Origin of the sequence: Streptosporangium amethystogenes (assembly GCF_000721075.1) — a bacterium.
GTDB lineage: Bacteria > Actinomycetota > Actinomycetes > Streptosporangiales > Streptosporangiaceae > Streptosporangium > Streptosporangium amethystogenes.
Genome location: NZ_JOEQ01000003.1, coordinates 1 through 56779 on the forward strand (window position 1 = coordinate 1; position 56779 = coordinate 56779).

Consider the following 56779-nt stretch of genomic DNA (forward strand, 5'->3'; position numbering starts at 1 on the left):
CGCGGCTTCCTCCAGGTCTGTGTCCGCAGATGCCTGAATCACGGTACTCATCAGGTGTATCTCCTTGATCAGGAGTTACACCGAAAACCGTACAGTCCCAGCCATGGGTGAACAGGGCCGCGGTGACCACGACCAGACGTCGGCGCTCCACGTGAGAAAGATCCACCACCCCACCATTCCCTGAACCGATTCGAGTCGGCTCCCGCAATCCACAGATGATCGACCGCTGCCACTTTTGTAGATGAGCTCGCCGCCACTCTCACAGCCGTTCTCGGGGTCGTGGATCCAGCCTCATGTGTCACCGGTCGACCGATCGAGTTTCCACACCGTGCCGCTGCGCCTCGAGAGAGGGTCGGCGATCTCTCGGATAGCCGGGCGGTCCAAGTCGGCGCGGTGGAGCGCCCGGGCATGTTCTGATCCCTACGGCTCATCGCAAGGCGCCTGTCAATCGAGGGTCGCCGTCGCCTGGTCAAGCGCTCCCCTGCGTCGACCTCACGGTCTTTACGCAACATGAGGTTGCGGATCGCTGACGCGGCCGCTAGAGTCACGCGCAACCGATGGTTGCCTATTGGAGGGCCATAGTGGAGTTCGGAAAGTTGGAACGCGAGATCCGCATCGACGCGGCACCGGAGATCGTGTTCGATGTGGTGAGTCGTCCTGAGCACATCAAGATGTGGTGGTCCGATGACGCGTCGTTCGAGCCCGCGCCAGGCGCGGTCGGCGAACTGGTGTGGGACGACCGCGCCGTGGTCGAATCGATCACGGTGGTCGACGTGGATCCGCCCCGCAGGTTCGCGATCCGCTGGATCGCTCCTGATGGTCAGCTGCCCGATGCGGACAACTCCCTCCTGATCACCTTCGAGCTCGAACCCTCCGGTGACGGCACGATTCTGCGCCTGACCGAGAGCGGCTGGCGGGAGAAGGGCTGGGAAGCCGCTGTGCTCGAGGAGGCCTTCCACGACCACGAGCGCGGCTGGGACATGTTCCTGCCCAGACTGCAGAGCTACGCCCCTTCCGTGGTGGCGCAATGACCGTCGCCGTCGACGACGAACTCTGGTCGGCGATCGGCGACCCGATCAGACGCCGCCTGCTCGACTTGCTGCTCGCGGAAGGAGTCGGTACGCCGACCAGCCTGAGCGATCGTCTCCCGATCTCGCGCCAAGCGGTCACCAAGCACCTGGGCGTCCTCGATCGCGCAGGCCTCGTACACGCGACACCGATGGGCCGCGAGCGGCGCTACGAAGTTGACGAGGCGCAGCTCGCCCGCGCCGTACGGCAACTGAACGAAGTCGGCAAGACCTGGGATACGCGGCTGAACCGCATCAAGCGCATCGCGGAACAGATCCAGCGTCAGAAACACAACTGACCAACAGGTCAACATAGGCATCGCGTCGGCCTCGTATGCCGGTGGCGTGGCGATCGGCACCTTCGCCGCCTCATCCGCGGTGATCACCGGTCTGATCATCGCGGTGATCTCCATCCCGCTCGCCTGGGCAGCCAGCTTCCTGAAGCCTCCGATATTCGCGGACGCGGCAGAACTCGCAGCGGCGACGGTGTGACCATCGAGCCTGTGTAGTCGTTCGGAAGAATCAATCACCTTTGGAGGACACATATGAGTGGATTGCTGCTCGGCGATAAGAACGCTGTGATCTATGGAGGCGGGGGCGCTATCGGCGGCGCCATCGCACGGGTATTCGCCCGGGAAGGCGCGAGAGTGTTCATCGCCGGACGGACACAGGAGAAGCTGGACGCTGTGGCGCGTGATATCGCCGCCACGGGCGGAACAGTCGAGACCGCGCAAGTTGACGTCCTCGATCAACAGGCGGTCGAAAAGCACGCCGACGCGATCGCGGCGACGGCCGGCGGCATCGACATCGCCCTCAACGCCGTGAGTGTCATGCACGACCAGGGGACTTTGCTGGCGGACCTCTCGCTGGAGGAGTTCATGCGGCCGATTGACGGCTTTCTCCGGACGCTGTTCATCACGAGCAAGGCTGTGGCACGGCACATGGGTCGCGAGCGTCCCGGCGTCATCCTGACGTTGTCCGAGCCGGGTTCCAAACTGGCTGTAGGCGGCATCTTGGGGCACAGCGTGAGCTCGGCCGGTAAGGAGGCCTTCTCGCGGGTTCTGGCCGCGGAGTTGGCGCCCAGCAACATCCGGGTGATCGGCATCCGTCCACACGCTGTCGTCGATGCGCCGGCAGCGGGTTCCTACACCAAGGACCTCTTCAAGCAAACCGCGGCAGCGGCCGGGCAGTCGGTCCGGGAATTGCTCGAAGGCGGGGGGATGGCGCAGGGGACGCTTCTGAAGAGGCTGCCTACGCTGTCTGAAATCGCAGAGACGGCCGCGTTCCTGGCTTCAGATCGAGCTGGAGCCATGACCGGAACAATCGTCAATCTGTCCGCAGGCGCGCTTGTCGACTGAGACCGCTATGGCCGATCAGGCCGACAAGGCCGAGCTACTTCGCTCCCTGCACATCCCGGGCGCTCCGCTGGTGCTGCCGAACGCCTGGGACGTAGACAGCGCCCGCGCCGTCGTCGACGTAGGCTTCCCGGTGGTCGCGACCGCGAGCAACGCGATCGCCGCCGCTCTGGGCCACGACGACGGTGAAGGTGCCCCGAGCGAGGAGATGAGGTTCGTCGCCCAACGCATCGCAGCCTCTGTCGACGTGCCGGTCACCGTCGACGCCGAGGCCGGCTACGGGATGGCGCCGGAGGAACTGGTCGAACTGCTGAGCCGGGATCGGAGCCGTCGGCTGTAACATCGAGGACAGTGATCACGCCAACGGCGGCCTGATCGACGTCGATGTCCGCGCCGTCTACATCGCGCAGATGCGCGCAGCCGCCGACCGTCTCAGGGTACCGCTGGTCATCAATGCCCGGATCGACTCCTTCTTCCCCACCTCGCCTCTACCCGAGAATCAGAAGCGTGCCGATGCGATCAGCAGGGCTGAGGCGTACTGGTCGGCTGGCGCTGATTGTGTGTTCCCTCCCGGAACCGGGCCGGACGACCTCCGGGCCATCGTCGCCGAGGTCGGCGCGCCGGTGAACGCCGGTCTTCCGCTGAAACGCGGGTCGTTGGACGTGTCTATCCCCTCCCGCCGCGGTACACCTATGGAGCCAGATAACCTGCGACGGAGCTGGGCAGAGATTCGCACCGCGGCCGGACTCGGAGCCGTACGGCTTCACGACCTCCGGCACACCTGCGTCAGCCTGCTCCTCGACTTGGGCGTGCCTCCGCACATCGTCCGGGAGATCGTCGGACACTCCGACATCGAGGTGACCATGACGATCTACGCACACGCCTCCCTCGGCGACAAGCGCGCAGCTCTCGGCAGGCTCGGGGACGCTCTCGGCTGATAGAGATCTCGATCGAAACGCCTCGGGCATAATGCTCCGAGGCGTTCCGTTTTCCCGCTCGGTCAATCCCCGGTAACCCCCCAGAACACGATCTCACTCGGTCGCCGCTGCTTGTCATACAAGACGGTGTAACAAGCGTGGCCACGCTCCTCAATCACGCCGTGCACCTCATCATGCGCTCTGTCGAAGTCGACACGCGTCGGCTGCGATGTGCCGAACAATCTGGTTATCTCCTCCCAGGTGAGTGGCCTGGCTGCGCAAACCCTGGGCTCTTCGCCCTCGCCCAGGATCTCGAAGACGTCCAGCACCGAATGAGTGAACGAATGCCGCACGCCCTCGTCCTGCCATAGCTCCTCCACCGTGGGAGGCCGAGGCCGCTCAGGAGTTCCCCAGCGCCCGTCGTAAAGCCAGAAGTAGTCGCGTTCCCCAAAGGCGCGTTCGTGAGCAGCCGCAAGCGCAGCCGACAAGTCCTGTTGATACGGGGTGCAGTAGTCCCACGCTGAACTGCCCACGACTCTTCCTCTCAGCCGACGGCGCAACTGCCCTGAAGTACGAAGGACGCTACCGGTTGATACCGACAAAGAGATCAGTCGCACGGTGTCCATGGACACGTTGTCGTCAGCGTTGTCGTCAAACAGAACCAAGAACGCCCCGGCCGTGATCGGCTCGGGGCGTTTGTGCTGCTCAGTTGCTGTGGTCAGGGGCGGGGTCGAACCGCCGACCTTCCGCTTTTCAGGCGGACCAATCACGCTGGTGAGGTAGCGGAGACCGTGGTCAGAGGGTGGTGGACGGTGGCCGAGGTGTGGCCGTGTGTGGGGCCGTTGCTGTCAGCGCTGCTGTCACCTGAACAGCCGACAGTCGGTGGAGCGTCCCAAACAGGCCAAGCCATTCGGGACGTTCATTCGAGGTACCTGCGGTTAGGGCAAGATCTCCGCTCGCAGCACTTCGTCACGCAAGGCACGGTGAACCTCAGCAGAGTCGGCGTTGTAGCTCGTCTGGCGTCGAAGCTCCTTGCGCACCGCATCGACCACGACTTCCGACAAAAGCACCTGCGCCAAGGACTTCGGCGACGTCGCGGCGCGCGCCCTCCACAGGTCATCCATCAACCGGCGCTTGAACGACTCCTTGGTCAGGTAGAAGAGCCCATCAACCTTGGTCGCCAAGCTGGCGTCTCCAAGAAGGTCGACCTCAAGGGCGAGATCGATGACCACGGGAAGGCCGGCGGTCATGTGGTACGCCTGCCAGACTTGTCCGTTGGACAGGATCATCCACTCAACACCCTCGTTGACGGCGTACATCTGCACCTGGCGCAGGTGCTTGGTGTTGAGCTTCTGGCTGCACCTCTTCACCTCGATGAAGGCGACCAACTGCTTGTCGATGCGAATGCCGTAATCAGCGAACTCGCCTTTGACCTGGTACTCGGTGGTGAGATCCTCGTACTTGTCGTAGCCCAGCCCTTCGCACAGGAAGTCTGTGATCAGAAGCCGCGTGTCTCCTTCGTTGGCATCACGAGCCACCAGATCGGCCAGCGGCTTGGAGTAGCGGCGCACGGCCGTTCGGACTCGGTCTCGCGCGTCGGTCTCCCACTTGGGAACTGCCCGCCCAGCGGGAGGCTTCTTGCCACCGGAGCTGTCGGTCTTTTTCGCGGTACCGGGAGGGTTGGAGACTTGCTCTTCACCGACGATCACCTGTGCCGACTGCTCACTCATGCGCTCACCTGCAGGTCTAGTAGGGACAAGCAGGTTATTCATCCAAGATAGATCAACTCATCCCGCAATTTTCAATCGATACACAAACGAATCCTTCCGCTACGCAGCGAATCCCTAAACATGAACAACTTCTCAAGACGGACAAAAGTGTCATTTAGGCTTAAATTACACTAAATGCTCACCTTGTCTACACGCCAGTTAGACATTACGGAACGCCCCAAAAGCATATTTTGTCCTATCTAGTAGCGATCACCGATGCCCCAAAAGGAGGTGCCAGGTCCCGCACCGTCACGTCTTCCGTTTCTTAGAATCTCCGCCCCCTCGCGTAAGAAACGCTTTGGGGCACCTCCACTTGCCAAAATCCCTCCCGAATGGGCACACTAGTCGAGCCGAAAGGAGGTGTGATCAGATGGGAAATGGATACGGCACTTGCATTTACTGCCAAAATAACCAGCACGAGACGTGCAATGAAAACCGATGCTCCTGCGCCGACCGCAACCACGTGTGATTTATGGCAAGTTCCCCGATCCGTGCCGGACCAGGGAACTTGCTATCAAAGATGTAAGCCGGAGTGACACACTGAGCCTTCTTAAGGCGTCATTTCCTGACGCGGTATCCGGGACAGCGATAGTCCGAAGATCGCACACAGCAGGGTATTTGTGCTTTCAAGCCCCGAATGTTCCGGACGGTTGCCATCTCTCTGCGGCTTACACCTCTTCATTACGAGTTAGAACACGATCGTCCAGGACCGCCCACAGCCGTCTTCCGGGCCTGCTCGGGCGGCCTCTGTGGAGTCCTTCAGTCCACGGTCGTCCAGAGATGTCCAGACCTGTTGTTAGCATCCGCGTTAGCAAGATCGGCACTCACGTTACACTCGACCTCCGAACCGCTCACCGAGCTGCGTGGAACCTCTCCATCGTCTGGAGTACATCTCTAACGATGGAGTTCACGTTGTATTCCTGGTCCGACCATGTCCCCAGTCGATCCAGACCATACAGAGATTGGCGGCCCTCGCTAAGGGCGGGATGGCGCCTGGGCTGAGCGCTTGCGTGGGAACGTTACTATCACCGCTCCTGCATCCGGGCTTCTATTCGCAGGAGCCCGGCATCTAGGTGTCCCCGTCAAGCTTCAGCTGATGAGCTCTCGCGTCGAGAACACGACACGGCTTCCGCAGTGACGGTCAACACGTTGCCTCACAGGGCAGCTCGAATCTTCGGTCCGAGCCATTCGAATTCGGAGTGTTTCTCGATCCGGTCGAAGACTTCTTCCGGTGCCTCGGCATCTCGCAGCATGCACAAGATGAAGAGCCAGTACAGCGAATTGGACAGGAAGAGCTGTGCCGAGGGGGTCTGCTTCACACGCGTGCCGAGGTGGTGAGCGATGTCGTCACGATCCTTTCTGATCGCCTCCGCCCACGCGTCCACGTCTCCGACGAGTCCGACAAAAAGATTTCCCGCCAAGTCGGTGCATCGCGCAAGCCGGGTCTTGAACTTGCTCTGCGAGTGTCCAAACTTCGTGCGGTCGAAGGCTTCCAAGGCAGCCGCACGGTTGAGCAGGCGATCAGAGACGAACATGCTCTTCGCGTACTTGCTGGCCATTACCCTCCCGAGCGCTCCTCGGTGGTGGCTGGCACTCTCCAGCCACCGGCCAACACCATCGATGCCACCGAAATCGGTGTAGGTGAAGAACATCTCGTGGTGAGACAGCTTTCCGGGAGTCTTGCTCTTGTCCTTGGAGTTCCATGGCGCGAAGAACTCGATCGGCTCCCTGTGCCGGCGGTCCCCGCCCTCCCAGACCACGTCGGGATGCCAGAACCGCATACCATCGAACTCCGCCGTACGGCCTGTTGCAATGGAAACCAGGTCCTGCAGGTCACTAGCGCGCTCCACGAGTTCCGGAACAGGGCGGAGCGACGACGTGTCGAGGCGGAAGAAAAACTTCTGCGAAAGCCCCCGCGCGGTGATCCGGTCACCGTCGACAGTGACCGAGTGCTCTAACCGCAGTGTGTCACCGCCCGGCAGGGCAACGACAGCGTCATCCAGCGCCCGAGCCTCCAGCGTGATGCTCGGAACATCCGGCGGAAGATCAGTGGCCGGGAACGCCTGCGTCTCCTTGATCCCGCTGTCACAGATCCAGTGGGTGAGGTAGCGCAACTCCACCGACACACCATCCGCGGCCAGAGCCTCGTCCTTCCCGAAGTACGCACCCTGGAAGATCTGGTTAACGTGGACAGTCTCCGTTCCGCCCCCGCTGAGAAGGTGTCGGGTCGTGCGGGAGCGGAAGCAATCTTCCAGCGTGTATTGCTTGCCATCTGCCAGCCCATGGATACGCGGGTAGGTTCCGTCCCTCTCGATCGTGTCCTTGGAGAAGGCGACAACTGTCGTGTCGTCCGGCCGCTGCGAGTGGTCCCCTTCCTCAAACATCGAGCGGAAGGTCCCGATCAATCGCAGTTCCGCACCAGAGTCCAAATCGAAGCGCAGCCTTCCGGCCACCCTCCGGTCTTCGTATCCAGGCAGCCACCATTCGCCCTCAGCGTCGAAGGCACGGGGGGAGTCGCTCAAAGGTTGTCCTTCCTTGGAGGGTGATCGACTGGTCGGGACATTAGTACACCGAGCGGCGGGTCGAGCAGGATCAAGTACGGCTTGCGCCCGTCGATGGCATCCCGCTCTCAGATCTCCAGGATCAGCCGCTTGGTGCGGTACTCGCCATACTTGGCCTCGTTCTTCCTCGGGGCCTAGTTAGGCACTCTTTGCAGAGTCCTTCAGTCCATGGTCGTCCTGGACCGTCCAGATCTGTTGTTAGCATCCTCATCAGCAAGATCAGTATCCGCGTTGCCCGGCCGTCCAGGCCGATCACCTTCCGTTCGGAGGATCTCCATCGCTTGGAGCACGTCAGTGACGACATGATCCGCGCCATACTCGTGGTCCGGCCACATACCCCGGTCGATCCACACTGTACGGAGACCGGCCGCCTGTCCCCCACTTATGTCGGCAACGGGGTGGTCTCCGACCATCCATCCCCCGCCTTCTAGGGGCACACCACAGCGCTGGGCCGCGACCTCGAACAACCCGACGTCGGGCTTACGGATACCTTCGAGCCCTGAAAGCGCGTAGGCGTCGACGACCTCGGCCAGTCCCGTCCGCTGGATCTTCCCGAGTTGGTTGTCCGCGGTGCCGTTGGTGACAATCGCCACCTTCCAGCCGGACGCGCGGAGTCGAGACAACTCGTACCTCACTTCGGGTCGACAGCGAACGAGGTACGGCATGCGCTGGCGATAGCGGCTCCACAGATCGTCAACCGACTCGGGCAGAGTGAAGCGGTCACGGACCTTAGTGAAGAAAACCTCACGGTGCGGATAGCCAGCCCGGTCGAGAGAGAGCAACCAGTCAGCCGCCTCGCTCTCCAAGTCGTGTTCCTCGACGAACTCCTTGGCCCATACCTGGAATGCCTCGTCCAGGTTGACGAGCGTGTTGTCCAGGTCGAAGAGCGCGAGTCGCTGCACGGCTGCCACCTTACTCGTGAGCGTTCCCCTGGCTGTGTACGCCTGGACGACGAGATCATGAAGCCATTCGATGGCAAGTGGACCCGTACCGCAGGGCCGTCAGGCCCGAGGAACGGAAGCCGCGCGGCAGACAAAAAGTCGTACAACGTCCCAAAAGGCTCATTTTATGCGACATGGAAAATGTCGGTGGAATCTGGCAGGATCCAGGGGAGGAAGTAGGACAAACCGAGGGGCACGAATGGCAGAGTCCGAAGAGCACAAGTTTCTCTCAGATAAAACAATAACGCTATTAGAAGAACTTTCGCATACCAAATTATACGGCTTCAAGGAAAGCGAGCGAAAAAAGTTTGACTTTACATGTGAACTAGTGCGCGACTGGTCTCGACTGGTTAGCGGGCAGACCCTTTGGAAGCACACCGAGGGAATAGACAAAGACCTTCGAACTCTTCTTTCGGACGGAGATTCAAAGATCACTCTATACATAGCTCGCGATACGATTCAAAATCGCCGAACAGTATGGGAGATAGTGGAAGATACCAAGAAAACCCCTCTTAAAGAGCGACTCTCTCGCCTTCGAGTTATCTGGATAACCCCCACTTTCGATGCCGACCAAGAGGTTGATCGAGATACAGTGACCAATATCCTTAAGGAGAGGTTAACCAACGACATAATCATAGCCACAGTTCTAGGAGGAATTTCCGAGAGAGATGTGGAAAGATTTTTCCCCTTAGGAGGAATGATCGGAATCAATCTGGCAATAGCTGAATCCATAGCACGCCAAGGATTCATCAATATGACTAACCTCGCCGAGAGGCTATCCCTGTCTCCCACTACTATTCGCGGTCGCGTCCACATTCTTGCGGCTTCAGGAGTGCTGGATAAACCGAATAGAGGGGCGCAGATGTACCGCGTCTCAACAAAAGGGCGGGTACTTCTGGACCTCTGCCGCGAACTGGCCAATGCGGTGCAGGCGGGGAATCCATTGACGCTTGAGCTTATTTATTTAATGGAGCTTCTCGGGCTCGAATATGTCGAAGGAGAGGTGACAGAGGAGTGGCTCATGAGCAGAGCTGAAAACCCCTTTAAGCCACTCAGCCCAGAAGAGCTTTTCAAAAGAATGGCCTTTCAAATCCTGCATGCCACAGAAAATTTCGGCATCACGTGGCAAAAACCGTTTTTTAATGAGAGTGCTCCGGCGTCGCCTGCAGCAAATTACGGGTGGTCACTTCCGAAGGAAATCCAGGCCGAAGAATGGAGTCTCTAGGTTTAGGCCCCCTCTTCCGCGCGGCTCGCTTCGCACGTTTCCCGAGCCTCCTAGGGATTACGCTTCGCGTCTCCTCTGCGGTCCACCTGGTCGTCAAGCGCGTGGGCGGTGCTGGCCGCGACCGGCCGAAGAGCCGCAGCGCGGCCAGTGACCGCCCGACGCGCGCAGGCCGCCGCAGGCGGACTGCCTTGAAGACGTAGAGAAAGTTCTCATCCGGAGTAGGCGAACCCTGTGTGTGTTGTCCCGGGAGATGCTTGACACCTCTGTCCCAGGACATGTTTGACGGGTGCCGTTATCGGCCGATCTTTCGTGCGTCGTTTGCGGGTGTCGCGCGTCAGGAGGCCGGGATTGGCTCTGGTGGATATGTCCGTTGTCGAGCAGCGGTATCGGGCGGTGCTGGCGGTGCTGGCCGGCGGTTCGGTGACCGAGGTCGCGCGCGAGGTGGGGGTAGCCCGCCAGACGTTGTCGGGGTGGGTGTCGCGGTATCGGGAGTCGGGTCTGGGCGGGCTGGTGGATCGCTCGCGGCGGCCGCGTTCGTCTCCGACGCAGATGGGAGCGGAGGTGGAGGTGCTGGTGTGTGAGTTGCGGCGCCAGCATCCGCGGTGGGGTCCGGTCCGGCTGGCGCACGAGGTCAGCCGACGTGGGGTGGGGCCGGCGCCGTCGCGGATGGGGGTGTATCGGGCGTTGGTGCGTCATGGGCTGATCGAGCCGGGGGCGGGGCGGCGTAAGCGGGTCTTTCGGCGCTGGCAGCGTGAGGCGTCGATGGAGTTATGGCAGATGGACATCATCGGCGGGGTGTTTTTGGCCGATGGCCGGGAGGTCAAGGTGGTCACCGGCATCGATGACCATTCGCGGTATTGCGTGATCGCTAAGGCGGTGGTGCGGGCCACCGGCCGGGCGGTCTGTGTGGCCTTCGCCGAGGCGTTGCAGGCGTTCGGGGCGCCGGGTGAGGTGCTGACCGACAATGGCAAGCAGTTCACCGCGCGGTTCGGTCATGGCGGTGAGGTGCTGTTCGATCGGATCTGCCGGGACAACGCCATCGTGCATCGGCTCACCCAGCCGCGCTCGCCGACGACCACCGGCAAGGTCGAGCGGTTTCATCTGAGCCTGCGTCGCGAGCTGCTGGAGGAGGCCGGTCCGTTTGAGGACCTGGTCGCCGTGCAGGCGGCGCTGGATGCCTGGGTGGCCCATTACAACACCGTCAGGCCGCATCAGAGCCTGGACATGGCGGTCCCGGCGGACAGGTTCACGCCGGTGGGTGCGGCCGAGCGGGAGCTGCTGCCGCTGCGCCTGCCGGCGGTTTTGTCCGTGCAGCCGGATCCGGCACCCGTCGCTGGTGAGGCGGTTGGCGAGGTCGCACCTGGAGTGCCGGTGCAGGGCCACAAAAGCAGCGACGAGGGCAAGGGGATGGCCGGGCGGTCGACGACGGATGCGGCGCCCGTTTTCAGGGCGGGCGGGCCGATCGAGTTCGATCGGGTGGTGCCGGCCAGCGGCAATCTGGGGGTGGCGGGTAAGCAGTTTTGGCTTGGGCCGGCCCGCGCCGGTCAGGTGATCACCTTGTGGGCGGATGTGGATGTGATTCATCTGCTGGTCGGTGGGGTGCGGCTGAAGAGCCTGCGCTCGCACTTGTCGACCAACGATCTGGCCAGGCTGTTGGCTCGTGGTGGCCGCCCGGCTGGGCCGTCGCCGCTGCCGGTGGCCGAAGACGATGCGGTGGTGGAGGTGGAGCGGACGGTGAACAAGTACGGCATGGTCAGCCTGGCCGGCCGTTACCTGCTGGCCGCTGAGATCTTGGGCGGGCGTCGGGTCACGATCCGGATCGAGGAGAACACGTTGATGTTCCTGGACCCCGACACCCGCCAGTTGCTGCGTACTCGGCCCAATCCGCTGATCTGGGCCAAGTGCTTGCTGTTGCGTGGTGCTCGTCCGGCTGGGCCGTCGCCGACTCCCGCGCGGTCGCCGATCACGGTGCAGCGCCGCGCCAGTTCCTGCGGGGTGATCGTGGTCGCCCGCCAGAGCGTCTCGCTCGGTCGCCTGCATGCCGGCCAGGTCGTCACCGTGCACGTCAGTGACAGCACGCTCACCATCGACTTGGACGAAGGCCCGCGCACGGTGCATCGCACCACCGACCTACCGGTCCGCAACGTCAAAGCTGCCCGGCCCCGCAAGGCCTCCTATGTTTCCTAGATCACCTGTCGTCCATGTCCTGGGACGGATCCGTCAGTCATCTCCTGGGACTGGACAGCAGGCGGGCTCTGATGATCTTGAACGCATAGCGACTGTCATGATGCCCTCACCTGGTGCTTCACAGGTTGCCGCTGAGCGGGTCGCCGTGGTCGTGGGTCAAGCCAACGAACACTAGGGCTACTTCGATCTCGCCGATACGCCGTGGCCCCAACCCCCAGATCTGATCGAGCTGGCGCGTGCGCAACAGCGTAATCACGTCTGCGACCGTATCGGGCCGGTCGACCGAAGCGCCGCAGGCTTGGGTGAGCGGATTGTAGGCCCTGGCGGACAGCACGGGCCTGAGGCACTCGATCGGGCAGGCCGGTGTGATCACATGAGAGGTAAGGGTCATCGCCGCGGTTGAGGTCTGGTCATGGGGCGGCGTGACTGAAAGCTCTCAACACGAGTCGCGAGTTCCTCGGCCGTGTCGGCGGTGAGCGTGGTCGTACGGCCTTGGAGGGCGAACCACCGATACGCGAACGGGTTGTAGAGGAACGCCCAGGCGGGGAACCGCTCGCGGAGAGCGTGTAGCGCTGGGGGCGTGGTGCTCATGGAGCGGGCGGGGGTAGTTCGACCCAGACCGTTCGGCCGGCGGCGTCGCCCTTGAATCCCCATGCGGTGGCGAGAGCCGTCACGAGGTAGAGCCCTCGGCCGCCTTCGCGGTTGGGAGTGGGAAGGCCGAATACGGCAGGGCCGCCCTGGTCTGCGATCTCTATGTAGGCGGTGCCGTCGGGGTTGCGCTTGACGGTGGTGGTGAAGAGTCCGCCCGGTTGTCCTGTGCGCGTGTGCTCGACGGCGTTGGTCGCGAGTTCGCTGATGATGAGCTCGGCGTCCAGGTGATCGGGAAGGTGAGCCTTCACGAAGCTACGGGCCGCGCGTACCTGTTCCTTCTCTCCCAGGAAGGTTCGGTGCCATCTTCCAGCGCCTTCACGGCTGTCTGGGGGTGGGGTCATCGTCGGCTCACCTCGCGATCAAGCAGGTCAGGGGCACTCACCATGTGACTGATACTTAAAGTACGAGTACCATACTTATAGTGCAAGCCACTTGAGGTACTTGCGCCGCACAATAAGTACTGATCTCGTAGAGGCTCCGACGAAGGAGGACACCCATGTTCGGTCTGATGGTCCGATTCACCTGTAAGGACGAGGCAACCGCCGAGGCGTTCGATCAGCTGGTCGGCGAGACCATCGAGAAGATCCGCGACGGTGAGCCGGGAACGCTGGTGTACGCCTCGCACCGGGTCGACGGCCAGCCGCTCCAGCGGATCTTCTACGAGCTCTACCGGGACCGCGCGGCCTTCGACACCCACGAGGAGCAGGAGCACACCAAGCGGTTCCTGGGCGCTCGGGAAGAGCTGCTGTCCTCGGTCGAGGTCGACTGGCTGACCCTCCAGAGCGGTAAGGGAACGGCGGGGTGAGCACCGAGTACCAAAGAGCCCTGGGGCGGCGCATCGCCCAGGAACGCAAGCGGCGCGGCCTGTCACAGCCGGAGCTGGCGCGGCTGGTCGATCGGTCGGTGGCGTGGATCTCGCAGGTGGAGCGCGGGGTCCGCAAGGTCGATCGCATGTCGGTCCTGGAGAAGGTCGCCGAGGCGCTCGACATCCCACTGTCGGAACTGGCTGCCGAGGCACCGGTGGTCGCCGCCTCCGCCGAGGAGATTCCGGGAACGGCCGGTCTGCGCCTGGTGCTGTCGGGAGCTCACTCCCTGCGGGCCATGCTGCACTCGGCCCCCGTCCCGGCGACGTCGGAGATCAAGCCGCGGGTCGATCGGGCCTGGGAGCTGACGCACGAGAGCCGGTATGTGGAGCTGGCCGACCTGCTGCGGGGGCTGGTACCTGCGCTGGAGTCCGCTGCTCGATCGGCTCCCGAGGACCGGCGGGCGGAGCTGTTCGAGCTGCTCGCGGTGACCTACCAGGCGTGCTCGGCCGCGCTCGCCAAGCTCGGTGAGCCCGAGGCCGCGTGGATCGCCGCCGATCGGGCGATCGTCGCCGCGGAGCGGGCGGGCAACCCACTGATGATGGCGGCCGGCGCCTTCCGGCTCGGCTTCGTCTTCCTGGGCGCGCGTCACTTCGACCAGGTGGAGGAGACGGCTCGTACAGCCGCCGAGGCTCTATGGTTCTTGGTCGACGAGGGCAAGCCCGAGGCCATGTCGCTGTGGGGTGGACTTACCCTTCAGCGGGCCGTGGCCGCTTCCCGGCTGAACGAGGCGGATACCGCGTACCAGCATCTGGCGCGGGCTCGTGAGGTCGCGGAGCGGCTGGAAGAGGGGCGCAACGATTACAACACCGAGTTCGGTCCGGCCAACGTCGCGCTTCACGAGGTGGCGGTGGCGGTCGAGCTGGGAGACGCCGGTCATGCGCTGCGGGTCGGGACGGCGGTCGACACCTCGCCGCTTTCGAGTGAGCGGCGCGCTCGGCTCCAGATAGACCTTGCTCGCGCTCATGCCCAGCGCCGTCAGGTCGCAGAGGCCGTGTCCGCGCTGCTGGAGGCCGAGTCCATCACACCGGAGCAGATACGGAACCACCGAATCACCTACCAGCTGGTGTCCGATTTGCTGACCATGCAAGACCCGCCCTCGCCTGAGCTGCGGGAACTCGCCGACCGAGTTGGAGTGTAGAAAAAGTACGTGCACTAATACTAAAAGTACTAGCAGGTACTCGCGGTGCGAGGTAGCGTTTGTGTTGACGCTGAAGCTCTCCCCAACAGGAGGTGACAGCCCAACGCAAACGCTCTTCTGCGTTTCAGGGGCAAATAGCGAAAGACCGCTCTCGAAGAGCGGAGACAGGCCACACATGAAAGTGGCCTGAGCGGGAGACCCGCCCAGGCCGGATGCGGTCAGCACCCTAGTTGGCGCTTCGATGCTATCGCGTTCGGTTCTGACGGCGTGCGATCTCCCTCGTCCCCTATGCCCTGCTCAGCAGGCAGACGAGAGGTGTTTTCAGCATGCGCAACATCCCCATCCCGGTCGACGTCTCCCGGCTCCAGTTCATCTGCGTGAAGGCTCCGTGCCCGCGCATCGTGAACAAGGAGACCGGCGAGTTGAAGACCGACAAGGCCAGCGGCCAGACCGTCTACGAGGTGCTGTTCTCCGTTGAGGACGCCTTCGGCAAGATCGAGCTGGTCAAGATCGGCGTCGTCGGGGAGCCCTCGGTCTTCCCCGGCAACGAGGTCAAGCCTGTCGGCCTGGTCGGCTACGTCTGGGAACTGTCCGGCCGCTGGGGCATCGCCTACCGCGCCTCGGCACTCCTGGCCGCCAGCACCGTGGAGGCACGCGGTGTCTGACGGTCTTCTCCTCACGCTCGGAGTCCTGGCCACCTCGGTGGCCGGGCTCTGGGCCTGGCACCGCTGGCACTACCGGTCCTTCTGGATGTGCCTCGGCTACCCGCTGACCGCCGTCACGGTCCGCTTCACCTGGCGCAAGGTCGCCCTGGGCTGCGGACTGACCAAGAAGCGGCAGCGCTTCTGGTTCACCACCGTCCCCGGCCTGATCTCCTCGACCGGCCTCGTCCGCGTCAAGCGACGCCTGCAACGGGTCGCGGTCGACACCAAGCCGTGGATGTGGCTGCCCATGCCGACCCGTCACGGCTGGCGGGTCACCGTCCGTCTTCTGGAGGGACAGATCCCCGAGGACTACGCCCAGGTCGCCGACCGGCTCGCACACTCCTGGCGCGTGCACGCCGTACGCGTCTCCTCGACGAAACGGGGCCGCGTCACCCTCGCCGCGACCATCCGAGACCCGCTGGTCCGGATCAGTCAGGTCCCCGTCTCGACCGAACTCCTCAAGGTCACCGTCGGCCGGTTGGAGACCGGCTCCCCCTGGGTCATCGACTTCCGGACGGTCCCGCACTGGCTCAACGCGGGCGCCACCCAATCGGGCAAGTCGAACCTGGCCAACGCCCTCATCATCGGACTGTCCCCGCAACCGGTCGCGCTCGTCGGCTTCGACCTCAAGGGCGGGGTGGAGTTCACCCCCTACGAACCTCGCCTCTCAGCGCTGGCCACCTCCCGCGCCGAATGCGTGGAATTGCTGGATGACCTCGTCGCGCTGATGGCCGACCGGATGGCCGCGTGCCGTACGGCCGGAGCACGCAACATCTGGCAGCTGTCCAGCGACCGGCGGCCGGTTCCCGTCGTGGTCCTGGTCGACGAGCTGGCCGAGCTGTATCTGATGGCCGACAAGTCCGAGAAAGACGAGATCGCCAAGACCTCCACCGCGCTGCTGCGGGTCGCTCAGCTCGGGCGGGCGTTCGGGATCTATCTTTTCTGCTGCGGCCAGCGCATCGGCTCCGACCTCGGTCCCGGCGTCACCGCGCTGCGCGCTCAGTGCTCGGGACGGATCTGCCATCGGGTCAACGATCCCGAAACCGCGACCATGACCCTCGGCGATCTCGACCCTGCGGCGCTGGTCTCCGCTCGGGCCATCGCCTCCGAGACTCCCGGCGTCGCGATCGTGGCCGGACAGGACGGCCAGTGGTACCGGGCGCGCTCCTTCTACGTCTCCGAGCAGGCCGCCGAAGACGCCACCCACACCTACGCCGGTCTCACTCCGTCCTGGGCGGAGATCACGGCCGGTACCCACTGCGCCGAGGTGACCGATGCCGACCTCGCCGAGTTCCTCACCCCTGACCCCGTACTCCCGGAACTCCGGAAGGGCTGACCACCATGCGACGCCTCGCCTCCTGGCTGCTGGACTCCGGTCCCGTCATCGTCCTGGCGCTCATCGCCGGTGCCGGCTCTTTCTCCCACGTACGGAAGACAGCGGTGGAGCACGGGCAGACGGGCTGGATGGCCTGGGCGGTGGCCGTGTGCGTCGATCTGACCTGCGTCATGGCCGCCCGCGAACGTCAACGCGACAAGGAGATCGGCCGCAAGCGAACCGGTCCGCTCTCCTGGCCGACCTTCGTCCTCGTCGCCGGAATCGTCCTGTCCCTGGCCGCCAACCTCCACCAAGCCGAACCCTCCGTATGGGGCTGGCTGACCGCGGGCATTCCCGCCGCAGCGTTCCTGATCGCCGTCTCGATACTGGAACGCCGGGCGACCGGTCCCCGCCCCGAACCCTCCCCGGCCGTACCCGAGTCGGTCACCGCGCTTCCGGTTCTTCTCTCCGTCCCCGATGACGACCAGGGCGACGGTGCCGAACCGTCTCCCGCGCTCCTCGACTACGCCCGCCGCGTGGCCGACGAGCACCACGCCAAGCACGGCAAGCCCATCACCCTCGACCTGCTGCGCGCACGCCTGGGCGTGTCCGGCCAACTCGCCTCCGACCTACTGCGCCACCTGCGCACAGCGTGAAGGGAGTTCTCCATGCACGCCGAGACCGAGTTACTCCCGGTGGTCCGCTACCGCTGCTGCACCTGCAACGGGACCGGCGTCACCGGTGACGGCGAGACCTGCCCCGACTGCGACGGCATCGGGATCGACAACCACGGCGCATAGCCGTGAGCGCCCCCCGCGTGGCCACACAACCGCCAAGTTCCGCGCCACGCCGGGGGCCATCCCTCACAGATCACTCTGCACAGGACGGAACCTATCTTGCCCACCCTGACCGATCCACACGCGGTAGCTGGAATGATCTCCCGGCTCCGCGATCCCCACTACGAACGCTGGGCCTCCCAGATCCGCCGGACCGGCGGCTGCCGACAGCCGATCCACCTGCGCGGAAAGGTCGAACACTGGGACCGCGCGACCGGCACACTCCTGCACCGCTACAGCACCAACCTGGAACCGGACGGCGTACTGCGGGTGGCCTGCAAGACCCGCCGCGCGACCCGCTGCCCGTCCTGCGCCGAGACCTACCGGGCCGACACCTACCAACTGGTGCGCGCGGGCCTGGTCGGCGGCAAGGGCGTCCCGGCCTCGGTGAGCGCGCACCCCTGCCTGTTCGTCACGCTCACCGCGCCGTCCTTCGGGCCGGTGCACGTACGACGGGAGAAGAACGGCAAGGTCCTGCCGTGTCACGCCCGCCGCGACGCCGAGACCTGCCCGCACGGGCGGGTCATGTCCTGCACCACTCGGCACGGGGCCGACGAACCGTGCCTCGGTGAACCGCTGTGCCCGGAGTGTTACGACTACGCGGGCTCGGTGCTGTTCAACGCGATGTCCCCGGAACTGTGGCGACGCTTCACCGAGGCCCTGCGCCGACGCATCGCCAAGAACGCCGGACTGACCCAGCGGGAGCTACGGGAACAGGCCGTCATCTCCTTCGCCAAGGTGGCCGAGTACCAGCGGCGCGGGGTCGTCCACTTCCATGCCGTGATCCGCCTCGACGGCTCGGAGGGACCGGTCACGGCTCCCCCGGCCTGGGCAACGGCCGACCTGATGGCGGATGCCGTACGACATGCCGCCTCGGCGGTCGCGGTGACCGTGCCGAAGGTCCCCGGTGAGCCCACGCGGGTCTTCCGGTGGGGTGCTCAGCTCGACGTCCGACAGATCACCATGAACGGCGACCTCTCCGAACAGGCCGTCGCCGCCTACATCGCCAAATACGCCACCAAGGCCGCCGAGTGCGTCGGCACTCTGGACCGGCGCATCAACCTCCTCGACGACTTGACCGCCCTGCCGATCCGCGACCACCCCCGACGACTCATCGCCGAGTGCCTGCGCTTGGGCGTGCTCGACGAGCTGACCGAATTCCGGCTCGTGCAGTGGGCTCACATGCTCGGCTTCCGCGGCCACTTCTCCACGAAATCACGGCGCTACTCCACCACCCTCGGCGACCTTCGCGCCGAACGGGCCGACCACATGCGCGACGAGGCCGTCAGCACCGGCCGACTCCCCCTCTTCGAGGAGGACACCGTACTCGTCACCTCCCACTGGGACTACGCCGGACAGGGCCTGTCGGCCGGTGAACGGCTCCTCGCCGCCGCCTTGAGCGGCACCGATCTGCTTCCCCCCGCATTCCCGCCGGAGGCCGCGCATGGATGACGAGCAACTCCTGACCGTCGACGAGGCCGCCGCCCGCCTCCGGGTAAGCCGGTGGACCCTCTACTGCCTGATCCGCTCGAACGAGATCCGAAGCCTGAAGATCCGCCGTCGCCGTCTCATCCCGGTCGACGCGGTGACCGAGTGCATCCACAACCTGATGGAGGCGGCGTGATGACCAGGACAGCACTCGGCACGCCCGAGGAAGGGCCGAAGCGGCAGAGCAAGCGCCGCATGCGGAAGCGCTCCAACGGTGAGGGGAGCATCTGGCCCCGGAAGGACGGCCGGTACGGCTACGCCGCCTTCGTGCCCACCACGGGTGGAGCCGTCAAGCGCGTGCAGGGCTCGGCCCGGTCCCAGGAAGATGCGCGGAAGAAGCTGACCGAGCTTCTCAAGAACTCCGACGAGGGCATCCCCGTCTCCTCGGAGAACTGGACGGTCGGCGACTACCTGAACTACTGGCTCAAGTACATCGTCCGCGAGGAGCGGCGCCCCAAGACCTACCAGGGCTACGAGAGCGTCGTCCGGCTGCACCTGGTTCCCGGCCTGGGCAAGCGACGGCTGAACAAGCTCAACGCCCAGGAGGTCCGGCTGTTCATCACCCGAACCCGTACCGAGTGCCAGTGCTGCAAGCATGGTTGGGACGCCTCCCGTGAGATCCCCGTCTGCTGCGCGCTCAAGGACAGCGAGTGCTGCGAGTCCCGGCTGTCGACCCGCATGGTTCAGTCCGTGCACGCCGTACTCCGCAACGCCCTGGAGTCCGCGGTACGAGAGGAGATCATCCCGCGCAACGCGGCCAAGCTCGTCAAGGTCCCGGTTCCCAAGTACAAGGTCAATCGCGGTCTGACCGTGCCTCAGTCGCGTGCGGTTCTCAAGGCTGCTCACGAGCATCGGCTGTCGGCGCTCTACGTCCTGGCGCTCTGCCTCGGCCTGCGGCGCGGGGAGCTCCTCGGGCTGCGCTGGGTGGACATCGACCTCGACGGCGCGAAACTCGAAGTGATCCAGACCCTCCAGCGAGTCGGGGGTCGTCTCCAGTTCGTCCGGCCCAAGACCAATGACTCCGAGCGGACTGTCCCGCTTCCCTCGATCTGCGTGGAAGCGCTCCGGGCGCATCGCAAGCAGCAGTTCGCCGAACGCTCCGACCGCTGGGACGACTGGGAGGAACACGGCCTCGTCTTCCCGTCTCGGCGTGGAACGCCCATGGAGCCGGACAACCTCCGGCGAAGCTGGGGAGCGATTCGCAAGGCCGCCGGCCTCGGGGACATGCGCTTTCACGACCTCCGCCACACCTGCGTGACCCTGCTACTCAACCTCGGCGTCCCGCCCCAGGTCGTCCGAGACATCGTCGGCCACAGCGACATCGAGGTGACCATGACCATCTACGCCCATGTCACCCTCGACGACAAGCGCAACGCCCTCGGCAAACTCGGCGACGCGCTCGCCTAGAACAGGAGCCCTACTCCGACGCCTCGGCTTTGGCCGGGGCGTCTTGTCGTTCTCAAGCTCTTTAGCGGCAACTGTCAATAGAAGTCGCTGATGTGGCGCCAGATCAAAGCCGACTCACTTACGATGAGGCCAAGTGCACACAAAGTGGGAACCGCTTCCTCTTCGTCACTCGCAGGTGTCGGGATGTCCGTCACCTGAAGAATGACGGGAGTGAGGAGGTAATGTCGGTGGCCCGCCATCGGAAAAAACCCCACAATGTGTGGACACGGTGGTTGCCGGATCTTGATGCTGTCACAGCGATGGTCACTCTGCTCGCAGGGTTGGCTACCGTGATCGCGACGGTGATCTCACTTTACAAGTGAGATTGAACGGGCAACCCCCGGGCCAGTTCGGCCTCGCGGCGAGCGAGTCGTCCTGGTCCCGGATCAGGGTAAGCGTCACCGCTTACCCGAACTCGCACACGGGCTTGAGATCTCAGTGCCCCTGCACTGTCAACCGCCTCGCTCGCAGTGCTGAACTCACTCCGCAGCACCCAGTCGATTCGGTCCATGACCTCGGGTAAGCGCTACCGCTTACCCGCATCACCGGGGCTCCTCGTTTGAGGCATTACAAACTTCGATAGAAGCTGGCCCACGTTCCGCCGGGACGTTGCTGTCAGTGTTGCTGTCACCGGACATCAAAAAGCCCCGGGCCGTAATCGGCTCGGGGCGTTTTCCCTGCTCAATCAGTGTGGTCAGGGGCGGGGTCGAACCGCCGACCTTCCGCTTTTCAGGCGGACGCTCGTACCGACTGAGCTACCTGACCTTGGTGGTGGATCGAACACCTACCTGAGCGGTCCTGACGGGACTTGAACCCGCGACCTCCACCTTGACAGGGTGGCGAGCACTCCAAACTGCTCTACAGGACCTTGCTTGGCTGGGGCTTTTGTCCCCGGCCTTTCTGGCTTTGCCAGCCTACCAGTTCTTCGGAGGTCTTCGACCTTCCGTTTCCCTGGCGAGCCTTGGCTCTGCCGGTGCCCCCAACGGGATTCGAACCCGTGTCGCCGCCTTGAAAGGGCGGTGTCCTAGGCCACTAGACGATGGGGGCTCGGGACTCGCGTCCCGTTCCTTCGCCGTGCTCCGCTGGAGACCTCTGAAGCATAGGGGACTTTTGCCCCGTTGCCAAAGCGGCTTTCCGGCCTACGGCGTCGGTGTGACGGTGATGGACCCCGTTGGAGACGGAGCGATCGTCGGCACAGGAGAAATTGTACGGCCAGGCTCGGTCTCAACGTGACGCTGGATCTGAACCGACTGCTCACCGAGCCCTCCCAGGGTGATGTCGTCCCAGGCCCTCAGGCGGTGTGTGTCGGCGTCGAAGTACAGGACCGAGGCCTCGACGGGGGTGGGCTCGTCGTGTTCGAGGGCTCGCAGACCGGCACCGCCGGTGGATCCCTGGACCAGGAGGCGACTGCCGGAGGGCAGCAGTTCGGTGGATCGCTCGTGCGAGTGGCCGGTGAGGATCATCGGTGCCGCGCCGGAGAACCCCTTGGCGACCGTCGGGTCGTGGACGGCGATCAGGTCGACCTGCTTGGGGAGCCGGGCCAGCCTGGCCGCGTGGGAGCGGCCCAGCGCGTCGAGGGATTCGAGGTTGGAGTCGACGGAGACGGACTTGTCGGGGGTGAACCTGGGGTCGCCCAGGCCGTAGACGCGCAGCCCCGCCACGGTCTTGGCCGAGTCGTCGAGGACGACCGCGCCCTTCTGCCTGCGTACGGCCCGCTGGGTGGTCATGGAGTCGTGGTTGCCCCTGACGAAGACGTACGGGACACCGAATGTGCCGATCTCCTCGACGAACTTGTCCTCGGGGCCGGTGCCGTGGTCGGTCAGGTCGCCGGTGTCGATGATCGCGTCGATCTTGAACTGGGTGGTGATCGAGCGGATGAGGTTCCAGGCGATGGGGCTGAGGTGGATGTCGGAGACGTGCAGTATCCGGATCGAGGTGGGGTCGGCGTCGTAGACCGGCAGCGCGGAGACGACGTCGTAGAGCTGGGAGACGTTGTTGACGAGCTTGGCGAGCTGGACCCGGTAGGACTCGAACCTGGTCACGATCGACTCGGCGTCACCGACCAGCGTCGGCGCGTTGGCCAGCAGGCCGGTGTACTTGGGCTCCACCACGGAGTCCGGCCGGAAGGTCAGCGCGACAGCGGTGCCCGTGCCGGCGATCGCGACGACGACGGCCAGTGTGCCCGCGAGGGCGGGTCCCGGGCGACGGAAGACGATCAGGGACGCGACCAGGGCGCCCGCCAGGCCGCAGAAGGCGGCGCGCACGATCAGCGTCCTGACCCCGTTGCCCAGCTCCTCCTCCAGGAGCGCGGGGAGCCGGTCCGCGGAGAACCTCGGGTCGTCCAGGAACCCGCGCGCCCGGTCGGGGTTGATGTTCTCCAGGGTCACCCGGAGGCCGACCGGGGCGTTGTGCGTGTCGAACAGAAGTGTGCCGAAAGGGTGAGCATCCAACACGGTCTCCCCGGTCCACGAGGGCTCAGCGGACAGGCCGAGCTCCACCGGGCCGACATTGGACCGTACGGCCCCGCCGAGCATGATGCCGAGCCACGCACCCGCCAGTGCGACGGCCACGACGGCCGTGCCGCGGGCGATCCGCCTGCCCGCGCGACCGGTGGCGAGCCGGCGGGTCCTCTGGGTCCAATCAGCGAATTTCATGGGCCTCCACCTCGCCCCGGGAGCGCCGGGGCAGAATGACAGGTGTGATCGAGATCTCGCGGGAGAAGTTTGAGGAGCTTGTGGCCGAGGCTCTGGACACCATCCCCCCCGAGCTGACGAAAGTGATGGACAATGTGGTGCTCGTCGTCGTCGACGACCCGCCCGAACCAGATCTTCTGGGTCTTTACACCGGCATTCCCCTGACCGAACGTGGCGACTGGTACGCAGGAGTGCTACCCGACCGGATCGAGATCTACCGCAGGCCGATCTGTTCGATCTGCGAGACCGAGGAGCAGGTCATCGAAGAAGTGCAGATAACGGTAGTCCACGAAATCGCCCACCATTTCGGCATAGACGATGACCGGCTGCACGAGCTGGGCTGGTAACTAGCCCCGTACAACACATCAAAACCACCGTTCCTGAAATATCACAGCTTATCATCACGGTTTGCATGCGCTTGATTGCTTTCGGTTGCGCGTCGGCCCTACAGCAGGCACCGTAGGTTACACAGTGAACACCCACAGTCAGTGTGCCTGCGAGCTCAGCGGAGTCCTATGGCGGCGACCAAGTCCGGCCGACTACCCGGGCGGCACCGCCGTCCGGCGGAACGCCAAGCGACCTACGGCGAGGTCATCGCCATCGGCGAGTTCCGCGCGCTCTGGATCGGCCAGGGGCTCTCCCTGCTCGGCGACCAGCTCTCCCGGGTGGCGCTGTCCGTCCTGGTCTTCGAGCGGACGGACTCGCCCCTGGCCACGGCGTCGGTCTATGCCCTGACCTACCTGCCACCGATCATCGGCGGGCCGCTCCTCGCGGGACTCGCCGATCGCCACGCCCGACGGCGCATCATGCTCGTCTGTGACGTGCTCAGGGCCCTCCTGGTCGCGCTTATGGCGATCCCCGGCGCCTCGTTCGCCATGCTGTGCGTGCTGGTCTTCTGCGTGGTGCTGCTCAGCGCGCCGTTCTCGGCGGCGCGGGCGGCGCTCCTGCCGGAGTTGCTCACGGGCGACCGCTACGTCGCGGGCTCCGCCCTGCAGAACATGACCAACCAGGGCGCGCAGATGCTCGGCTTCGCCGCCGGCGGTTTCCTGATCATGGGAATGGGGCCGTACCGCGCGCTGGCCCTGGACGCGGCGACCTACCTGGCCTCCGCGCTCATCATCGTCTCGGGCGTACGGCGGCGTCCCGCCCCCATCCCCGCCGACGAGAACCGGCCCTCGATGTGGACGATGACCCGCGCCGGCGCCAGGCTGGTCTTCGGCGACCCCCGGCTACGAACGCTGGTGCTCTTCGCCTGGCTCTGCGGCTTCTACGTGCTCCCCGAGGGGATCGCGGCCCCGTACGCCGATGAGCTGACCGGAAACCCCCAGCACCTCTCCCTGGTCACCGGTCTGCTGATGGGGGCCATGCCCACCGGTACCGTCGTCGGCGCGTTCCTGTTCAGCCGCTACGTCAGCCCGTCGAACCGGCTGCGGTCGATGGGCTGGATGGCGATGCTGACCTGCGCGCCGCTGATCCTGTGCGCGGCGCGGCCGCCGCTGCCCGTGGTGCTGCTGCTCTGGTTCGCCTCGGGACTGGGCGGGGCCTACCAGCTCGCGGCCAATGCCGCGTTCGTGCAGTGCGTCCCCGCCGAGCGGCGGGGACAGGCATTCGGGCTGGTCCAGTCGGGCCTGCTGGCCTCCCAGGGCGTCGGGATCCTGGTAGGCGGGGCCGCGGCCGACCATCTCGGCCCCGAGATGGTGGTGGCACTGGCCGGCGCGACCGGACTCGCCGTGGCGGCCGCGCTGGCCGTGCTCTGGAGGGGATCCCGCAGGGAGATCATCGAGAGGGTTCGCACCGGGGCGAACTCCTGACTCACCCCTGGGTGCGGGGGTCGTCGCTACGCGGCGGCACCGTGCCGTACGGGGCCGAAGGGGGCTGGGGAGCCTGGTAGGGGGGATACTCGGGGGCCTGCTGGTGCGGGGCGCGGTGCTGGCTGGTGGCCTTGGCCCAGCCCTGCTCGGCCTTGGTCTTGGCGTCCACCCAGATCGGGTTGTCCTTGTTCTTGTCGATCAGGTCCTGGAGGACCGACCTGTCCTTGCTCTCCTCGGGCAGGAGCACCCAGCCGATCGCGTAGATCGCCACTCCGAGACCACCGAAGAAGGTGGCGATGGCGAGGGCCGCGCGGATGATGTTGGGGTCCACCCCGGTGTAGCGGCCGAGGCCGGAGGCCACACCGGCGATGATGCGCCCGTCCCTGGTTCTGCGGAGCTGCTTGACGCCGGAGAAGTCGTTTTCGTTCATGTATTAAGACTGCCCCGTGTCGGGTCCTCATCACATCGGGACTTCCCCTGGCACAACCCTGACATCCCCCCTGCTCGTCCCGGCAATACCCTGACAGGGCCGAACAGAGAGGAAAACCCATGGACGACCTCCTGCGTATCGACGACACGCTCTCCGAGGAGCAGCGGCTCATCCGCGACACCGTGCGGGACTTCGTCGCGGACCGGGTGCTCCCCCGTATCGGCGACTGGTTCGAGGAGGCCACCTTTCCCGCCCGCGAGCTCGCCCCGGTGCTCGGCTCGCTCGGCGTGCTGGGCATGCACCTCCAGGGGTACGGCTGCGCGGGCCTCGACGCCGTCTCGTACGGGGTGGCCTGCCGCGAGCTGGAGGCGGGGGACTCCGGGCTGCGGTCGTTCGTCTCCGTGCAGGGCTCGCTCGCGATGTTCCCGATCTGGAAGTACGGCTCCGCCGAGCAGCAGGACGAGTGGCTGCCCCGGATGGCCGCGGGTGAGGCGATCGGCTGCTTCGGCCTGACCGAGCCCGACCACGGCTCCGACCCGGCCGGCATGCGCACCCACGCCAAGCTGGACCCCTCGGGCGACTGGATACTCAACGGCGCCAAGATGTGGATCACCAACGGCTCGATCGCCGACGTGGCCGTGGTCTGGGCGCAGACCGAGGACGGCGTCCGCGGCTTCGTGGTGCCCACGGACACCCCTGGCTTCACCGCCCCGGAGATCCACCGGAAGATGTCCCTGCGTGCCTCGGTGACCTCGTCGCTCTACTTCGACGACGTCCGCCTGCCCGCCTCCGCCGTACTTCCCGGGGTGCGCGGCCTGAAGGGCCCGCTGTCCTGCCTGTCCGAGGCGCGCTTCGGCATTCTGTGGGGCGTGGTGGGGGCGGCCCGCGCCTGCCTGGAGTCCGCGGTCGACTACTCCACCTCCCGTATCCAGTTCGGCAGGCCCATCGGCGGCTTCCAGCTGACCCAGGAGAAGCTCGCCTGGATGTACGTCGGGTTGGGGCAGGCACAGCTCACCGCGCTCCATCTGGGCCGCCTCAAGGACGCGGGGGCCCTCACCCCCCGCCAGGTCAGCTTCGGCAAGCTCGCCAACGTCCGCGCCGCCCTGGACATCGCCCGCCAGGCACGCTCCATCCTGGGCGGCAACGGCATCACGCTGGAGTATCCGGTGATCCGGCACATGAACAACCTGGAGAGCGTGCTGACCTACGAGGGCACCCAGGAGATCCACACGCTCGTGCTCGGTGAGGCGCTGACCGGCATCCCCGCCTACCGCTGACGTTTCCGGGACGTGTCAGGGCCCTGGCGCTCGGGTCACCTTCGGCGAGGGTGACGCTGCGGTAGCCCGCAGGGCCTTGACGCACGCTCCGCCCGTGTCCGGTCTGCTCGGGCTACCTCCGGCGGGGGTGGCGCTGGGGCAGGCCGCAGGGGCGCCACTCGGGGGCCTGGGCCGCCCGTTCGAGCTTCTCCGCCCAGGAGACTCCGGTGCGCAGGTAGAACCGGAGCAGTTCGGCGGTGGCGCGGGCGTCGGCCAGCGCGGCGTGGGCCCCGAGGAGCGGGATACCCGCACGCTCGCAGCAGGCGGCGAGCGTCCACCTGCCGCCGGGGATGAAGTCGCGCGCCAGCCGTTGCGTGCACAGGGTCTCGGTCACCCACTCGCTTCCGGGCAGGTGCTCCAGGAAGCGCAGGTCGAAGGAGGCGTTGTGGGCCACCAGGACCCGGCCGGCGATCCGCTGCCAGACCTCGTCCAGCAACTCCTCGATCATCGGCGCGCCCGCGACCATCGCGCCGGTGATGCCGTGGACGTGCACGGCCCCGGTGCCGCGCCTCGGATCGACCAGCGAGTGCCACTCGTCGACGGTCTCGCCCTGGGCGTTCAGCGAGATGAGCGCTATCTCGCAGATCCGGTCGCCCCTGGAGGGCGAGAAACCGGTGGTCTCCACGTCGACCACGACATACCCTTGCCGCGTGGAGACATGTGCGCTGCGGGCGGGCTCAAGCCCCGAGCTCGTCATGTCCGCCACTCTAGGAGCCGTTCCCACCCTCCACCTGCCGTTCCGCAAACAGGTGACCGCGAATAGGCCTGGCGACGGACGTTAGTGGACACTATCCTCGGTACGCTGTCACCTGCGGGGCGTTAGCTCAATGGTTAGAGCTGCGGACTTTTAATCCGTAGGTTCTGGGTTCGAGTCCCAGGCGCCCTACCGCTCGCGAACAGGAACGTAGGCCCTGACCTGGGCCTACGTTCCTGGCGATCTTTCTCCGCCCATGCAGCCGGATGCAGTCAGATGCGGCCGTCTGCCAGGAGTCCCGGAATATACGCGGAATGGGACCGCCGCTGTTTTCCCAGGTCAGTTCAGAGGTTTCGGAAGCTCGCGGAGCGGTTCCAGGGCCACGGTGGCCGACACGACGAAGGACCCCGAGGGCTACCCGGAGTCCTTCGTGTCCTGCTGTTGAGAATGTCACGCCGTGAGCACTTCCAAGATCGGCTTGTTGGCCACCTCATGCTGGCCGTCGATGCACTTGGCGTAGACCTTGAGAAGCACATCCACTCCACTCCCCGCCACCTCCGGTACATGGACCCCCGCGTTCAACCAGAGCCAGACCGCCGCATGCCACAGGTCATACGGCCTGCGCGCCGGCGGTGAGGCGACCTGATCAGGCGTGAAGGCGTACGACCAGGCTTGCTTCCAGACCATCGAGACCGTGGAGCCGGGGAAGGTCTGACCGGTCCAGGTCCGAAACAGCCGGCCATCCCCGGCAACCCCGTACCGCCCGATGTGCTCACGCAGGATGACCACCAGCTCCGAGGAGATCGGCACCGTCCGGGTGGCTTTCTCGTCACGGTGCTTGAGCCCCCGTTCATCGTTGGACTCCCCCGAGCCGGTGTGCCGCGTGCAGCCGGGATGCGTCGACCGGTCATAAGGCTGGCACCTGGCCACAGCCCCGCACCATGCAGCACGACGATCGCCACGGGGTGCCCAGTCGGTCCTCGATGCCATGAATACCGACACCGCGGCGCCATTGGTTCAGGCAGACCGGAAGTAGCCATTGGCCTTCGGCTGGAACATCAACACCATGGCGGCGAGCACGGCCAGCACGTGAGCCAACCGGCTGGCGTCGAACAGCAGTTCCATGGCATCGGCTCCGGAGACGGCCTCGACGATCGAGTGTCCCGCTAGCAGCCACTGCACGGGCTCGACGGCCATCGACAGCAGCCCGAACACCCCGAGGAGCACGGCCAGGGCCTAACGCGCCCAGTTACGGCCCTGCCGGAGTCGCAATGCCAGGAAAATCGCTGTCCCGAACACTACGAGCCGGAGCCCGACACCCGAGATCAGTACCCCCGCCGTGGCCGAACCATCGGAGAACATGCCGATGACGGCCAGCAGGGTCTCAAAGGCCCCTGCGGCGACCGCACCGATCCAGAGGACGGCGGAGGTGTACACGATGGGGAGCGCGGGAGTGGGTGACTGCGGTCATGAGAGGCTTCCAGAACGAAATCGCTTATCCCTGAAGTCTCCTGCGCGCCACCGTTCTGGATCACGCCTGCCATCCCTCGAATGCCGGGTACGGCAGGCCCTACCAGCGATCACCCATCGAGTGAGCACTGCGTCGAGCGCCGCGTCCTGTAGCCGTACCAGATGCCGGTGTCCTGTCTCAAAAGAGGTGACGTGGCGAGCATCGGGGACAAATCGCGGTCTACCCAGGAGCGCTGCGTGTGGTAATGCCAAGCAGCCATCCGACCCGACGAACTCCGCGCCGAGCCAGTCGAAAGCGCTCAGTGGCGCCCGATCGAGCCGAACCAGCTCTCGGTGAGGACGTCCAGCATCTCGTCGCGCCCGACGCCCCAGGTCCCCGGTTTCCAGTGGCGCGCGACGTGGTCGAGCTCGGTGATGGCGATGACGCCGCGAAAGTGGCGGGTGCCGGCCGGGAACCGGTCGGCACGGTCGAGCCCCTCCTTGATGTCACCGATGGCCTCGTTCAGCCACTCGTCGAGGAGGGTGCGGATCTCGGGGTCGACGGCCGCGGCCTCGAAGGCGGCCGTGGTGTAGGGACGAATCACATCCCATCGTTCCGAGGTCGACGCGAGCCACCTGCGGATCCGCTCTCGCGAGCCGTCCTCGACCACGGCGACCAGCTCACGCTCGGTCGATCCGTGCTCGGCGGAGGGGAGCCGGTCGAGCGCGGCGTTGAGCCGCTCGGAGATGAGGGCCTTCATCAGATCGACCTTGGAGGGAAAGTACGCGTAGAAGGTCACCCGCGTCGTCCCCGCCACCGACGCGATGTCGTCGACCGTCGTCGTCGCGTAGCCCTTCGACCCGAACAGGTCCAGGCCGGCGTCGAGCAGGAGCTTTCTCGTCATCTCCTTCTGTGCCGCACGAAGCGTAGCCATGCCGCCAGCATAGAGCACGACGACTGCGTTCCGCCCTTGCTGATCGTTCTTAATACGTATTGCTCAGACTCTTGATGCAGTGTCAAGTTATATGACACCTTGCACGTTTAACAGGTGGTCGTGCTCGCCTCGGGTGGCCGATCCCGAGCGGCCGGAGCCGATCGTCCGGCCCATCGACAAGGAAGAAATCGCAATGACGCAGACCGCTGCGCGCAAGCAGGGCTACACCGCCACGGTGGTCGCCGGCTGCTTTGCCGTACTCCTCGCGCAAGTGGCGTACTCGCTGCCCGGCGCGCTCAATGGCACCTTCCAGCAGGAGTTCCAGACCACCGGTGCCGAACTGGCCTGGATCACGGCCGCCTTCGCCATCCCCATGGTCGTCTTCGAGCTGACCACCGGCGCGATCGGTGACCTGTTCGGTCGCAGGCGGCTGCTGCAGGTCGGTGCTCTGCTGACCGTTGCCGGCTCGCTCGTCAGCTGCGTCGCAGAGACGGTCCAGATCCTGTGGATCGGGCAGGTCGTCGCGGGTCTCGGCGCCGCGATCCTCTACCCGATCTCGCTCGCCATGCTGGCCGCGGTCAGCCCGTCACAGGAGGCCCGTACCAAGGCCATCGCCGTCTGGGCCGGCTTCCTCTCGATCGGTGCGGCGATCTCCCCGCTGATGGGCGGGTGGCTGGCCGCGGAGGGCAACTGGCGAACGTCGTACATCGTGGTGATCGCGGCGGCGGTCGTCTCGATCATCATCACCCGGTTCGCCGCCGACTCCTCGGCGCCGGAGGGGCGCAAGCTGGACATCCCCGGCCAGGTCACGCTGGCCCTCGGCCTGATCGCCATCCTCTTCGCCGCCACGCAGGGCTCCGAAGCCGGCTTCGCCCGCCCCGAGATCATCGGCGCCTTCGTCGCGGGCCTCGTGCTCCTCGGCGCCTTCGTCGTCATCGAGTCGCGGGCCGACGTCCCGCTGCTGCACCTCAACATCTTCGCCAACCGTTCCTACGCGATCGTCGCGATCGCCACGGTGGTCGGCATGTTCGCGTTCCTCGCGATCTGCTATTCGATGAGCATCTGGCTCGGCGCGATCCAGCACCAGAGCGCTCTGAAGATCGGCGTGCTGTTCCTGTTCATCCAGGGCCCGGCCTTCGTGCTGATGACGGCCGTCTCCCACCTGATCAGGAACTTCTCGCCCCGCTGGGTGCTCACCGTCGGTTTCGCCCTCATCGCCGTCAGCGGTGTCTGGTGCTCGACGTTCGACGTCCACGACATGAACTGGACACGGTTCATCGGTCCGATGCTGGCCCTCGGTGTCGGCTTCGCGCTCACCGTCGGCTCGATCACGGCCGTTGCGATCAACGCCGTCCCGCTGCGGCTCGCGGGCATGGCCAGTGCCACCACCAACCTGCTCCGCGACTTCGGCTTCGCTCTCGGTCCGGTGCTCATCGCCGCGTTCGCGGTCAGCGGGGCGAACAGTGACCTGAACACCGGTTTCGGCAGGGCGATCGGTGAGTCCGGGCTCGAACCGCCGTACACCGACATCGCCGGGGGCATCGCGCATGGGGGTGGCGCCATGGCGATCAACTCGATGCCGGTCGTGCCCGGTGCGGGTCCGGACATGCCATCGGTGCCGATGCCGGAGAGCCTCCGCGCGCTCGCGCTCGAATCGCTCGGCAACGCCTACAGCCTCGCATTCCTGGTCGCCGCCCTCTGCGCCGCCGCCGCCGCGGCTCTGACGCTGTTCGGACTCTTCGGCTCGAAGCGCGCCGACGTCGAGGAGCCGCTGAGCGACGAGGAACTCGTCCCCGCCGAGTGACCTGAGAGCCGCCGGACCGCGTCGAGGTCCCTGCTTCCCGGGGACCTCGACCTGTTCTGTACGGATAGATTATCCAGTTTACCCATTGGATAATTGATTGACACGATGTAAAATCTACGTAACACGATTCACTTCGCGACGTGACCGCGGTCACTCGCCGAGACTGAAAGGAGGGGCAGCGTTGGGTGCCCAGACTGCCGTCAACACCGTCCTCGGCCCCGTTCCAGCACAGGAGCTGGGGGTCGTCTCGGTTCACGAGGCTCTGCTGTCGGTGGTTCCGGGAGCGGAGTACGCGTTCGACGTCACCCTCGACCGTGCCGAGATCTTCGAGATCCTGGCCGAGAAGCTGAACGACTTCCGCAGGCACGGCGGCGGAACGATCGTCGACAGCACCGGCATGTTCCACGGGCGCGATGTACGGCTGTACGAGGCCCTCTCGCGCACGACCGGCGTGCACATCGTCGCGTCGACGGGCCAGGGCCCCGAGGAGATGCTCGGCGGCTACTTCCTGACGCCGCAGACCAACCCTCCGACGCCATGGCCGGCCGAGAAGTTCGCCGACCTCTTCGCCAAGGAGGTCACCGAGGGCATGGTGGTCCCCCGCGTCGAGCGGCGGGGCGCCGCGGGCCTCGTGGCCACCGCCGCGACCCTCGCGGGCATGACCGCGACCGACGAGAGCCTGTTCCGCGGTGCGGCCCGCGCCGCCCTGACCACCGGTGTCGCGGTGTCCATCCGCTACGGGAACGACGCCGTGCGCGACCTCGAGGTCGTCCTGGACGAGAAGCTGCCGGCCGACCGCGTCGTTGTCGGCGGGCTCGACCGCGGGGACGCCGTCGCGGCCGGCGCGCCGCTCAAGGTCGCGGCCCGCGGCGCCTACGTCGCCCTCGACCATGTGGGCACCGAGGACGACGCCCACGTCACCGACGCCGAGCGCGCCGCCCTGGTCGCCGAGCTGATCGAGGCCGGCCACGGCGACCGGGTCCTGCTTTCGAGCAACGCGACCGGGGTCGCCAAGGGCCACCCGGCAGGCGACGTGCGCTACAGCTCCGTCCTGACCACGTTCGTCCCCCTCCTGACGGCGCAGGGCCTCAGCGACGAGGACGTCCGGCGGATCCTCGTGGACAACCCGCGCGACCTGCTGTCGGTGCGCTGAGCGCGCGTCAGCCCAAGACCATCAAGTTTTTCGCTAAAAGGTGAGTGCCGTGTCGAGAGTGAACACCGTCCTGGGGCCGGTCCCGACCGAGGAACTGGGCCTCGTCGCCGTCCACGAGCACATCGGGTACGGCATGCCGGGCTCCGAGCTGGACACGAAGTGGTGGAAGACCCCCGAGCAGCAGTACGAGGAGACCGTCCCGAAGCTGCGCCGGTTCCATGAGTACGGCGGCGGCACGTTCGTCGACGCGACCGGCATCTGCAACGGCCGAGACGTCGACTATTACCGGTCGCTGTCCGCGAAGACCGGCGTGCACATCGTGGCGAGCACCGGCTTTGTCGGCGGCGACACCGCGCTGCCGTTCTTCGCCCGGGCGAGCGTGGCATACCTGGCCGAGCACTTCATCCACGAGATCACCGTCGGCATCGGCGACACCGGCGGCAAGGCCGGCATCATCAAGGTCGGCGTCAGCCGGGGCGGCCGGATGACCGACCTCGACAAGCGCATCTATCGCGCGGCCGCCCGCGCATCCAAGGCCACCGGGGTCGGCATCCTGACCCACCTGGCCATCGACGCCGAGAACGCGATCGCGATCTTCAACGAGGAGGGCCTCCCCCTCGACCGTGTGCTCTTCGGGCACGTCGACGACGGTGTCAACGCCGACAAGACCCGCGACACCTGGATCGCCGACCAGGGAGGCCGGATCGGCTTCGACACCTTCGGCTACGAGACCGAGCTTGAGGACCCGCCGTTCTGGGCCCGTCCGCGCAAGGAGCGCCTGGACCACTTCCTCCGGTTCATCAGCGGGGGTCGCATCAAGCAGGTGCTCGCCTCGGCAGACGCCAACTGCAGCCCGCTGGGCTGGCCGGGCGTGAAGGGCCACACCGTCAACTACATCTTCACCGACCTCATCCCGGACCTCCGCTCCGCCGGTCTCGACGAGGCCGCCATCAAGACGATCTTCGTCGACAACCCCGCCGACTTCCTTTCCATCAAGAACTGACAAGGACCAGAACCATGCAGTCCGCAGACCTGAAGAATCTGAACATCGCCGTCATCGGCGCGGGATACGGCGGCGCTGCCGCGGCCAAGGCCCTGAGCCTCCTCGGCGCCACCGTCGACGTCTACGAGCAGGCGAGCCAGATCCGCGAGGTCGGCGCCGGCATCGGCCTGCGGCCGTCCACCATGGACCGGTTCCGCCAGTGGGGCATCTTCGACGCGATCGCGAAGGTGAGCTCACCGAGCGACTACTTCGAGATCCTCACCGGCACAGCCGATCCGATCATGAAGGAGGCGTGGCCGGAGATCGACACCTTCGGCGAGAAGACCCACCTGATCCACCGCGGGGACTTCATCGAGGCCCTCCTGGGTGTGCTCCCCGAGGGCATGGTGCACCTCGGTCACAAGCTGGAGAGCATCAAGGACGAGGGTGAGGCGGCGACGTTGACCTTCGCCAACGGCACGTCGGTCACCGCCGACCTGGTGGTCGGTGCCGACGGCATCAAGTCGGTCGTGCGCGAGCAGCTGTTCGGCGACAACCAGCCGGTGTTCTCCGGCGAGCACGCCTACCGCGCGGTGATCTCCGTCGACGACGCCCACGGGATGGCCGTCGACGACAACCTCCGGATGTACATCGGCCGGGGCACGAAGGTCTACTTCCTGCCGCTGCGCCACCGCGACCAGGTCTCGTTCGACATCACCGCCCTGTGTCCGGACGGCAGCTGGGCCCCGAAGGTCACCAAGGACGACCTGCTGAAGACCGTCGAGGGTTTCGACGAGCGGATCGTGAACATCACTCGCGACCTCGACCTGAACGCCGTCAACTGCCGCGCGGTCTACGACATCGACCCGGTAGACACCTGGCACTCGGACTCCGTCGTCCTCGTGGGCGACGCGGCCCACTCGATGCTGCACCACCAGGGCCAGGGCGCGAACTCGGCGATCCTGGACGCCGGTGCCCTGGCCGACGCCCTCGCCGAGGCCGACTCCGTCAAGGAGGCGCTGGCGCTCTACCAGGCCACCCGCAAGCCGGTGACCGACGAGCTGCAGCGGATCTCGCGCCAGGGCTGGACCGAGGACGAGGTCAACGACGTCTTCCCGGGTCAGAAGCCCGCGTCCCAGCAGCCGCAGGGGGTCTGACATCATGCCGCTACACCCCGACATCGCCCAGGCTCTCGCCGGACTGTCGGCGCCGCCTCCCGGTCCGCTGAACCCGGAGGCGATGCGCGCCGGCGAGGAGTCCCAGGTTCCGCCCGTGGCCGACCGCCTGCCGCTCCACTCCGTCGAGGACCTCACCGCACAGACCGCCGCCGGCGAGGTCCCGATGCGGGTCTACACGCCGGTCGAGGCCGACGCGTACGGCGTACTGGTCTATTTCCACGGCGGCGCGTTCTTCCTCGGCAGCCTTGAGACGCACGACCACATCGCGCGCTCCCTGGCCAGGGAGACCGGGCTCAAGGTCGTCTCCGTCGGCTACCGGCTGGCGCCCGAGCACGCCTTCCCGGCCGGTCTCAACGACTGCTACGCCGCGGTCCGATGGGCCGCCGAGAACGGCGAGACCCTGGGCTGGAACGGCACGACGCTGGCCATCGCCGGTGACAGCTCCGGCGGCACGTTCGTCGCCGCGGTCGCCGGCATGGCGCACGACGACGGCTTCCGCCGGATCACCCACCAGGTGATGTTCTACCCGTCGCTCGACCTGGACTTCGACGTCGACCGCTACCCGTCGCTGCGGGAGAACGCCGTCGGCTACGGGCTGGAGACGGCCGGGCTGAAGCCGTTCAACGCCTTCTACCTCGACAGCGGCGCCGACCCGGCCGACCCCCGCGTCTCCCCGATCAGGCGGGCGGACCTCACCGGGCTGCCGCCGGCACTGATCGTCACCGGCGAGCTCGACCCGCTGCGGGACGAGGGCGAGCTCTACGGCCGGAAGCTGAAGGAGGCCGGCGTGGACGCGACCGTCAGCCGGTACGCCGGCGCGGGGCACGGGTTCGTGCAGCACTTCTCCTGGATCCCGGAGTACCACCGGGCCTACGCGGAGACCCGCGACTTCCTCGCGCACTGACCCGCGCCGCCCCGCGGAGCTTACGAAGGAGAGCCATGTCCGCAATGAAAGTCCATCCCCTGGTCTCGCCGTGGGGCCGGTTCGGTCTCTACAGCTTCTTCATCGACGCGCCGGAGCCGGCCATCGTCGACACCGGCATCGCCTCCTCCCCCGCCGAGGGCATGGCCCCCGCGCTCAGGGCCATCGGCCGCAGGATCGAGGACGTGCGCTGGATCCTGCTGACCCACGGCCACATCGACCACGTCGGCGGGGCCCACGCCCTGTGGGAGCTCACCGGCAGGCGCGCGCAGGTCGTGATCCACGAGGCCGACGCGCCGATGCTGCGCTCGCGCCGGGCCCACGTGGACGAGTACCTCACCGGGCGGGGGCGATACCTGAACGACGCCGAGGGCGAGGCGAAGGTGACGGCCGCGGCCGACGCGGTCATCTCCGGCGAGATGGAGCCGACCATGCTCGTCAAGGGGGGCGAGACGATCTCGCTCGGCGGTGACGTCACCGTCTCCGTCCACTCGATCCCCGGCCACACGCCGGGGTCGGTCGCCTACGTCATCGACGGCCGGCGCTCCGTCTTCGTCGGCGACGCGGTCCAGGTGCACGGGGCCGCAGGCGGCTTCCCGGGCTTCGAGGACCCGGCCGCCTACCGCGCGAGCCTCGCGTACCTGCGCGACGAGATCCGTCCGCGACACCTCTACCTCGGCCACCCCTACCGCCGCACCGACGGCACACCGTACGGCGTCGAACTCGACGCCGAGCAGGCCGAGGAGGCGCTCCGGGAGAGCCTCGACATCGAGGACCGGGTCGGCAAGGCGGCCCACGACTGCCTGTGCGCGGGCCTGAAGGAGACGGACTCGGCGTACTCCCCCTTCGCCCCCGTGGCCCGAAAGGTCGGCTACACCGCCGACCCCGCCCTTGAACCGTCGTCGTTCTTCACGTCGATGCACGGCTACCGCACGCACTTCAACCAGAACACGTGACAGAGGAACTTCGTATCCATGGCTGACTTCCAGACCATCCAGGCGGGCCAGGACAAGATCGCTGTCCGTAAGGACCTCCGCGTGCCGATGCGCGACGGCGTCGCGCTGGCCGCCGACGCCTACCAGGGGGTCGACGACAAGCCGCGTCCGGCGCTCGTGGCGCTCAGCCCGTACGGCAAGGAACTGCAGGCCCTCGCGCTCACCACGCCGCCGCAGCGGCGCCCCAGCCCGATGTGGGACGGCTGCGTCGAGGCGGGCGACATCGCGCGCGTCGTCAAGGAGGACTACGTCCACGTCATCGGCGACCTGCGCGGCTACGGCGCCTCCGAGGGCGAGCACATCGGCAACTACAACGCCGGTGGTGTCTCACTCGGCCAGGACGCGTACGACTTCATCGAGTGGGTCGCGGCGCAGCCGTGGTGCGACGGCAACGTCGGCATGATCGGCATTTCCTACTTCGGCTCGATGCAGGTGCTGGCGGCGGCCGAGCGGCCGCCCAGCCTCAAGGCGATCTTCGTCAGCGGCGGCCACTACGACTTCTACGAGACCACCTACCACGGCGGCGTCATGTGGTTCATGCCGCGCGCCGCCCGCGAGGGCCGCGGTGGCGACTCCGGCTGGGCCTTCACCGACGGCGTCAAGTCCCGCATGCTCGAGACCTACTCCCCGGAGGAGATCAGGGAGCGCGTCGCCAGGCGGCTCCAGGACCCGGACGTGGCCGCCTGGCCGAACCTGGTCCACGTGCTGAACTACCCGAAGAACCACGAGGCCTGGTTCGACATCGTGATGAACGAGGTCGACGGCGAGTGGTACGAGGAGCGCAACCCGGTCACGCTCGCGCCCGACATCGACATCCCGGTCTGGCTCCAGATCGACCAGGGCCGCGGCTGGACGATGGACGGCACCATCGAGCTCTACGACTCGCTGAAGGGCCCGAAGAAGCTCGACATCGGCCCCTACCCGCCGATGCAGTCGCGCCCCTTCATCGAGGAGCACGACAAGATGTTCCGCTGGTACGAGTACTGGCTCAAGGGCATCGACAACGGCGTCATGGACGAGCCCGCCGTCACCGTCTTCGTCGAGGGCACCCGCGAGAACGTCACCGGCGCGCAGTGGCCGCCGAAGGACGTGGAGTACAGGTCGCTCTACCTCCGCCCGCGCCGCGGGCTCTCCTTCGAGCCCGAGCCCATGGGCGCCGAGTACGCCGCCCCCGACGGCTTCTACCAGGCGCCGCTGACGGTGACCGACAAGGTGGAGAGGCTGAGCTGGAGTACGGTTCCGTTCGACGAGCCCACCGAGATGATCGGTCAGGGTGCCGCGCACATCTTCGTGGAGATCGACCAGCCCGACACGAATCTCATCCTGCGCGTGTGGGACGAGGCCCCGAACGGCAGGCGTCAGCTCGTCACGACCGCCTACCTCAAGGCCTCGCACCGTGAGCTCGACGAGGAGCGCACCACGGAGGGCGACCCCCACCACCCGCACACCCGCGCGGTGCCGGTCGAGCCGGGGAGGATCGAGGAGTACGTGCTGCGCGTCTACCCGTTCGCGGCGACGTTCCTGCCCGGCCACAGGCTGGTCGCGGAGCTGTCCAACGACGAACCGCTGGCCGACGAGCACAACGCCCTGCTGCCGCCGGACGCGTTCCACCTGCCGGTGGGTCGCCCCGTCACCCACAAGATCTATCGCGACGCCGCCCACCGGTCCCGGCTCGTGCTGCCGTTCACGAAGCGCGCCGCGGTGGAGAACAGATAGCCGAACATGGCATTCATCTACGCGTCGGCCCGCACGCCCTTCGGCCGGTTCAACGGCGCGCTCGCCGGTGTCCGTCCCGACGACCTCGCGGCGACCGCGATCACCGGTGTGCTCGCGAAGGCGCCGGCGCCGGCCCGGATCGGCGAGATCGTGTGGGGTCGCGCGAACCAGGCCGGCGAGGACAACCGCGATGTCGGCCGGATGGCCGGGCGGCAGAAGGCTATGGTCGCGGGAGGCGAGCGGTACGGCGTCGCCGCCATCCGCACCGGTGTGGGCCAGGCGCTCGCCGTGGTCCTTGAGAACGTCACGGGAGGAGCAGCGTGAGCAAAGCGCAGATCTTCGCATCGCCGGACGAGGCGGTGAGCGTCGTCAAGGATGGCGACACCGTGCTGGTGGGTGGCTTCGGACTCGCCGGCATGCCGTTCGACCTGATAGACGCCTTGATCCGGCACGGCGCGGGCGATCTCACCGTCGTGTCCAACAACGCCGGCAACGGCGACGTGGGCCTGGCCGCCCTGCTGAAGGCCGGCCAGGTGCGGAAGATCCTGTGCTCCTTCCCCCGGCAGGTCGACTCCTATGTCTTCGACGACCTCTACCGCCGCGGGAAGATCGAGCTGGAGGTCGTCCCGCAGGGCAACCTCGCCGAGCGGATGCGGGCGGCCGGGGCGGGCATCGGGGCGTTCTACTGCCCGACAGGCGTCGGCACGCCGCTCGCCGAGGGCAAGGAAACCCGCACGATCGACGGACGCGACTACGTTCTTGAGTACCCGATCAAGGGTGATGTCGCTCTGATCTCCGCGCACACCGCCGACACGCTGGGCAACCTCGTCTACCGCAAGACCGCCAGGAACTTCGGCCCGGTGATGGCCACGGCCGCCACGACGACCGTCGTCCAGGTCTCGTCGATCGTGGACGCGGGACACATCGACCCGGAGGTCGTCGTCACCCCGAGCATCTACGTCGACCGCGTGGTCCAGGTCGAGCCGCGCCACTACACCGTGCAGGGAGCCCGCTGATGCCACTCGATCCCGACCAGCTCGCGGCCCGGGTCGCGCAGGACATCGAACCGGGCAGTTTCGTCAACCTCGGTATCGGCCAGCCCACCAAGGTCGCCGACCACCTTCCGGCCGAGATCGGCGTCGTCCTGCACACCGAGAACGGCATGCTGGGCATGGGCCCCGCGGCTGTCGGCGACGAGATCGACCCTGATCTCACCAATGCCGGCAAGGTGCCCGTCACCGAGCTGCCTGGAGCCGCGTACTTCCACCACGCGGACTCCTTCGCCATGATGCGTGGCGGCCACCTCGACGTGTGCGTCCTGGGTGCCTTCCAGGTCTCGGCGAGCGGTGACCTCGCCAACTGGGACACCGGCGCGCCCGGCTCGATCCCCGCCGTCGGCGGCGCGATGGATCTGGCGATCGGCGCCAAGCGGGTCTACGTGATGATGACGCTCTTCGCGAGGGACGGCAGCCCGAAACTCGTGCCCACCTGCACCTACCCCCTCACGGGTGTCGGCTGTGTCAGTCGTGTCTACACCGACCACGCCGTATTCGAGATCACCCCCGACGGCGTCCGCGTGCTCGAATCGTTCGGCACTTCCGTCGAGGAGCTTCGCGCCCGGCTGGAGGTCCCGCTCGCGGTCGACGTCCACTGACCGTTCCCGTCCGCCGGTTACCGGGTGGCGCGATGCCCGCGAACCGTCGAGCGGTGGAGCGATCCCTTCGTGGTGGAGACGTTGTCCGCGGTGCGTTCGATGGCGGACTGGGCCGAGGCGGTCCGCCGTATCGACCGCCGCTTCGGATCCCCCGACGTCCTGCTGCGCATCGACCGCCGTCCGACCTGGCCGGCTTCGGCGCTCTCCTGAGGTCTGGCCGCCCGCGCCCCGGACGCCCCGGGGGACCGGCACATCGAGCGGTGGCGCGGCATCGCGGTTCACAGGGAAACGGCGCTCTTCTCGGTCAGAGGTCGTTGAGGCGGGTCACGAAATCCTCGGCGATCGCCTGCGCGACGTCCGGCGGGACGGTCGCGATGTCGTGCTCCACCTCTCCTTCGATCTCTCCGGTGCTCAGGGGAGTGAGTTCCATGGTCAGGTCGAACTGTGGGGCGATGGGCTGAACGCGCACGGGGGTGACCCGAACTCCGGGTATCCGCCAGACCGGTTCAACGGTGTTCTGCCAGGCGAACTGGACCTGGAACAGAGAAGACCGGTCCCTTCCGGTGCGATGGGACAGGCGTGCCAGTTCGGCGACGCCCAGACCGGACACCGCACGGGCACGATCCCAGGTGTCGGACAGGGCGTCGAGTGTTCCGTCCAGTTCCGCCGGGCCGATCGGGACGACGACCTGTCGGACGAGGTATCCGACGACGCCGCGGGTTCTCGGGTCGTCTCGACCTGCGGTCGGCACCCCGATGCAGAAGTCACTCGCGCCGGTGATGTGCCTGACCGTGCTCGCGAATGCCCGCAGGGCGAGAACGAATGGCGTGCGGTGATGGGCCCGTGCCTTAGCGGCAAGGTGCGCCCCGGCCTGGCCCGAGAATTTCATCCCTGCCGTCCCGTATCGACCGCCGTCCACCGGCGGCGGCGAGGACGGCCACTCGATGTCGCGGGTCGTCGAGAGGCGGGACGTCCACTTCCGGAGCTCATCGGCTGGAGGCCGATCAAGAGCGGGGTTCCGCATGTCAGTGAATCGGCGAGGTGGCGGTGGCGTCGCACCACTGAGCAGGATGCTCAGTTCGTCCGCGAGGACAGCCACGCTGTAGCCGTCGAAACATGCGTGGTGAATGCTGATCGTGAGGTCACACCCGGCCGGCGCGGAGTCGATCCGAGCCGCGATCAGCGGCCCCTGCGCGAGGTCGATCCGGCGGGCCAGGTCATACGCGCGCTGCCGCATCGGAATTGGGGGCGAGGAGTTCGCGATGGAGACGGTGACCGCGCTCTGCCGGTTCAGCACCTTCGCGACCGGAAGGCCGTCCTGATCGGTGTCAATGGCTGTCCTGGTCGCCTCGTGACGCGCGACGAACGTGCTCAGGGCATCGGCCAGCGCTTTGGCCGGCGGAGCCGGAACAAGACGGTACGACAGCACCAGCACGTTGCCGATGGCATGCTCAGGCCGCATGAGACCGTCCAGCCACAGTGAGATCTGGGCGTCGCTGAGCCCACCCGCCTCGGCGATCGTGGAGATCGCCTCGGAGCCGTTCCCGTCTGCGGATTCCTGGGCTATCCGCGCAACCGAGCCTGCTTTCAGTACCACGTCGGCCCCGATACTGATTCCCAGGTCGAGCAGCCGATGAGAGAGCCGGATCGCCGCCAGCGAGTCGAGACCGATGCTACGAAGATCCGTGTCGAGCCCGAGAGCGTCCAGGCCCAGCACTTCCGCAGCTGTTCGGCCGACAGTCTCCGCGAGGTCGCGAACCATCGGATCCGCGGGCACGGCCCGCATTTCGACCGGCGCGTTCGTGGGCGCGGGCAAGGCTGCGACGTCCACCTTGCCTGTCAGGCTGAGCGGGAATTCCTGCAGTTCGGTGATGCTCTGCGGGAGCATGGCGGCGGGCAGGCGCTCGCGCAACGCCGCCATCAGACCTGGGACGTCAAGAGGTGTTTTCACCGCCGTGACGTAAGCCGCCAGACCGCTCACGCGCTGCCCGTCGAGGATGGGGACCACAACGGCCTTGCGCACCTTCCCGGTCGCGAGCAACGACGCCTCGACTTCCGCCGGTTCGATTCGCTGGCCGCGGATCTTCAGCTGCCGGTCGGCGCGGCCGACGAACTCCAGCACTCCGTCAGCGCGCCAACTGACAAGATCGCCGGTGCGATAGACCCGTACCGGCTCCTCCCCGTCCACCGCGATCGGCGTGAATGCTCCGGTTCCGGCGTCCTCGCCGAGGTAACCGGCGGCCAGGCCGTCTCCGGAGATGAGCAGTTCCCCGACCTCTCCGACGGCGACGCGGGCCGCGGTCGAGGCGCTGGTGAAGCGGACGACGAGAAGCCCGGTATTGGGAATCGCCCGGCCGATTGGAATCCCTCGGGGAGAGTCGCAGTCCGCGAGGCTGATGCGATGCGTGGTGGCGAACACGCTCGCCTCGACCGGCCCGTAGGCATTGATCAGCGGAATGGTGGGGTGCCGGAGAAGGAAGTCGCGGACGTGGCGGGGAGAGGCACGCTCGCCACCGATGATCATTGTCCCCAGACCGGTGAAAACGTCGATGTCCTCGTCGACCAGCAGGTTGAACAGTGCCATGGTGAGCACGGCGCCGTTGACCCCCCTCGCGATCTCCTGGCGCAGCCCCCGCGGGGACGGGTACCCGTCGGCCCCCGTTGTCGCAAGGTTCGTGGTCCCCCCGTGGACCAGGGGATACCAGATCTCGAAGGTGAAGATGTCCCAGGAAACGGCCGCCGTCGCGGACATGTGAACGGGCACGTTCGGATAGTCCGGTTCGATCGGCAGGATGGTCCGGAGCACCGCCCGATGCGTGCTCAGCGCGGCCTTGGGCTCGCCGGTACTTCCAGAGGTGAAGTACACGCAGCACGCGGCGTCCAACGCGACGCCGACGCACGGGTCTGTGCCGCTCTGGGCCTGGGTGGATCCGCCGGAGGCGCTCGGCACCTCCTGGGCGCCGAGATGCCGCCGGTGGCCTTCGGGGCCGATCACGACAAGCGCCGCGCCTGTCCGCTTGATCACTTCTCGTCGGCGGGCGACCGGCCAGCGTACGTCCATCGCGCAATAGGCTGCCCCGATGCGCAGGATGGCGAGCATCGCCACCACCAGGTCGACTCCTCGGGGGAGGTCTATCGCGACGATCGAGCCAGGGCCGGCCTTCTGGATCCGCAGGACACGTGCGAGGTCGCCGGATTCCCGGTCCAGTTCGGCATAGCTCAGGTCGCGGTCCGGGCCTCGGACCGCGATGGCCGCGGGGGTGGCTTGGGCGTGCCGCAGGACATGCATGGCGATCTGTTCCTCGCCGAGATCAACCGAACGGCCGCACCACGAGTCGAGCAGCGCACGTTCGGCGTCCGATATCGGGTGTGCCGCCTCCATCGTCATGACACGACCTCCCGGACCGTGAGTGAGCACAGTTCAGCGACCCGAGCGGTCAGAGCCGCGATGTCGGCACGATCGAAATGATCGGTGCTGAACTTGGTGCCGACGGTGAACGCACCGGCGATGACGTCACCTTCGAACATCAGGGCATAGCGTTCGGACTGGCTCTCGGCCCGGTGGGCACCGGTGTCCTCATCGGCGTTCTGGAGGGAATCGCCGCTCCCGCGCTGTTCGAGGCGCCCCAGCTGGCTGCGGTAGTTCAACCGGAGATCAGGGCGGGGAAGCGCGGTCAGCATCCGCCTCTCCTCTTCCACAGGTGACAGAAAACGAAGAGCGTCGAAGCTGAACGGGCGGGTCGGGACGAGCCGGGGAGCTGCCAGCAGCCTCCGGACGGCGTCGCACCCGCTCCCTCGGACCACCCCGATCTCGGGATGGGTGCTCTGGAGGTACCCGATGGTGCGGGAGACGTCCAAGTCTCCGACCGTGGCGGTTCGGTTGTTGTCGTAGACATCCATCGCCACGGTGGCCGTCCCCGTCCATTCGGCCACAGCCGTCATGATCGCGGCCCGCAGCAGGTCGACCGGGCGGAACAGCGCCGGTGCGAGGCGGTGCAGGATCGCGTCGGAATCGGACAGGGTGAGCGCGGACCGAACGGTGACCACGGACGGCAGCAAGGCCGGGCCTTCGCGCCGGACCAGGGGAAGGACGTCGGGCCACGGGGCGGACAGCCAGGCGGCGGCGTCATCGCGGGCGATGTCGGAGACGAGGTAGGAACCGATCGCTGAGCGGACGGATCTCACCGATTCGGTCGGCGGGTCGAGGGTCGCCCGACCGGTGGTCAGCCGGCGGGTGAGTGCGGCCTCGGCCTCGTCCACCAGGAGGGACATCGAACAGCCGTCAAGAACGAGATGGTGCACGACGATCAGCAGGCGGTGGTCGGTCCCGGCCCGCAACCGCACCATCCGGAAAACCTCTCCGTTGCCCAGGTCGAGCTCTTGTTGAGCCCTCTGGGCAGGTTCGAGCAGCCGGGCGGCGAGATCGCCATCGCCGAGGTCGATGCTGTGGAAGACGTCCTTGGCCTCGCGCGCGTCGAAGCGCACCACCAGGGCCGCCAGATCAAACCGGCTGGACAGTGCTGGATGCTGGTCGAGGAGGGCGGTCGCCGTATCGAGCAGAGCGGCGTCGGGAACATCGTGATGGATTTTCATCAGGGCCGTCAGGGCGAAGTGGTGCGCCTCCGGGATGGGGCCGTCCAGCAGCCACCTCAGCTGCGAGGGCAGCAGTTCGGCAGGTTCGCCCGTGCGAGGGCCAGGTGAGTCCGACGACCCGGAAACCTGCTCCGCCTCGCGCGCTGCCGCACCGATGGCGGCCAGGGTGCCGCAGGTGAGCACCTCTGCCGGAGTGATCACGAATCCCCGGGCCCGGGCCCGGGCGGCGAACCGCACGGCCAGAAGTGAGTCGCCGCCGAGTTCCAGGAAATCGTCCTCGGGACGGGCCTGGTCCACACCGAGCACATCGCACCAGATCTGCCCGAGCGCGGACAGTCGGGGATCCGCGTCTCGGGGCGTGCCGGTCTGACGGTCGCCGGCTGGAGCACCGGCTTCGAGCCGGGCACCGATTTCCGCGGCCACCGCCGGGCGATCGATCTTGCCGGAGGAGGTCAACGGGATCCGATCCGCTCGTGCCCAGACAGTCGGCACGAAAGGCAGCGGAAGGATCGACGCCAGGCGTCCGGCCAGGACCGCCGTGTCGGGGGTGTCCGCTCCGTTCATCCCGACCAGGAGTGCTCCGAGTCGGGGTTCGGCGCCACTACGCGACAGGACGGCCGCTGCCGCGTCGGTGACCAGCCCGGTCGACCGGATAGCGGCCTCCACCTCCCCCAGTTCGATTCTGAACCCCCGGAGCTTCACCTGGTCGTCCGTCCGGCCGGTGAACACCAGGTCGCCGCTGTTCAGGATGCGGACGAGATCACCGGTGCGGTAATGGCGTTCCGGGGTCTGATCGGATCCGGACCGGCCGGCCAGGACAAAACGCTCGGCGGTCAGATCGGGTCGGCCAACGTACCCGTCGGCCAGCAGACCGTGGATGTAGAGCTCCCCCTCCTCGCCAGATACCGCCGGACGGCCATCGGATCGCAGCACCGACACGCGTCGCCCCGGGAAGGCGGTGCCGATCGGAAGGCCGCTCTCATCCCCCGGCAACTCGTCGCCCGGGTTGAAGCGGAACGCCGTCGACGTGACGACACTCTCGGAGGGCCCGTAGGCGTTGACCAGTACCGCGGCACTCAGCGCCGAGCTCAGATGGCGGCGCAGGTCCGCCAGGGCGGCGGCCTCTCCGCCGACCACGACGAGTCGCACCGAAGCGAAGTCCCCTCGGGAAACCGCCGGCAGTTCAACCGTTACCGTCCGCCAGTAGGCGGTGGGGAGCTGAAGTACGGTCACCGCGCTTTCGCGGACCATCGTCGAGAGGTCCGCCGAGTCGGGGAGCGCGACGGACTTGACGACCACAGCCGCCCCGGCGAACCAGGTAGGCCAGATCTCCTCTTGGGCGACGTCGAAGCCGAGGGAGGCGAACTGCAGGACTCGATCATCGGAGTGCAGTGCGAAGTAGTCCACGGCGTGCGCCGCATGGGCCGCTATGGCGGCGTGTGACACGCTCACGCCCTTCGCGACCCCGGTCGAACCAGACGTGTGGATGACGTAAGCCTCGTGCGTGCCGTCCGGATGACCGACCAGCGGCGTGTCGGCCTCGGCGGTGGCTGAGCCGAAGAGGGAGCGAAGTATCACCACTGGACAGCCGACCTCAAGGAGACCGTCCCGAAGCTCCTCGACCACCAGCAGCTTCGCCGACACGTCCTGTGCCTGCGCGACCAGGCGGGCAACCGGCACAGAGTCATCGAAGGGCACCACGGCGATGCCGGCCCGGGCCAGGCCGGCCAGCAGCACGAGCGCGCATCCACTGTTGGGCAGGGCCATCGCCACCCGGTCCCCGGTCCGGACGCCGAGACGGTGCAACTCTTCGGCCATGACGTCGGCATCACGGGCGAGTTCGGTGAAACTCCACGTCCGCTCGGCGATGAGCGCCGGCCGGTCGGGGTGTCTCATCACCGCCGTCGCGAAACCTTCGGCGAGAGTGGTCGGACGCTTCACTGAGTCGCCTCCGAAACATGGAGGCGGCCGGAGAGGTCCGCGGCGGCCCTGGTGCGGCTGGTCCACCCGACGGAGTACCGCTCGACCGTGCTGGCCAGCAGAAAGATCGCAGCGAGACCGAGCCACCCCGGCGGGCCGGCGGAGACACCGAGCGCTGTGATCACCATCGGGCCGGCGGTGTCGTGCACGTTGCTACCCAGATTGAAGACGGCAAGGTACTGGGTCTGTTGTCCGGCTGGGGAGAGGTCGTAAGAGATCTGCCACGCCGCGGCGGCGTGCAGGTTCTCACCGGCGGTGAGCAGCAGAACGCCGACGACGACGAGCACGGAGGCGGTCAGGGCATCACCGTAGTGCGCCACCCCTATGGCCACCGAGGCAAAGGCCAGCACGGTACCGCAGGTCGTGAGCGCCCGCGTCGCATCGGAAAGAGACTCGGCCATGCGTGTCCACCAGACCTGCCCGAACGCCGTGAACATCGTGTTGATGATCAGGACGACCGCCACCATGAACGGTGGCGCCTCGGTGTATCCGACGATCCACAGCGGGAGGGCGACGAACAGGATGCTGTCGTGCAGCATCAGGAACCCGTTGGCGAGAGAGACACTCAGGAAGGGAATCTCGCGAAGTGGCTGCGCGAGGACGGCGATGGGTTTTGAAGGTTCGCCCACCGGGTCCGGTACCGCCGGTACCGGCCTCTCGAACCGCTTCAGTCTCGCCACCAGGAAGACCATCGGGATGAAGGAGATCGCGTTGCCGAACACCAGCAGCCGGTAGGCCCACGACGCGTCCGACTCCACTGCGAGCCCGGCCAGGAGGGCGCCGAGTCCCAGCCCGACGTTCCGGAAGGCACGCAGGTAGGCCATCGTCCGCAGCCGGTCGGTCTTTTCGAAGATGCGCCCGACGAGTGCCTGGTTCGCGGGCGGACCCGCGCGATCGGCACTGGTGACCAGCACGACGGCGATCAGGAATTGCCAGAAGTTCGTGACCAGTGCCATACCGATGTAGGCGAAGATCCGAAAGAGGTGCAGGGAGACGAGGATGACGCGGGGCCCGGTCCGGTCGGCCAGGCGGCCGAGGAGGACGGACGTGGCCATGCCGATCAGCCCGGCGAGCGAAAGCCCCATACCGACCTGGAGCGGAGACAGGTGAATCACGCGCGTGTAGTAGAGAGCGCTGCCGGTCAAGAACATCCCGGTTCCGATGGAACCGAGGAAGCCGCTCGTGACGAGCACGCGCGCCGCCCCCGGCGGGGGGATGATGTCGATGATCTTTCTACGGTCAGTGTTCATGCTTGTCCGTCCAGTACCCCGGCGAGGATCTCGGCCGAGCGCTCCAGGTGGCGTGTGGTGAGGCCCTCAGGGGCCTGACGGCTGAGGTATCGATAGCCGAACCGGCGCAACACCACGTCGCTGCACCTCGTGTCACACCCCAGCGCGACGAAGACCAGGACGTCGGCCACCGGCCTGGAGAACAGCGGCAGAGCGGCCAGGCAGACGTCGGACTGGGGGCTCCATTCGTCGTCGATCGCCTCCCGTAACCGCTCGACCCGTCGAGCGAGGGCCGCCTTCAGGTCGTCGGCGCGGCTCTCCGGCAACCGGGCGATGTCAAGCGACGCCCGAAGGGCGTCCCTGCGTCCCGGATCCACTGGCGCGTCGAACCAGTCCAGGGTTCGTCCGGCGGCCCGGGCGACCTCGTCCACGGCAGCCCCGACGTCGATCCGGCCCGGGACCGCGAGGGCGACGGCGGTCAGCGCCTCGAACGCCAGCTCGGCCAGGTGCCGTTCGAGGACCTCCGCGGGGAGGATCCGGCTGTTGTCCCAGCTGTGTGTCTCCGCGGCCCGCAACGCGAAGCCGGCGACGGACGCCTCGGTCAACACCTCGACGGCCATCGGAGCCAATGGTCCTGAGTCGGCGGCGTTCAGCGCGGCATACGCCTGCCGCACCTTCTCCGCCACGGAGACCGAGGCCCGGACCCCGCGGGTGGCCTCGGAACCGGATGCCTCATCGATCGTCACCGTCACCGTTTCGGCAGCGGTACGGGCGATCTTGAGGGCGTGGGCAGGAGAGTGCGAGATGGCCCGAACGACGAGCAGCCGGTCCCGTGAGTCACGCGGGACCTCCACCACATCGGACCCGACCTCCAGCTCAAGCTCCACGGACAGGACGCCGGAAACCGAGCCCGCCTCGGCGAGTCCCGCGACGGCGACCACCCGGCCGCTCCGATCGGGGACCCGGTACCAGACGGCTGCGTAGCGGTCGCTCGACTCAAGGTCTCGCTGGCCAAGACGGAGACGATCGATCACGCTCTCACCGATCGACTGGCGCACGAAGAGGTCGAGCAGGTCGAACCCGTAGGTGTCCCGGATCGTCTCCGGGATCAGGTCACCGGCCGGCCGCAGATGTGTCTCCACCAGCCTCGGCCCCTCATCGGTGAGAATGACCTCGGTATGGGTCAGACCGTTCTGCACGTCCAGCGCACGTAGTACGTCGGTCACGGCCTCGCGGACCAGGTGTTCGGTCTCCGGTGGCAGCTCACCGCGGATCATGTGGCCGAGTTCCACACAGTGGACGGGATCCTTCACCTTCAGCGTGATCGCGACGATGAGGTGTTCCCCCCGCTCGGAAAACGCCTCGACGCTGATCTCGGGGCCATCCAGGAACGTCTCCACCATCAGCCTGCTGTCCGCGGCGTCCCCGGCCGCGAGACCCCACTTCCACGCCGCCTCGGCCTGGGACGGGCGGTGGACGACGGTGACACCCGAACTGGCCGCGCCCATGACCGGTTTCACCACGACGGGATATCCGTGACGGTCCGCGAAGTCAGTGATGTCGTCAGGCGAGGCGACCTGTCCGGCGAAGGGACCGGGGATGCCCGCCGCGGTTAATCGGTCACGCATGTGGAGCTTGTCATGGACTGCTCTGACCGTCTCGGCGGAGTGCATTTCCAGTCCCAGCGCGCTCGCCACAGCGGCCGCCTTGTCCTGGTCCTTCTCACTGAAACTGGCGACGTGGGTGACGGGCTCGACCTCGTGGATCGCCCTCGCCATGGCGATCCACGAGGAGTCGTCGGTCGAGGAGACACCCACGATTCGGGCGTGCAGGGACGCGTCGCGGACCCGCTTCAGCACATCACTGCGGACGAGTACGGAGGTACGCGCCTCAGGATCGACCTGGTGAATGTACGCGGGCAGTTCGCGACCATTCCCAACGACTAGAACGTGACGGTTCATATCATGTCCCTCGTTTCATCAACCGAAAGAACAGGTGCAATTGATCTGTGCGGTCTCCACCGCCATCAGTCATCGAGGATCCGTTTGGCGGAGATGACATGTCGCACCCCTGTTCTCCATGCCGACCTGAGCAGGCAGCCGCCCAGCCTGAAAAGGAACTGCGCTTGTTAACAAACCGATGCTTTCCCGAACGTTCTCCCGGATCGGCGAGCCTGGAGCGCCGATCCGTCGTGTCATTGCTCCCTCGTACTCGGCACGGCCAGCCGACGGGGTCCGCGGCGACCTGCCAGGTGGACGACGTTGAGCGCCCAGTTGACGAGTCGGGTCTGCACATCCCGCCCCGAGGCGGAGCCCAGGACCTGCTGGACCGCGACGGTCATCGTCAGCCGTTCGGGGTGGCGGCGGCCCGCGCCGTAGGCGTCCCGGACGGCACGCATCAAGCCCTTGCTGTTGCGGTGAACGATCACCATCGTGGGTACGAAATTAACCGAAAGGCCCATGGCGGCCAGCCCCGCGACGATGTCGTTGTCGCTGCCCGGCTCATTGACGACATCCCCGCGGGCCGCCAGGAAGGCTTCGCGCCAGACGGCCCCGTTTCCCCCGGCGAAGAAGCGCACCTCCTGCCCTGGCCGCAGCCCCCGGTACCGGTCGAGGTAACGCGACTGCCGGGCTCTGGAGACCACGCCGCTGTCGAAGGGCAGCACCCTGCCGGTGACGCCGCCTCGGTCGGTGGTCAGTTCGCGATCGATCTGGTCGAGCCAGTCGGCTCTGGGAAGAGCGTCGTCGTCGAGGAACGCGATCACGGGTGAGACCGCCTGCTCGGCGGCGAAGGATCGGGACGGCATGGCGCCGATCGGCTGCGGGTTGCGCAGAAGCCGGATCGGCAGGCCGGCCACCTCCACCGCGTCGGCGATTCGCGGCTTCGAACCGTCATCGACGACGAGTACCTCGTACAGCAGCGCGGTGTTGCATTCCGCCAGAGCCTTCAGGCAACGCCGGAGGTCTCGATAACGGTCTCTACTCGGGATGATCACTGTGATTCGCGGTTCCACTGTCGCCTCCATTCGTCGCAGAGCCACGGCCATGTGTGCTGGTCGTCCGAGGGAAGATAGGTACGACGGATTCGTTGTGGGGCGACGGTCCACGGCAGCGGGTCCGCCTTCACCGTGCCGAAGCCGAGTGTCCCGGCCGGGACCGCGTCAACGGTCGGGGGGAAGCCGTAGGGGTAGGCCAGCAGGGGCCGGACCACCCCCAGCCGGTCCTGGATCGCTGCCAGCGAGTCCACGATCTCCCTGCGCTGTTCGACCGGGGCGAGCTGGTGCAGCATCCGATGCGTCACGGTGTGCGAGCCGACCGCGTGACCCGCCCTGTGCAGCTCGGTCAGCTCGGCCCAGCTCAGGTGCTGGGCATGCTGCGCTTCCAGCTCCGCCATCTCGGTAATGGCGAAGAAGACCGCTCTGATCCCCAACCTGTCGAGGATGGGCAGGGCATGGTCGAGATTGTCGCGATGTCCGTCATCGAGCGTGACGAGCACGGTGGGCTCGTCCGGTAGCGCGGTCAGATCATCGAGTGCTTCCGGGGAGAGGGCCGGCCCGTACCGGGACAACACTGTCTCAAGGCCGCGTTCGAAGCCGTCCGGGGTGAGCGAGGTGTAGTGCACAAGCTCTGGATGCACGTGGTGGAAGTAGAGGACCAGGGGCCAGCCCGGGGCGGAGGAGCGTAGCGCCCGAGCCGCGGCGGGCCCGATCACCGCTCGCTCCATCCAAGCGCCGTCGCGACGGCCGCCGGGATGGGAATGCCCGTTTCATGGGCGCGGGCCGTCCATGCCGCCTCTGCTTGGTCCGGGAAGTACGGCGTGGGCGGCTGTCCTGGATATCCCGCCACTACCGCGTCCCGAAGGATCTGCACCAGCTTGTCGATTGAGGTCCGTTCGGCATCCAGCCCGAAGGCTGTGGTGGAAAGACCGACGAACAACTGTGTGCAGCCCATCGGGCGACCGGGTTCCGCGCGTTGTTTGACCACCAGCGGACTTACGGTTTGCCCCCCCAGGATGCCCGCCAACACCTCGGCGATGAGCGTTACGCACAGCCCCTTGTAGTCACCGAAGACCGGGACGGAGCCACCCTTTTCCAGGTCCAGTGGATCGGAGGAGGGTCTCCCCCGGCTGTCCAGCAACCACTCTGGCGGAACCTGATCACCGCGCTGCGCGGCAGCACGGATCTTGCCGATGGAGACCACGCCGGTGGCGAAGTCCACCACGAAGGGCTCAACGGCCGCGGTGGGCGTCACCATACAGATCGCGTTGCTACCGAGCGTCGGCCGTGCCGCTCCGGGTGCGGCCAGACTCGGTCCCGAGATGTTGAACAGCAGTCCGGCGACGCCCTGCCGTTGGAAAGGCCAGCGATAGGCCGCCATCATTCCCACATGGTTGTTGGAGTGGACGGCCACGGCGGCCACTCCAAGCCGGGCGGCGGTGGCCGCGCACCAGTCCGCGGCCATCGCCGCCGCGGGCTGACCGAAGCCGTTCCGAGCGTCGATGCGGGCGACGGCTCCTTGCTCGGCCAGCACCGGCTCGGCGAGCGGATCGATCCCACCCTGGCGCACTCGGGCCAGGTAGGTCGGCAGCAGGCCCACACCGTGCGAGTGGTGGCCACGCACATCCGCTTCCACCAGGACGTCAGCCACCAACGCGGCGGTCTCGTCACTGCTGCCGGCCGCCCTGAGCGCGGCAGCCGATCGCTCCTTCAGCGTCGCGGGTGGGATCCGCAGCGGCTCGGGAACCGGCTGGCTTTCCGCGTCGACGTAGCACAGCGTTCCCCGGGCAAGCCGACAAACCCGATCGGTGGGCAAGGATCCGTCGGTGGCCAGCAGAACGGTCGTCTTGCCCTGGCTCGTACGCCGGTCAAGCAGGTCGGCCAGCACCGTGGGGTCCATGGCATCGGCGTCATCGATGATCAACGCGTCCGATTCCACTGTTCCGAACCGTGGCTCAAGTTCGCCGCAGAGTACCTTGCAAAGAGTCGATTTCCCCGATCCGCGTTCTCCCTGGATCAGCAGGCTGCTGCCGGCCGGAATCCGTAGATCCGCACCGCGCAGCAGCACCACCTCGTTCCCCTTGGCGCCGACCGTGATAACAAGATCGTCAACTTTCAGCATGCGTACTCCTGGGCCGTGATGCGCCACGCGACCGGAAGGTACGACGATAAGATGATCTTGATGGCAGGTCGTTCATCTCACCACTCCGTCGACACGTCTAAGCCGTCACGCTGCAGGAACTCCAGCCGGTTGCCGAGGTTGTCGGCCGCGTAGAACCGCCGGTGCCCAGGGAAGTTGTCGTCCCAGGTCACCTCGACGCCCTTGGCCGCCAGATGCCGCGCCAGAGCGTCGAGGTCAGCGACCCGGATTCCCGGGTGGGCTTTGCGGGCCGGCCGGAAATCATTTTCGACACCGAGATGGATCTCCAGGTTGTCGGCACGTATCCAGAGGCCGCCGCGCGCGGCGAGTACCGGCGGCTTGACGAGCTCCACCATGCCGAGAACACCGACGTAGAAGGCGCGACAGTCGTCCTCACTGCCGGCCGGGATGGCGATCTGGATGTGGTGCAGGCCATAGCCGAACTCGGTCCCGTGATCGGGACCATATCCCTGGCTCGAAACTGAGAGGTTGTTCATTTGTTGGATCTCCTTACGAAATCGTGTGGCGGAGCGTCCGCCACACTGCTGCGATCTCCGGCGACGGTTCTTCGATCGCCGAAGGTCTGGTGGCCGAGAGAGCGTTGAGCGGACCGGAGAGTTCCAGGCCGGTGAATGCACTGAGCCGCTCGGTCGCCGCACCGGAGCACAACTCGTGGTAGTCGACGACGAGCCTCCGCTCGGGTGCGATCCGGTCGGCGCTCTCCAGCCAGGAGGCGTGCCAGGCCGCCCACTTCCGACAGGCGTCGGCGGTCGAGGACGGCCGCCAGGGCCGGTCGCCCGTCCACTCCAGCTGTGAGGCGGCCGCCTCCAGCGGGTGCCGGACAAGCAGGATCACCCGCGGTCGAGGCAGCACGTCGAGGAGGCCCGGAAGGTCCAGCAGATACTCGTTGTATTTGTCGCCCCAGCAGGGCCAGTCCGCATAGGCCTGCTCGATCACATGCCTGCACGTGCTCACCGGGTCGGTGTGCTCGCCACGGGCCACCTCTGCGGCGGTATCGCGCAGGACCCTGTCGAGGTTCCCGAGCCAGCGGGCCGCGTGTATCCCGCCCGGCGGTTTACGGTGGAGCGCATGGCTGATCTCGTCAGCCCGGAAGTGCCGGCAGGCAAGGTCCGCCCTCGTACACCAGCGGGCCAGCACGTAGGGCAGTTTTCCGTTGACGGTGAAGATCCCCCCCATGGCTGCGTACGCCTCGCTCAGCACATGCGCGAGTGCGGTCGTACCCGAGCGCTGCGCGCCGAGAAGAAGAAGGGGCTCGGTCATGACTCGACCAGCGCTCGTAACGCCCGCATGCAGGAGACGCTGGCCCAATAACCACCGTCCGAAAAGGCATCACCCCACGGACGGTCCCGTTGGTCCTGGGTAAGCACCCGTCCAGAACGCCAGTGGGTCTCCAGCGAGAGCCAGCCGGTGTAACCGTCCGCACCGAGCCTGTCAATGATCCGCCCCCAGGGCAGATCCCCGTCACCGAGTCGCACGTAGCCACCGGTACCGGAGGGATCCTTCACATGGATGTGGCCGATCCTCTCTCTGCCGATCGTGTACTCCTCGGGAAAAGGATTGGAGTGCCAGCCGCTGAAGACAGAATTCCCCGGATCCCACAGAACACCGATATCCGGCCGCCCGAGAGCCTCCAGAAAGGCGAGCGTCAATGCCATGGTCGGCGTATTGGTTCGGGTACCGGTCTCCACAAGAAGCCGTACGTCTCCCAAATCCAGACCGTCCAGCACCTCTGCGGCGACCAACGCCGCGGTCTTCGGGTCAGGATCGCCATCACGGTAGAAGGTGAAGATCCGTACGTGCGGCGAGCCGAGTATGCCCGCCTGCTCGATCACGCGGCTGAGCAGATCCCGAGTCGCCGCCACGTCGGCGTCGGTTCGGGGCAAGTTCCGCTTCAGCGCCGGCGGGCAGAAGCCGGCCACGGCCAGATTCCGCTCCGTCAGTGTTCGACGTATGTCGGCAAGCTGCGCGTCGCTCAGTACATGCGGCGGCACATTGGCCACCGAACGAATCTCAACTCCGGTGAGACCACACTCGACCACGGCATCGGCAGCCCGGGTCAGATCCTGGTCGATTTCGTCATTGATGATCGCCAGCTTCATCGGAAATCCTTCCAGACTCTGCGGAGTACCTCGAGGTCCGCCTGGGGCACGCCGGCCCGGGACTCCACTGTGATGTCGACGCCGGTGGAGGCGAAGGGTGCCAACCAGCCCAGGTCCTCGTGGCCAAGCGCGCGATGCCGGGGCCGTTCGTTCGGATCGGACGGGAGGGTGAACCCCTTGACCTGGATCGCGGCGGTACAGGCCAGCAACCGGGCTTCCTCGGATCGGACATCGACGTCGATCTGGGCGAGCCCCAGGTTGTCGAGGACCAACCGGCAGCCGTACCGGTCACAAAGTTGCAAGAGTTCGTCGATCGCCGCATACCCGGCGTGGGTTTCGATGAGTACCTGCTCGGCTTCCCTGCCCCGGACCAACTCGGCGAACTGCTGGGCGGTGTCCGTCGCCGCCGACGCGCCCACCTCGGCGAACACCTTGATCGCCTGGCCCGCGAACCGGGTTGCGGCAGCGGTGTCCTGCCCCGGCCGGCCCAGCACCACGGAGATGCCCACGAACGCCACGGGCAGACCGTCCAGACCCTCGATCCCCTCGTCCTCCCAGGCATGGCCTTTGCCCGCCCGGAGATCGACGACCTCACCGAGAGCCACCCGGGTCAGCCGCGCGAATTCGGCAGCGCCGAGCCGGGGAGCCGACCCCGACGAAAGTCCGAGCCGAGAGCTCATGGGGCACCCATCTCCCGCAGCGCGTCCAGCACGACCATCGCCGGGCGGGTCCGGTGCAACGCCGAGCGATCGGGCTCAGCGGACAACTCCCTGTACACACGCGCCCTGGCCTGTGATGTGGTGAGTTCCCGGGCGCTGATGGTCTCGTCCACCCGCTGGAATTCGACGGCACCATCCCGGATTTCGAGCCTGCGGCCATCAGCCAGCAGGATCAATCGCTCCGCACGCATGTTCACATCGGCGGTGACCGTGAAGTTCAGTGTGGCACCCGACACGAACCGAATCAGGCCGCTGCTTCGCAGATCGATTCCAGGGGCGCACTCGTGATAGTCGGCGATCTCGACCCGCTCGACCTCGCCCAGTACCTGACAGGCCAGATCGAGGTAGTGCACGCCCAGGTGCGCCATGATTCCGCCCAGCGCACTGCTGGAATCGCCACGCCAACCCCGATAGTGCCGAGCCGCGTCCCTGGGCCGGCTGACCAGGAGGGTGCCCGCGGTGTCGCCTGGCCATTCCAGCAGCGCTTCGCGAGGAAGCCGGAACCGATGCTGCAACATGACAGCGACCATCCCGGGTTCGGCGACGATCCGGTCGAACTCCGCCACGGACATCGCCGGCGGCTTCTCCACCAGGACCTTCTTGTTCGCCCGCAACGCTTCGACGACCCGCTCCGCTCGGCCACCCGGCGGCAGACAGAGCGCGACCGTGTCTATCGTCGAGTCCGACAACACCGCGTCCCACGATGGCAGCCTCAGTTCCTCCGGAAGGAGAACTTCGTCATCGGTGTCGAGGATGCCCGCGAGCGATACCTGAGCGATCTGCCGAATCGCCTCCTCATGCTGTC

55 protein-coding genes, 5 tRNA genes and 1 pseudogene (1 of these 61 cut by a window edge) are annotated in these 56779 nt (G+C 66.5%); 32 read left to right on the forward strand and 29 right to left on the reverse strand.

Annotated elements, in window-relative coordinates; all coding sequences use genetic code 11:
• Window positions 1–596 precede the first annotated feature (596 nt).
• Genes IG98_RS0103175 through IG98_RS54165 form a run of 6 tightly spaced genes read left to right on the forward strand, consistent with a single transcriptional unit; the run spans window position 597 to window position 3360 of the window.
• Window positions 597–1031 (forward strand): SRPBCC domain-containing protein, encoded by a 435-nt coding sequence (locus IG98_RS0103175; protein ID WP_245651384.1) that lies wholly within the window; start codon window positions 597–599, stop codon window positions 1029–1031.
• Window positions 1028–1366: an ArsR/SmtB family transcription factor gene (locus IG98_RS0103180; RefSeq protein WP_030905127.1), complete on the forward strand. Its 339-nt coding sequence runs from the start codon at window positions 1028–1030 to the stop codon at window positions 1364–1366. Before IG98_RS0103175 ends, IG98_RS0103180 begins: the two co-directional genes overlap by 4 nt.
• A 46-nt stretch (window positions 1367–1412) precedes the next feature.
• Entirely contained in the window at window positions 1413–1559 is a 147-nt protein-coding gene (locus IG98_RS48330; RefSeq protein WP_211263866.1) for a hypothetical protein, read from the forward strand.
• Window positions 1560–1612: 53 nt separating this feature from the next.
• Window positions 1613–2425, forward strand: coding sequence for an SDR family NAD(P)-dependent oxidoreductase (locus IG98_RS0103190; RefSeq protein ID WP_030905130.1), 813 nt, complete (start codon window positions 1613–1615; stop codon window positions 2423–2425).
• A gap of 7 nt (window positions 2426–2432) precedes the next feature.
• Window positions 2433–2762: an isocitrate lyase/phosphoenolpyruvate mutase family protein gene (locus tag IG98_RS54160; RefSeq protein ID WP_051751439.1), complete on the forward strand. Its 330-nt coding sequence runs from the start codon at window positions 2433–2435 to the stop codon at window positions 2760–2762.
• A 34-nt stretch (window positions 2763–2796) separates the two neighbouring features.
• On the forward strand, window positions 2797–3360 hold the full coding sequence (locus IG98_RS54165; RefSeq protein ID WP_281178425.1) for an isocitrate lyase/phosphoenolpyruvate mutase family protein: 564 nt from the start codon (window positions 2797–2799) through the stop codon (window positions 3358–3360).
• Window positions 3361–3422: 62 nt separating this feature from the next.
• Here the strand turns inward: IG98_RS54165 and IG98_RS0103200 are convergent, their stop codons facing one another.
• The 5 genes from IG98_RS0103200 to IG98_RS0103215 all read right to left on the reverse strand — a co-directional run bounded on the left by IG98_RS0103200 (window position 3423) and on the right by IG98_RS0103215 (window position 8571).
• Window positions 3423–3872 (reverse strand): hypothetical protein, encoded by a 450-nt coding sequence (locus IG98_RS0103200; protein WP_030905133.1) that lies wholly within the window; start codon window positions 3870–3872, stop codon window positions 3423–3425.
• A 182-nt stretch (window positions 3873–4054) separates the two neighbouring features.
• Window positions 4055–4115: transfer RNA gene (locus IG98_RS50085), tRNA-Phe, on the reverse strand.
• Between the two features lie 162 nt (window positions 4116–4277).
• Window positions 4278–5069 (reverse strand): type I restriction enzyme HsdR N-terminal domain-containing protein, encoded by a 792-nt coding sequence (locus IG98_RS0103205; RefSeq protein ID WP_169750054.1) that lies wholly within the window; start codon window positions 5067–5069, stop codon window positions 4278–4280.
• A 1193-nt stretch (window positions 5070–6262) separates the two neighbouring features.
• Window positions 6263–7630, reverse strand: coding sequence for an ApeA N-terminal domain 1-containing protein (locus tag IG98_RS0103210; RefSeq protein ID WP_030905138.1), 1368 nt, complete (start codon window positions 7628–7630; stop codon window positions 6263–6265).
• Window positions 7631–7830: 200 nt separating this feature from the next.
• On the reverse strand, window positions 7831–8571 hold the full coding sequence (locus IG98_RS0103215) for an HAD family hydrolase (protein WP_084195131.1): 741 nt from the start codon (window positions 8569–8571) through the stop codon (window positions 7831–7833).
• 238 nt (window positions 8572–8809) lie between these two features.
• Here IG98_RS0103215 and IG98_RS50090 point away from each other — a divergent pair, with 238 nt between their 5' ends.
• Together IG98_RS50090 and IG98_RS0103220 are read left to right on the forward strand one after the other, a co-directional pair.
• On the forward strand, window positions 8810–9835 hold the full coding sequence (locus IG98_RS50090) for a DeoR family transcriptional regulator (protein WP_169750055.1): 1026 nt from the start codon (window positions 8810–8812) through the stop codon (window positions 9833–9835).
• 363 nt (window positions 9836–10198) lie between these two features.
• Window positions 10199–11572 (forward strand): annotated as a pseudogene (locus IG98_RS0103220) (IS481 family transposase); the annotation flags it as partial.
• A gap of 568 nt (window positions 11573–12140) precedes the next feature.
• On the opposite strand, the gene IG98_RS0103225 reads toward IG98_RS0103220, so the two are convergent.
• The gene (locus tag IG98_RS0103225) at window positions 12141–12395 is read right to left on the reverse strand and encodes a hypothetical protein (protein ID WP_157594125.1); all 255 of its coding nucleotides are present in this window, start codon (window positions 12393–12395) and stop codon (window positions 12141–12143) included.
• Between the two features lie 214 nt (window positions 12396–12609).
• The gene (locus tag IG98_RS0103230) at window positions 12610–13014 is read right to left on the reverse strand and encodes an ATP-binding protein (RefSeq protein WP_063766161.1); all 405 of its coding nucleotides are present in this window, start codon (window positions 13012–13014) and stop codon (window positions 12610–12612) included.
• A 155-nt stretch (window positions 13015–13169) separates the two neighbouring features.
• Here IG98_RS0103230 and IG98_RS0103235 point away from each other — a divergent pair, with 155 nt between their 5' ends.
• The 9 genes from IG98_RS0103235 (at window position 13170) to IG98_RS0103275 (ending at window position 20427) form a co-directional block, all read left to right on the forward strand.
• Window positions 13170–13478 carry a putative quinol monooxygenase gene (locus IG98_RS0103235; protein ID WP_030905153.1) on the forward strand — a complete coding sequence of 103 codons (309 nt, stop codon included), beginning with the start codon at window positions 13170–13172 and terminating at the stop codon, window positions 13476–13478.
• On the forward strand, window positions 13475–14677 hold the full coding sequence (locus tag IG98_RS0103240; RefSeq protein WP_030905155.1) for a helix-turn-helix domain-containing protein: 1203 nt from the start codon (window positions 13475–13477) through the stop codon (window positions 14675–14677). Before IG98_RS0103235 ends, IG98_RS0103240 begins: the two co-directional genes overlap by 4 nt.
• Window positions 14678–15003: 326 nt before the next feature.
• Window positions 15004–15342, forward strand: a complete 339-nt coding sequence (locus tag IG98_RS0103245; protein WP_030905158.1) for an SCO3933 family regulatory protein — start codon at window positions 15004–15006, stop codon at window positions 15340–15342.
• Window positions 15335–16717, forward strand: coding sequence for an FtsK/SpoIIIE domain-containing protein (locus IG98_RS0103250; RefSeq protein WP_051751448.1), 1383 nt, complete (start codon window positions 15335–15337; stop codon window positions 16715–16717). The genes IG98_RS0103245 and IG98_RS0103250 overlap by 8 nt, the downstream gene beginning before the upstream one ends.
• A gap of 5 nt (window positions 16718–16722) precedes the next feature.
• On the forward strand, window positions 16723–17352 hold the full coding sequence (locus IG98_RS0103255; protein WP_030905164.1) for a DUF2637 domain-containing protein: 630 nt from the start codon (window positions 16723–16725) through the stop codon (window positions 17350–17352).
• A 12-nt stretch (window positions 17353–17364) separates the two neighbouring features.
• Window positions 17365–17496 (forward strand): hypothetical protein, encoded by a 132-nt coding sequence (locus IG98_RS54170; RefSeq protein ID WP_281178418.1) that lies wholly within the window; start codon window positions 17365–17367, stop codon window positions 17494–17496.
• A gap of 132 nt (window positions 17497–17628) precedes the next feature.
• Window positions 17629–18984 (forward strand): replication initiator, encoded by a 1356-nt coding sequence (locus tag IG98_RS0103265; protein ID WP_084195101.1) that lies wholly within the window; start codon window positions 17629–17631, stop codon window positions 18982–18984.
• Window positions 18977–19156: an excisionase family DNA-binding protein gene (locus tag IG98_RS0103270; RefSeq protein WP_030905170.1), complete on the forward strand. Its 180-nt coding sequence runs from the start codon at window positions 18977–18979 to the stop codon at window positions 19154–19156. Before IG98_RS0103265 ends, IG98_RS0103270 begins: the two co-directional genes overlap by 8 nt.
• Window positions 19156–20427, forward strand: coding sequence for a tyrosine-type recombinase/integrase (locus IG98_RS0103275; RefSeq protein WP_211263867.1), 1272 nt, complete (start codon window positions 19156–19158; stop codon window positions 20425–20427). The genes IG98_RS0103270 and IG98_RS0103275 overlap by 1 nt, the downstream gene beginning before the upstream one ends.
• 730 nt (window positions 20428–21157) lie before the next feature.
• Here the strand turns inward: IG98_RS0103275 and IG98_RS0103280 are convergent.
• From IG98_RS0103280 to IG98_RS0103295, 4 genes are all read right to left on the reverse strand, one after another.
• Window positions 21158–21231 (reverse strand) — tRNA-Phe (locus tag IG98_RS0103280).
• Between the two features lie 28 nt (window positions 21232–21259).
• Window positions 21260–21334: transfer RNA gene (locus IG98_RS0103285), tRNA-Asp, on the reverse strand.
• Between the two features lie 106 nt (window positions 21335–21440).
• Window positions 21441–21513: transfer RNA gene (locus IG98_RS0103290), tRNA-Glu, on the reverse strand.
• Between the two features lie 92 nt (window positions 21514–21605).
• Window positions 21606–23120, reverse strand: a complete 1515-nt coding sequence (locus IG98_RS0103295) for a metallophosphoesterase family protein (RefSeq protein ID WP_030905176.1) — start codon at window positions 23118–23120, stop codon at window positions 21606–21608.
• Between the two features lie 35 nt (window positions 23121–23155).
• On the opposite strand from IG98_RS0103295, the gene IG98_RS0103300 reads away from it, so the two are divergent.
• The gene (locus IG98_RS0103300; RefSeq protein WP_211263868.1) at window positions 23156–23506 is read left to right on the forward strand and encodes a metallopeptidase family protein; all 351 of its coding nucleotides are present in this window, start codon (window positions 23156–23158) and stop codon (window positions 23504–23506) included.
• 168 nt (window positions 23507–23674) lie between these two features.
• Window positions 23675–24970: an MFS transporter gene (locus IG98_RS0103305; protein ID WP_030905182.1), complete on the forward strand. Its 1296-nt coding sequence runs from the start codon at window positions 23675–23677 to the stop codon at window positions 24968–24970.
• Between the two features lies 1 nt (window position 24971).
• Here the strand turns inward: IG98_RS0103305 and IG98_RS0103310 are convergent, their stop codons facing one another.
• Window positions 24972–25400, reverse strand: coding sequence for a PspC domain-containing protein (locus tag IG98_RS0103310; protein ID WP_063766162.1), 429 nt, complete (start codon window positions 25398–25400; stop codon window positions 24972–24974).
• A gap of 119 nt (window positions 25401–25519) precedes the next feature.
• Here IG98_RS0103310 and IG98_RS0103315 point away from each other — a divergent pair, with 119 nt between their 5' ends.
• Window positions 25520–26677 (forward strand): acyl-CoA dehydrogenase family protein, encoded by a 1158-nt coding sequence (locus IG98_RS0103315; protein ID WP_030905188.1) that lies wholly within the window; start codon window positions 25520–25522, stop codon window positions 26675–26677.
• A 112-nt stretch (window positions 26678–26789) separates the two neighbouring features.
• Here the strand turns inward: IG98_RS0103315 and IG98_RS0103320 are convergent, their stop codons facing one another.
• Window positions 26790–27413: a 3'-5' exonuclease gene (locus IG98_RS0103320; protein ID WP_157594126.1), complete on the reverse strand. Its 624-nt coding sequence runs from the start codon at window positions 27411–27413 to the stop codon at window positions 26790–26792.
• A 116-nt stretch (window positions 27414–27529) separates the two neighbouring features.
• Here IG98_RS0103320 and IG98_RS0103325 point away from each other — a divergent pair.
• A tRNA-Lys gene (locus IG98_RS0103325) sits at window positions 27530–27602 on the forward strand.
• 258 nt (window positions 27603–27860) lie between these two features.
• Here the strand turns inward: IG98_RS0103325 and IG98_RS0103330 are convergent.
• The 4 genes from IG98_RS0103330 to IG98_RS0103340 all read right to left on the reverse strand — a co-directional run bounded on the left by IG98_RS0103330 (window position 27861) and on the right by IG98_RS0103340 (window position 29794).
• The gene (locus IG98_RS0103330) at window positions 27861–28340 is read right to left on the reverse strand and encodes a hypothetical protein (protein WP_051751453.1); all 480 of its coding nucleotides are present in this window, start codon (window positions 28338–28340) and stop codon (window positions 27861–27863) included.
• Between the two features lie 87 nt (window positions 28341–28427).
• Window positions 28428–28625 carry a hypothetical protein gene (locus IG98_RS46525; RefSeq protein WP_157594127.1) on the reverse strand — a complete coding sequence of 66 codons (198 nt, stop codon included), beginning with the start codon at window positions 28623–28625 and terminating at the stop codon, window positions 28428–28430.
• Between the two features lie 21 nt (window positions 28626–28646).
• Entirely contained in the window at window positions 28647–28847 is a 201-nt protein-coding gene (locus IG98_RS46530) for a hypothetical protein (RefSeq protein WP_051751457.1), read from the reverse strand.
• Between the two features lie 332 nt (window positions 28848–29179).
• A complete protein-coding gene (locus IG98_RS0103340; protein ID WP_030905192.1) occupies window positions 29180–29794 on the reverse strand; it encodes a TetR/AcrR family transcriptional regulator in 615 nt (204 codons plus the stop codon).
• 193 nt (window positions 29795–29987) lie between these two features.
• On the opposite strand from IG98_RS0103340, the gene IG98_RS0103345 reads away from it, so the two are divergent.
• From IG98_RS0103345 to IG98_RS50095, 11 genes are all read left to right on the forward strand, one after another.
• Window positions 29988–31598, forward strand: coding sequence for an MFS transporter (locus IG98_RS0103345; protein WP_030905193.1), 1611 nt, complete (start codon window positions 29988–29990; stop codon window positions 31596–31598).
• Between the two features lie 181 nt (window positions 31599–31779).
• Complete coding sequence (locus IG98_RS0103350; protein ID WP_030905194.1) at window positions 31780–32751, forward strand: phosphotriesterase family protein; 972 nt, start codon at window positions 31780–31782, stop codon at window positions 32749–32751.
• A 49-nt stretch (window positions 32752–32800) separates the two neighbouring features.
• On the forward strand, window positions 32801–33754 hold the full coding sequence (locus IG98_RS0103355) for a phosphotriesterase family protein (protein WP_030905195.1): 954 nt from the start codon (window positions 32801–32803) through the stop codon (window positions 33752–33754).
• Window positions 33755–33768: 14 nt separating this feature from the next.
• Window positions 33769–34890, forward strand: a complete 1122-nt coding sequence (locus IG98_RS0103360) for an FAD-dependent monooxygenase (RefSeq protein WP_030905197.1) — start codon at window positions 33769–33771, stop codon at window positions 34888–34890.
• A gap of 4 nt (window positions 34891–34894) precedes the next feature.
• Entirely contained in the window at window positions 34895–35815 is a 921-nt protein-coding gene (locus tag IG98_RS0103365) for an alpha/beta hydrolase (RefSeq protein WP_030905200.1), read from the forward strand.
• 35 nt (window positions 35816–35850) lie between these two features.
• The gene (locus IG98_RS0103370; RefSeq protein WP_030905202.1) at window positions 35851–36789 is read left to right on the forward strand and encodes an MBL fold metallo-hydrolase; all 939 of its coding nucleotides are present in this window, start codon (window positions 35851–35853) and stop codon (window positions 36787–36789) included.
• Between the two features lie 18 nt (window positions 36790–36807).
• Window positions 36808–38544 (forward strand): CocE/NonD family hydrolase, encoded by a 1737-nt coding sequence (locus IG98_RS0103375; protein ID WP_030905205.1) that lies wholly within the window; start codon window positions 36808–36810, stop codon window positions 38542–38544.
• A 6-nt stretch (window positions 38545–38550) separates the two neighbouring features.
• Window positions 38551–38868 (forward strand): thiolase family protein, encoded by a 318-nt coding sequence (locus IG98_RS0103380; RefSeq protein WP_030905208.1) that lies wholly within the window; start codon window positions 38551–38553, stop codon window positions 38866–38868.
• Window positions 38865–39560 carry a 3-oxoacid CoA-transferase subunit A gene (locus tag IG98_RS0103385; protein ID WP_030905211.1) on the forward strand — a complete coding sequence of 232 codons (696 nt, stop codon included), beginning with the start codon at window positions 38865–38867 and terminating at the stop codon, window positions 39558–39560. Before IG98_RS0103380 ends, IG98_RS0103385 begins: the two co-directional genes overlap by 4 nt.
• Entirely contained in the window at window positions 39560–40198 is a 639-nt protein-coding gene (locus IG98_RS0103390; RefSeq protein ID WP_037969284.1) for a 3-oxoacid CoA-transferase subunit B, read from the forward strand. Before IG98_RS0103385 ends, IG98_RS0103390 begins: the two co-directional genes overlap by 1 nt.
• A gap of 69 nt (window positions 40199–40267) precedes the next feature.
• Complete coding sequence (locus tag IG98_RS50095) at window positions 40268–40408, forward strand: hypothetical protein (RefSeq protein ID WP_157594128.1); 141 nt, start codon at window positions 40268–40270, stop codon at window positions 40406–40408.
• Window positions 40409–40502: 94 nt separating this feature from the next.
• Here the strand turns inward: IG98_RS50095 and IG98_RS0103400 are convergent, their stop codons facing one another.
• The 12 genes from IG98_RS0103400 to IG98_RS0103455 all read right to left on the reverse strand — a co-directional run.
• Window positions 40503–43586, reverse strand: a complete 3084-nt coding sequence (locus IG98_RS0103400) for a non-ribosomal peptide synthetase (protein ID WP_084195102.1) — start codon at window positions 43584–43586, stop codon at window positions 40503–40505.
• Window positions 43583–46732 (reverse strand): non-ribosomal peptide synthetase, encoded by a 3150-nt coding sequence (locus IG98_RS0103405; RefSeq protein ID WP_030905219.1) that lies wholly within the window; start codon window positions 46730–46732, stop codon window positions 43583–43585. The genes IG98_RS0103400 and IG98_RS0103405 overlap by 4 nt, the downstream gene beginning before the upstream one ends.
• Window positions 46729–48021, reverse strand: coding sequence for an MFS transporter (locus IG98_RS0103410; RefSeq protein ID WP_030905222.1), 1293 nt, complete (start codon window positions 48019–48021; stop codon window positions 46729–46731). The genes IG98_RS0103405 and IG98_RS0103410 overlap by 4 nt, the downstream gene beginning before the upstream one ends.
• Window positions 48018–49961: an ATP-grasp domain-containing protein gene (locus IG98_RS46535; protein WP_084195103.1), complete on the reverse strand. Its 1944-nt coding sequence runs from the start codon at window positions 49959–49961 to the stop codon at window positions 48018–48020. Before IG98_RS46535 ends, IG98_RS0103410 begins: the two co-directional genes overlap by 4 nt.
• 233 nt (window positions 49962–50194) lie before the next feature.
• Window positions 50195–51013, reverse strand: coding sequence for a glycosyltransferase family 2 protein (locus IG98_RS0103420; protein WP_169750057.1), 819 nt, complete (start codon window positions 51011–51013; stop codon window positions 50195–50197).
• Window positions 50992–51711: a polysaccharide deacetylase family protein gene (locus IG98_RS0103425; RefSeq protein ID WP_030905231.1), complete on the reverse strand. Its 720-nt coding sequence runs from the start codon at window positions 51709–51711 to the stop codon at window positions 50992–50994. Before IG98_RS0103425 ends, IG98_RS0103420 begins: the two co-directional genes overlap by 22 nt.
• Window positions 51708–53117, reverse strand: a complete 1410-nt coding sequence (locus IG98_RS0103430; RefSeq protein WP_030905234.1) for an Ldh family oxidoreductase — start codon at window positions 53115–53117, stop codon at window positions 51708–51710. Before IG98_RS0103430 ends, IG98_RS0103425 begins: the two co-directional genes overlap by 4 nt.
• A gap of 77 nt (window positions 53118–53194) precedes the next feature.
• Window positions 53195–53632 (reverse strand): VOC family protein, encoded by a 438-nt coding sequence (locus tag IG98_RS0103435; protein ID WP_051751460.1) that lies wholly within the window; start codon window positions 53630–53632, stop codon window positions 53195–53197.
• 13 nt (window positions 53633–53645) lie between these two features.
• Window positions 53646–54416, reverse strand: coding sequence for a sulfotransferase (locus tag IG98_RS0103440; protein WP_030905240.1), 771 nt, complete (start codon window positions 54414–54416; stop codon window positions 53646–53648).
• Window positions 54413–55255 carry a sugar phosphate isomerase/epimerase family protein gene (locus tag IG98_RS0103445; RefSeq protein ID WP_030905245.1) on the reverse strand — a complete coding sequence of 281 codons (843 nt, stop codon included), beginning with the start codon at window positions 55253–55255 and terminating at the stop codon, window positions 54413–54415. The genes IG98_RS0103440 and IG98_RS0103445 overlap by 4 nt, the downstream gene beginning before the upstream one ends.
• Window positions 55252–55935 (reverse strand): hypothetical protein, encoded by a 684-nt coding sequence (locus IG98_RS0103450; protein ID WP_030905248.1) that lies wholly within the window; start codon window positions 55933–55935, stop codon window positions 55252–55254. The genes IG98_RS0103445 and IG98_RS0103450 overlap by 4 nt, the downstream gene beginning before the upstream one ends.
• Window positions 55932–56779: the 3' portion of a Gfo/Idh/MocA family protein gene (locus tag IG98_RS0103455; protein WP_030905252.1), read on the reverse strand. 37 nt of this gene lie beyond the right edge of the window; 848 of the gene's 885 nt are visible here — the last part of the coding sequence; its start codon lies off the right edge, out of view; the stop codon is at window positions 55932–55934. Before IG98_RS0103455 ends, IG98_RS0103450 begins: the two co-directional genes overlap by 4 nt.

Bases quoted from the DNA above. Each gene is read 5' to 3' on its own strand.
- IG98_RS0103230 (WP_063766161.1), bottom strand. From the start codon at position 13,014: ATGACCCCACCCCCAGACAGCCGTGAAGGCGCTGGAAGATGGCACCGA.
- IG98_RS54160 (WP_051751439.1), top strand. From the start codon at position 2,433: ATGGCCGATCAGGCCGACAAGGCCGAGCTACTTCGCTCCCTGCACATC.
- IG98_RS0103380 (WP_030905208.1), top strand. From the start codon at position 38,551: ATGGCATTCATCTACGCGTCGGCCCGCACGCCCTTCGGCCGGTTCAAC.
- IG98_RS0103390 (WP_037969284.1), top strand. From the start codon at position 39,560: ATGCCACTCGATCCCGACCAGCTCGCGGCCCGGGTCGCGCAGGACATC.
- IG98_RS0103205 (WP_169750054.1), bottom strand. From the start codon at position 5,069: ATGAGTGAGCAGTCGGCACAGGTGATCGTCGGTGAAGAGCAAGTCTCC.
- IG98_RS0103300 (WP_211263868.1), top strand. From the start codon at position 23,156: ATGACAGGTGTGATCGAGATCTCGCGGGAGAAGTTTGAGGAGCTTGTG.
- IG98_RS0103235 (WP_030905153.1), top strand. From the start codon at position 13,170: ATGTTCGGTCTGATGGTCCGATTCACCTGTAAGGACGAGGCAACCGCC.
- IG98_RS0103375 (WP_030905205.1), top strand. From the start codon at position 36,808: ATGGCTGACTTCCAGACCATCCAGGCGGGCCAGGACAAGATCGCTGTC.
- IG98_RS0103370 (WP_030905202.1), top strand. From the start codon at position 35,851: ATGTCCGCAATGAAAGTCCATCCCCTGGTCTCGCCGTGGGGCCGGTTC.
- IG98_RS0103245 (WP_030905158.1), top strand. From the start codon at position 15,004: ATGCGCAACATCCCCATCCCGGTCGACGTCTCCCGGCTCCAGTTCATC.
- IG98_RS0103435 (WP_051751460.1), bottom strand. From the start codon at position 53,632: ATGAACAACCTCTCAGTTTCGAGCCAGGGATATGGTCCCGATCACGGG.
- IG98_RS0103410 (WP_030905222.1), bottom strand. From the start codon at position 48,021: ATGAACACTGACCGTAGAAAGATCATCGACATCATCCCCCCGCCGGGG.
- IG98_RS0103345 (WP_030905193.1), top strand. From the start codon at position 29,988: ATGACGCAGACCGCTGCGCGCAAGCAGGGCTACACCGCCACGGTGGTC.
- IG98_RS0103310 (WP_063766162.1), bottom strand. From the start codon at position 25,400: ATGAACGAAAACGACTTCTCCGGCGTCAAGCAGCTCCGCAGAACCAGG.
- IG98_RS0103180 (WP_030905127.1), top strand. From the start codon at position 1,028: ATGACCGTCGCCGTCGACGACGAACTCTGGTCGGCGATCGGCGACCCG.
- IG98_RS0103430 (WP_030905234.1), bottom strand. From the start codon at position 53,117: ATGCTGAAAGTTGACGATCTTGTTATCACGGTCGGCGCCAAGGGGAAC.
- IG98_RS50090 (WP_169750055.1), top strand. From the start codon at position 8,810: ATGGCAGAGTCCGAAGAGCACAAGTTTCTCTCAGATAAAACAATAACG.
- IG98_RS0103450 (WP_030905248.1), bottom strand. From the start codon at position 55,935: ATGAGCTCTCGGCTCGGACTTTCGTCGGGGTCGGCTCCCCGGCTCGGC.
- IG98_RS0103340 (WP_030905192.1), bottom strand. From the start codon at position 29,794: ATGGCTACGCTTCGTGCGGCACAGAAGGAGATGACGAGAAAGCTCCTG.
- IG98_RS0103255 (WP_030905164.1), top strand. From the start codon at position 16,723: ATGCGACGCCTCGCCTCCTGGCTGCTGGACTCCGGTCCCGTCATCGTC.
- IG98_RS0103445 (WP_030905245.1), bottom strand. From the start codon at position 55,255: ATGAAGCTGGCGATCATCAATGACGAAATCGACCAGGATCTGACCCGG.
- IG98_RS0103295 (WP_030905176.1), bottom strand. From the start codon at position 23,120: ATGAAATTCGCTGATTGGACCCAGAGGACCCGCCGGCTCGCCACCGGT.
- IG98_RS0103190 (WP_030905130.1), top strand. From the start codon at position 1,613: ATGAGTGGATTGCTGCTCGGCGATAAGAACGCTGTGATCTATGGAGGC.
- IG98_RS54170 (WP_281178418.1), top strand. From the start codon at position 17,365: ATGCACGCCGAGACCGAGTTACTCCCGGTGGTCCGCTACCGCTGCTGC.
- IG98_RS0103265 (WP_084195101.1), top strand. From the start codon at position 17,629: ATGATCTCCCGGCTCCGCGATCCCCACTACGAACGCTGGGCCTCCCAG.
- IG98_RS0103440 (WP_030905240.1), bottom strand. From the start codon at position 54,416: ATGACCGAGCCCCTTCTTCTTCTCGGCGCGCAGCGCTCGGGTACGACC.
- IG98_RS46535 (WP_084195103.1), bottom strand. From the start codon at position 49,961: ATGAACCGTCACGTTCTAGTCGTTGGGAATGGTCGCGAACTGCCCGCG.
- IG98_RS0103315 (WP_030905188.1), top strand. From the start codon at position 25,520: ATGGACGACCTCCTGCGTATCGACGACACGCTCTCCGAGGAGCAGCGG.
- IG98_RS0103320 (WP_157594126.1), bottom strand. From the start codon at position 27,413: ATGACGAGCTCGGGGCTTGAGCCCGCCCGCAGCGCACATGTCTCCACG.
- IG98_RS0103305 (WP_030905182.1), top strand. From the start codon at position 23,675: ATGGCGGCGACCAAGTCCGGCCGACTACCCGGGCGGCACCGCCGTCCG.
- IG98_RS0103360 (WP_030905197.1), top strand. From the start codon at position 33,769: ATGCAGTCCGCAGACCTGAAGAATCTGAACATCGCCGTCATCGGCGCG.
- IG98_RS0103365 (WP_030905200.1), top strand. From the start codon at position 34,895: ATGCCGCTACACCCCGACATCGCCCAGGCTCTCGCCGGACTGTCGGCG.
- IG98_RS0103275 (WP_211263867.1), top strand. From the start codon at position 19,156: ATGACCAGGACAGCACTCGGCACGCCCGAGGAAGGGCCGAAGCGGCAG.
- IG98_RS0103400 (WP_084195102.1), bottom strand. From the start codon at position 43,586: ATGACGATGGAGGCGGCACACCCGATATCGGACGCCGAACGTGCGCTG.
- IG98_RS0103270 (WP_030905170.1), top strand. From the start codon at position 18,977: ATGGATGACGAGCAACTCCTGACCGTCGACGAGGCCGCCGCCCGCCTC.